Source organism: Bradyrhizobium sp. AUGA SZCCT0182 (assembly GCF_018130185.1).
In the GTDB taxonomy this organism is placed as follows: Bacteria; Pseudomonadota; Alphaproteobacteria; order Rhizobiales; family Xanthobacteraceae; genus Bradyrhizobium.
The window spans coordinates 56143-112503 of the sequence record NZ_JAFCLY010000018.1 but is presented as its reverse complement, the minus strand read 5'-3'; the positions used below and the strand labels follow the sequence as shown (position 1 = coordinate 112503).

Here is a 56361-nt window from a genome sequence, read left to right as displayed (position 1 = left end):
TCCACGGCAACGGAAACAGAACATGCGAATCGGTCGGCTCTTTGCGGTATCAATGCTCTCGGTGACGGTCCTGTCGGTGATCCTTGGTGCAGGGGTTCTCGTTCCGCAATATCGTACCTTTGCAAGCAAGAATGAAGCGATCAAGGCCGTGGAGGCATTCGGCGCGGTTCTGGCTGTTGGTCAACAGGTCGCGGCCTATCGTGCGCCTTATCTCAGTCCGCTGTTCCAGGATGGGACCGCAACCCCGGCTCAGCTCGAAGCGATTGCAAAGGCCGTGCATCAGGCCGATGCCGCTTTCGCGAACGCCCGGACGGCGGTCGGCGCCCTCAGCGATGGCGCCACGATCGTTGCGGGCCTCAACCAGGCGGCGACCAAGCTTGCCGATATTCGCGCCGCGAACGATCGCGCGCTTGTCGTACCCATGGCTGCGCGTGATGCGGCGGTGGTCAAGGGCTTCCTGCCCGGCGTTGCCCAGGTCGTCGCGATTGTCGAACCGCTCTTGAACCGCCTTGAAAATCAGGTGGCCACCGCCGACGCGTCGCTGACGGCGCTGATGAGCATCGCTCGTACAGCCCAGGATATGCGGATCTCCGCCGGCGGCCGCGCCGCTTCGATGTCTCCTGCGATCAGCGCGCGCCGCCCGATGACAGTGGCCGAAATCTCTTCGTTCGACCGTGCCCAGGGCCGCGTGGACCTGAATCGCGAGCGAATCGAAGCCGGCGTGGATCAGATCGGCAGCCCGGCAAGGCTCGTCAAACCGCTGAAGGATGCGATCGATCTCTATTTCGGCAAGGCCGCGCCATGGCTTGAGAAAGAGATGCCGGCCGCGCGCGGCGACGGCAACTATGGAATCAAATCCGATGTTGAACTCGCCGCCACGATTGTGCCGGCGGTGCAAAGCTTCTTTGCCGTGCGCGACGCGGCATTGGCTGAAGCCGCCGAACGCGCCGGCGCCGCGCGCGATGGGGCGCTGACGATGCTGGCGCTGGCAGGCCTTGCCGTTGTGGCACTGCTCGGCGTGCTCGCCGGCGTCACAATGATGCTGCGCCGCCGGGTGATTACGCCGCTCGCCAATCTGACCGACGTCGTCGGTGACCTCGCCGCCGGCCGCCATGATGTCGCCATCCCGACGATCGAGCGCGCCGATGAGATCGGCGCGATGGCAGGTTCATTGCAGGTCTTCAAGGAAGCTCTGATCGCCAAGAAGGCCGCCGATGAGGCGGCGGCGGTGGAGGCCGATGCCAAGATCCAGCGTGGCCAGCGCGTCGACACGATTACCCGCGACTTCGAATCGATGATCGGCGAGATCGTCGAGATCGTCTCGACGGCCTCGAGCGAGCTCGAAGTATCGGCCGGTACGCTGACCTCGAACGCGGACCGTTCGGAGAAACTGGCCACCACGGTGGCGGCAGCCTCCGAAGAAGCCTCCACCAATGTGCAATCGGTCGCCTCCGCCACCGAAGAGATGGCATCGTCGGTCAACGAGATCAGCCGTCAGGTGCAGGATTCGGCGCGGATCGCCTCTGAAGCGGTGGAGCAGGCGCAGCGAACCAACGATCGCGTCGGCGAGCTGGCGAAAGCGGCGGCCCGGATCGGCGATGTGGTCGAGCTGATCAACACCATCGCCGGCCAAACCAATCTGCTGGCGCTAAACGCCACCATCGAGGCGGCGCGGGCGGGCGAGGCGGGACGCGGTTTTGCCGTCGTGGCCTCGGAAGTGAAGGCGCTGGCCGAGCAAACGGCCAAGGCGACCGGCGAGATCAGCCAGCAGATCAACGGCATCCAGGCCGCGACGCAGGAATCGGTCGGCGCCATCAAGGAAATCGGCGATACCATCGGGCGGATGTCCGAAATTGCGTCCGCGATCGCGGCTGCGGTCGAGCAGCAGGGCGCGGCGACGCAGGAAATTGCCCGCAACGTGCAGCAGGCCGCGCACGGCACCCAGCAGGTCTCCTCCAACATCGCCGATGTGCAGCAAGGCGCCAGCGAGACCGGATCGGCCTCGTCCCAGGTGCTGGCGGCGGCCAAGTCGCTGTCCGGCGAAAGCAGCCGCCTCAAGCGCGAGGTCGGCCAGTTCCTGAGTTCGGTCCGGGCGGCCTGAAGACGCGACGGCCTCAGGGCTTTTCGCCGAGCCGCGCGCCGCGGGCGATGGCCGCGGCCGTCTCCAGGCCGACGTGACGGACCAAGGGATCGGCATGGCGATGGACCAGCTGCCATTCCGAACCGTGCTTGCGATAGACTTGGGTGACGCGGAGTGACCAGTCCTGATCGGGCAGGCCGCCGACCTCGCCATGCTGGCGCTCGATCATCACGAGAACCACCAGACCGTCGGATGCGTAGCTCTGCACAAGCTCGAGTTTCGCATCGCCATTTCTGAAGTACTTGGCGAGCTGTGTCAGGCGTTCGGGGCTGGCATTAAAGCCGTGGCTGGCCGGTCCGCCGAACGGCTGCATCAACGTGAAGTCATCAGCGATTCGAACCATCCTGGACCATTCGTCCATCTCGCCGCGCATGAAGGCGACCGCCTGCGCTTCGGTGCGCTGGATCAGCTCAACGGGCGGATGTCCCGCGCTGGCGGCTGAATTGGCCAGGCATTCCGACGGCCGGAAAGACAGCGATGCGCTCAGCGCGGCCGTCATCGCCGCGCGTCTCGACATGCCGGCGAGCGGGCAAGCAGAAGGTTTACCTTGGTCCAATGGCCGTCGTGTCCTGCGCAAGAATCCGAACATGTGAGCACTCCCTTTGATTTCGGCCGGATCCTTGACGTCCGGCGGGGTGCATTTGCCACTTCATCGCAGATGAATAAAATGATATGATTTCACCGATATGATGAACAAAACTGATCTATCCAGGGCCGACCTGAACCTGCTGGTGCTGTTCGAAATCCTGATGGAGGAACGCCACGCCGGGCGGTCGGCCGAGCGGCTGAACCTGTCGCCATCGGCGGTCAGCCATGGCCTCGGACGCCTGCGGAAACTGCTTGCTGATCCCTTGTTTCTCAGGACGCCCAAGGGCGTGGTGCCAACCGCGCGGGCCAGCGAACTTGCGGCGCCCGTTGCCGAAATCCTGACCCGCATCCGGGGCGTGGTGTCGAGCGGTGCGCCGTTCGATCCGGCGCGCTCGACGCGCCGCTTCGTCATCGGCGCGCCGGACGGAACGTCGGCGGTGTTCCTGCCGCCATTGCTCGAAGCGTTACGGAAGACCGCGCCGGGAATCGACATCGGCATCCGCCAGATTCTGCCGACGCAGGGCCAGCCCACGCCCGACCTCGCCTGGAAGGAAGCGCTGGCCGATCTCGAAGCGCGCGACATGGATATCGCCGTGATCCCGTTCGACGATGTGCCGGTGCGCTTCCACAAGCAAACGCTCTACGAGGAAGAGTTTGTCATCGCGGCGCGCGCGGGACACCGCTTCGGGAAGGCACCCAGCCTGCGGAATTACTGCGAGATGCAGCATCTCGTCGTCTCGCATACCGGGGATGCCTATGGCTTTGTCGATGTCGAACTCGCCCGGCAAGGGTTGTCGCGCCGCGTCGCATTGACGGTGCCGAACTTCATCTTTGCCCTCGGCGTGCTGGCTGAAACAGATCTGGTCTCGGCGTTGCCGCGACGGTTCGTCGAGATGCACGGTCCGCGTTTTGGAATCGTCGCCGCCAAGGCGCCGATCGCGCTGCCGCACTTCGCCATCAATGCGGTTCTCCCAAAGGTTGCAATGATGGATGCTGGCGTTGCCTGGCTTGTCACGGAGCTTGAGCAGATCAAGGCGCCCAGGACACCCAAGCCGAAGCACTCCATTTGAGCGATCGGGCGCGAAAACACGTCCTCATACCTGGCTGCCTGCGCGAGATGGCAACGGCGGCCGGGTATTCAGGTGTTCCAGGTCCACTACAAAGCTCAACAATATCAATACAACCGAGTCTCCGGTCCACCCAGCGCATGCTTAAAACTTCGCTAACAAGTCCCGGCTATGTTGAAGCGGTTATTTTCCGTCCCAGGCCCAGGATTTGACCCGATGTTCTTTTCCCGCATCAGCTTCAAGCTTGCCGTCATGATTGGTCTCAGTCTTGCCGGCATGGTCGTGATGGCCCCGATCGCGCTCTACACGATGCGCGGGCAGATGATGACGGACCGCCAGGTCAAGACGCAGCAGATGGTCGACATCGGAAATGGAATCCTGACCCATTACCAGAAGCTGGAAACCGACGGAAAGCTGTCGCGCGACGACGCGCAGAAGGCGGCGATCCAGGAAATCAAAAGCCTGCGCTACGACAAGGTCGAGTATTTCTGGATCAACGACATGTCGCCGAAGATGATCATGCATCCGATCAGGCCCGAGCTTGACGGCAAGGACCTCGGCGAGATGAAGGATCCGAACGGCAACCGGCTGTTCATCGGATTCGTCGACGTCGTGAAGTCGAAGGGCGCCGGCTTCTACAGCTATCTCTGGCCAAAACCCGGCTTCGATCAACCGGTGCCGAAGATTTCCTATGTGAAAGGCTTCGCGCCCTGGGGCTGGATCATCGGCACCGGCATCTATCTCGACGACGTCGATGCGGTGTTCCGGCAGACCGCCCAGATGTTCGCGCTGGTTTGCCTGGCCGTGTTTGCGCTGGTGCTGATCAGCTCGTTCTTCATTGGCCGCAGCGTGACGCGGCCGCTCACGACCATCACCAACCTGACCGACCGGCTGGCGTCCGGCGATACCGCTTTCGAGGTGCCCTATACGCAGCGCAAGGATGAGGTCGGCGCGCTCGCCAAATCGCTGCGCGTCTTCAAGGACAATGCCGAGGCGGTCACCAAGATGCACGCCGAGCAGGCGCAGCTGAAGACCGAGGCCGATGCCGAGAAGCGCAAATCGATGATGGATCTGGCCAGCAAGTTCGAAGCCAGCGTCCAGGCCGTCGTCGGTGACGTCATCAAGGATGCGAGCGAAATGCAGGGCACCGCGCAAGGGATGTCCCATACCGCGAGTCAGGCCAGCGACCGCTCCAAGGCGGTGGCGATGGCTTCCCAGGAGGCGTCGTCGAACGTGCAGACCGTGGCGTCGGCCGCCGAAGAACTTTCCGCGTCGATTTCCGAGATCACCCAGCGCGTCGGTCACGCCGCCCAGATCGCCGACAAGGCCGCCGCCGACGGCCAGCGCACCAACGAGACCGTCCAGGGTCTCGCGATTGCCGCCCACAAGATCGGTGAAGTGATCGGCCTGATCAACGACATCGCGTCGCAGACCAATCTGCTGGCGCTCAACGCCACCATCGAGGCGGCGCGTGCCGGCGAGGCCGGCAAGGGCTTTGCGGTGGTCGCCAGCGAGGTCAAGTCGCTCGCCAGCCAGACCGCCAAGGCCACCGAAGAGATCAGCGCGCAGATCAACGCCATTCAGGCCGAGACCCAGCAGGTGGTCGAAAACATCCAGAGCATTCGCTCGACGATCATGGAAGTGAACGAGATCTCGTCCTCGATCGCGGCCGCTGTCGAACAGCAGGGCGCCGCGACGCAGGAAATCGCCTCGAGCGTGCAGAAGGCCGCGGCCGGCACAAATCAGGTCTCGCAGAACATCTCCGACGTCACAGCGGCGACGACGGAAACCGGCGCGAAGGCGCAGATGGTGTTGGAGTCCGGCGACCGGCTCGGCCGCAAGCTAAAGGCGCTGCAGGACGAAGTGTCGAGCTTCCTGGCCGGCGTAAGAGCGGCGTAGGCGGCGCTCACGCCGCCGCTCATTCCTTCGCGCGCGGTTTCGATCGCGCGCGGTTCGGCGGCGATTTCCGCTTTGGCTTCGCGGCGGCTTTCGTCGCTTCGATCTCGGGTTCGATCGATCCCAGGCTCTGATAGATTTCGCGGAACACGATCTTGAGGCGCGAGACTTCGGCTTCCGAATAGTTTGATACCGCAACCTCTTCAAAATGGACGGCAATCGGCATCAGCTCCTCCAGCAAGAGCTTGCCCTTTGCGGTGAGATTGATCGCAACCGTGCGGCCGTTGTCTTCCAGACGGCTGCGCGAGACCAAGCCCCGGCGCTTCATGTCGCCGACAAGCCGCGACAGTGTCGAAATCTCCGTCGTGGTCACGGTGGAAAGATCGCTCAAGCGCTGGTCGCCATTTTCCCAAAGTGCCGCCATCACCCGGTACATCGGCAGCGTCACGTCGTATGGCGCGATGCGCCGCGAGAACAGCTCGCCCATCCGCACGCCGACCCGGTTGAGCAGATACGGAAACGAATTCGAAAGTCTGTACAAGGCTTTGGCTCCGACATGCCGCAACAATTGCGCGCTGAGAAGTAGCCGAAATGTCCCGATTCCAGCAAGTGAATTGCATTCGTAATTTTTGGTTGACAAACATTTGCGTTTGCAAATATTGTTATTGAAATCATCCGACACAGAAGCGGATCCTTTTGAAAAATTGGGAGGGGACCATGTCCCTGGATGCCGCAACCGACGACCTCCGTTCATCGTTCAAGCTTGCGATGCGCCGCTTCCCCGCGGCCGTCACCGTCATCACGTCGGCCGACCAGACCCGCCGTCACGGCATGACGGCGACCGCGGTGACCTCGCTGTCGATGGACCCGCCGTCGCTGGTGGTCTGTGTCAATCAGTCGAGCCTGCTTCACGACATCATGCTGCTGGCGCGCCGGTTCTGCGTGAATCTGCTGCGCCGGGACCAGACGGCGCTGTCGGCCGCCTTCAGCGGCGCGCTGCCGCCGGAAACCCGCTTCGGCCTCGGCGACTGGGCGATTTCGCCCGATGGCATCAGCTATCTCGAGAGCGCCCAGATCAACATCTTCTGCCGAAAAGCCGCCGCCGTTCCCTACGGCACGCACACCGTATTCATCGGCGAGGTCGAGCGCGTCAACGTGCACGATCCCGTCGATCCCCTGATCTATCAGGACGCGACCTACTGCTTTTCCGTGCCGACCGAAACCAAAGCCGCCTAGCCGAGCGGCCTAACGCCGCCTGAAAACCATGGACTACGGAGGAACCGACATGAACGTTGCCGCGCAGACCATCGAAAGGCGTCCGAGCCAGCCGCTCGGAAAACGCCCGACCGTCGCCGAACTCAAAGCCCGCGTTCAGGGCGTCAGCCCGCAAATCAAGGCGCGGGCGCACACAACGGAAAAAAGCGGACGGGTGCCGGCGGAGAACATGCTGGCGCTGAAGAACATCGGCTATTTCGAGATCGTCAAGCCGCGCACTTTCGGCGGCTACGAATATGATTTCGACGTGCTGGTCGATCTGAACATCGAACTCGCCAAAGTATGCGCATCGACCGCCTGGGTTGGCGGGCTGCTCGCGGCGCATCAATGGCTGATCGCGAGCTTCCCCGAACAGGCCCAGCGCGACGTATGGGATGCGAATCCCGAAGCGCTGGCGTGCGGCTCGTACGCGCCCGCGACCAAGGCCGTCTCTTCCGACGGTGGCTACACCTTATCTGGACGTTGGTCGTTCGCCAGCGGCTGCGACAACGCGCAATGGTCGCTGTGCGCCGCGCTGCTGCCGTCGCGGACCGAAGCGGACCGGTTCACGCCGGCGTTCCTGCTGGTGCCGGCATCGGATTATACCATCGACGACAACTGGAACGTGGTCGGCCTCGGCGGCACCGGGAGCAAGACGCTGCAATTGAAGGACGTGTTCGTTCCCGAGCACCGCGTCCTGACGTTTCAGGAGACGACATCGGGCAAGACGCCGGGCGCGTCGCTGTATGCGGACAATTCCACCTTTTCGATCCCGATGCTGTGCAACATTCCGTCCTGTCTGGCCTCAGTCGCGGTCGGTACCGCCGCGGGTGCGCTCGAGGATTATCTTGAAGTCACCAGCAAGCGCGTCACGCGCGGCGCAGTGGCTGGCAGTAACAACCGGATGGCGGAATTCCCGACCATCCAGCTCCGCGTCGCCGAAGCCGCTGCCTCCACCGATGCCGCCCGGGAAATCCTGCTGCGCGATCTGCGCGATCGCGCGACGGCGGTTCGCGCCCACAAGCCGGTCTCGATCGAAGACCGGATCACCAGCCGCCGCGGCCAGGCGTTTGCGGTATCACTGGCGATCCGGGCCAGCGAAGCGCTCAATGCGTCAACCGGCGGGCAGGGGCTTGATCTTGCGAATCCGGTGCAACGCGCCTGGCGCGATGCGAACGCGGTCGGGCGCCACATCAGCATGAACTGGGATGCCGTGGGCACCATGTACGGCCAGCTCGCTTTGGGCCTGCCGCCGCAAGGTCAGTACTGAAAGAAACCGAAAGGGAGAATGGCAATGCAAGGCAAGATCGCGCTTGAGGAACACTTTGCAATCCCGGAAACGCTGATGGATTCGGCGGGCTTCGTGCCGGAAAGCTACTGGCCCGAGCTGAAAGACCGTTTGCTGGATATCCAGGACAAGCGGCTGAAGCAGATGGACGAGCAGGGCGTCGAGATGATGATCCTCTCGCTCAATGCGCCGGCGGTGCAGGCGATTCCCAACGCCAAGAAGGCGAACGAAATCGCGGTTCGCGCCAACGACTATCTGGCCGAACAGGTCGCCAAGCGTCCCGATCGCTTTCAGGCGTTTGCGGCGCTTCCGATGCAGGATCCCGATCTTGCCATCGTCGAACTGGAGCGCGCAGTCAATACGCTCGGCTTCAAGGGCGCGCTGGTCAACGGCTTCTCGCAGGTCGGCGACGCCAGGAACGCCGTCTATTACGATCTCGACCGCTATTTGCCGTTCTGGGCCAAGATCGAGGCACTCGATGTGCCCTTCTATCTGCACCCGCGCAATCCTCTGCCCGAGGATTGCAAGATTTATGAAGGCCACGAATGGCTGCTCGGGCCGACCTGGGCCTTCGGCCAGGAAACCGCCGTCCATGCCTTGCGCCTGATGGGCTCCGGATTGTTTGATCGCCATCCCGGCTTGCGCATTATTATCGGCCATATGGGAGAAGGGCTGCCCTACAGCATGTGGCGCATCGACCATCGCAACGGCTGGGTCAAGACGCCGCCGCGCCACAAGGCGAAGAAGAAGATCTGCGAGTACTTCCACGAGCATTTCTACCTGACCACGTCGGGCAACTTCCGCACCCAGACACTGATCGATGCGCTGCTCGAAGTCGGCTCCGACAAGATCCTGTTCTCGGCGGACTGGCCGTTCGAAAACGTCGATCACGCCGCGCAATGGTTCGACAGCGCCAGCATCAGCGAGGCGGACCGCAAGAAGATCGGACGCGACAACGCGCGCAAGCTGTTCAAGCTCGACGACAATCTTTCGCAGCAATCCAGCAAGGTCGCTCAAGCCGCAGAATAGCCGGCAGGCGTCTTTCAAGAGTCAAAACGACATCGGGAGGGTAATATGAGTTCGCAAGCAATCGACGTTCACGAGGAACTGGCGGACGCCAAGGTGGGGGCTTTCCACTGGCGTCTCGGCGCCATCATGGGGTTGCTGACCCTGTTCGACGGCTACGACACCTTCAATCCGGCTTACGTCATCCACTATGTCGCGGGGCCCTGGGGCCTCAAGGCAGGACAGGCCGGCCTTCTGATCTCCAGCGGTCTGGTCGGCTTCCTGCTCGGTGCGGCCCTGCACGGGGTCGCGGCGGACAAATTCGGGCGCCGCGGCACGCTATTGGCGGGACTCTGGATCACCAGCATCTTCACGCTGTTGACGGCGGTGCTGGCGAACTCGTTCATATCCTTCTGCGCGTTGCGGCTGCTCACCGGCCTCGGTCTCGGTGTGCTGTTGCCGCTGGCGACCACCTACATCAATGAACTCGCGCCGCGCCGGGTGGCCAACACCTTCGCGCTATGGGGCGTCGCCCTGGGCTGGGCGGCCGGCGGCACACTGGCCGGCGTCGTCGGCGTGTTCGCGACGCCGACGCTTGGGTGGACCAGCCTGTACTGGATCGGGTCGCTCTCGTTCCTGTTGCTGCCGTTCATGCATGTGATGCTGCCGGAGTCGCCGAAGTTCCTGGCAATCCAGGGACGGGTGACGGAGATCCGCGAAATGCTGGCCAAGCTGCGTCCCGAGCGCGCCCATGTCTATGCGTCGGCGACCATTGCCGCCGACAAGAGCCAGGCCTCGGGCAATTCGATCCTCGAATTGCTGCAACCGAAATATCGCAGGACCACCATCGCGATCTGGGCCACCGCCTTCCTCAGCCTGTTCTGCATCTTCGGGCTGTCAGGATGGATCCCGACCGTCATGATCCAGCGCGGCGAGACCTTTGCGGCGAGCTTCGGCTTCGGCGCGCTGATGCAGATCATGTCGTTCGTCGGCGGCATCGTTCTGGGGCATCTCGTCGATCGCTTCGGCCATAGCAGAGGCCTGCTCGGCCTGTGGTGGGCGTTCGGCGGCGGCGCGGTGCTGACGCTTGTGTTCCTCAATGATCATGTCGTGAACGTGACTTGCGTGGCCGCAGCCGGCTTCTTCATCATCGGCGCGCAGTTCGTGCTCAACAATTTCACGGCGGCTGCCTATGAGACCAATGTGCGGGCGACCGCCGTCGGAATGGAATTGGGCGTCGGCCGTGTCGGCGCTATCCTGGGGCCGTTCGTGGCGGGCGCGCTGCAACAGAATTACCAGAGCTCGCTGCCGATGTTCGTCTCGATCGGTCTTGCGGCGCTCGCCGCGGGCGGGATCATCCTGCTGGCCAACCGCTCGAGCGCAAAGGCAAGCACCGAACGCCTGGCAACGTCCACGGCGGCGTAGTCGGACACGCTAACGGGTGCGGGCGTCCGTCGTTCATCGGGCGTCCGCCCAGCTTCCGCAAGGAACGATCCGATGCAAAACTTCACGTACCAGGCCGCCCCGATGCGGGTGATATTTGGAACGGGAACGCTTCGTGAGCTTCCAGCCGAGCTGGCGCGCCTTGGAATTGGGCGCGCGCTGATCCTCGCAACGCCTCATCAGGCGCGGCAGGCCGAGGAGATCGCGGCCATGATCGGCCAGCGCGGCGTCGGGACATTTGCGCAAGCCGAAATGCATACGCCGGTGCATGTGACCGAGCGCGCGCTGCTCCGCGTCAATGAGCTCGACGCCGATGGCGTGGTGGCGATCGGCGGCGGATCGACCACGGGGCTCGGCAAGGCGATCGCGCGGCGCACCGACCTGCCGCAGATCGTGGTACCGACCAGCTATGCCGGCTCGGAGATGACGCCGATCCTCGGCGAAACGCAGGACGGATTGAAGACCACGCAATCCAGTCCGAAGGTGTTGCCGGAGACGGTCATCTACGACGTCGACCTCACCCTGACCATGCCGCCGTCGCTGTCGGCGACGTCAGGGCTCAATGCAATCGCGCACGCGGTCGAAGCGCTCTATGCCCGCGATCGGAATCCGATCATTTCGCTGATGGCGGAGGAAGGCATCAGCAGCCTGGCCCGGTCGCTACCGAAGATCCACGTTGACGCCGCCGACGTCGAAGCGCGCACCGATGCGCTCTATGGCGCCTGGCTATGCGGCTGCTGCCTCGGCGCGGTCGGGATGGCTTTGCATCACAAGCTTTGCCACACGCTCGGCGGCACCTTCAATCTGCCGCACGCCGAAACGCATGCGGCGGTGCTGCCGCACGTGCTCGCCTATAACGCATCGGCCGCACCGCAAGCGATGGCACGGATTGCGCGGGCGATCGGCCGGGAGGATGCGGCCGGCGGGCTGTTTGAACTTGCCGGAGCGATCGGCGTTCAAAGGTCGCTGCGCGAACTCGGCATGCGGGAACAGGATATCGACCGGGCAGCCGGCCTCGCCGTCACCAATCCCTACTGGAATCCGCGCCCCGTGGAGCGCGAGGCGATACGCGGGTTGATCGCGCGCGCCTGGGCGGGAACAGCACCGGTCGACGACGCCAGGCATTCCTGACCGTTAGCTTTGGGGAAGACAACAAGTGCGCAACTTTGATGAGTTCACGATCACGGAAGCCGTGCTGCAGCGCGTGGCCGCGGCAAAGGACCTGCGTACCCGGCAGATCAGCGAAGCGCTGGTCCGGCACCTGCATTCCTTCGTCCGCGAAATCGGACCGACGCAGGGCGAATGGGAAACCGCGATCGATTTCCTGACGCGAACCGGCCAGATGTGCGACGACAAGCGGCAGGAGTTTATCCTGCTATCGGATACGCTCGGCGTCTCCATGCTGGTGGATGCGATCAACCATCGGATGCCGGAACAGGCGACCGAGACGACGGTGCTCGGTCCGTTCTTTGTCAAGGACGCGCCTGAACTCGCCTGTGGCGCCGATATCTCCGGCGGAATGAATGGTGAGCCCATGCTCGTCACCGGATCGGTGGCCGACGCTCGCGGCAAGCCGATTGCCGGTGCTGTCGTCGACGTCTGGCACTCCGACGATGATGGCTATTACGACGTGCAGCGCAAGGACGCCGTGGCGGCCGCCATGCGCGGAAGATTCCATACCGACAGCGACGGCCGGTTCTGGTTCTGGTCGATCAAGCCGGCGGCCTATCCCGTTCCGCATGACGGGCCGGTCGGCGAGATGCTCGAAGCCCAGGGCCGTCATCCCTGGCGGCCTGCCCATGTGCATTTCATGATCGGCGCACCCGGCTGCGAGCAACTGGTGACGCATCTGTTCGTGGCCGGCGACCAGTATCTCGATTCAGACGTAGTGTTCGGCGTCAAGGACAGCCTGATCCGCGAGTTCAAGGACATGCCCGCCGGCATCGCCGCCGATGGCCGGAAGATGGATCAGCCGCATTGCCATCTCCGGCACGACTTCAGGCTCAAGGCGCGCGCTTCCATGCGCCCTGCGCAAGCGGCGTCTTGCCTAACGGTCGCTCGATAATCCCTATTTTTCGAAAGCGCCGTAGACGATATTTTTCAGAGCGATACGGAGCCTTCCGCGGTGCACGACCGTCTGCGACATGAAGACGACGAACATGTTTTCCTTCGGATCGACCCAGAAGGTCGTGCCGCCGGCGCCTGACCAGTTCATCTCGCCGACCGATCCCTCGATCGGACTGACGCCAGCGTCGGTGCGGACGGCAAAACCCAATCCAAATCCGAAGCCGGGTCCCGGCGAATAGACGGGTCCCGGGGTCACGCCTGATCCAGGCCCGATGTGGTTCGAGCCCATATAGGTGACAGTCTTCGGGCTGAGATATCGCTTGCCATCGAGCGTGCCGCCATTGGCCAGCATCGCGGCGAAGCGCGAATAATCGCCGATGGTTGACATCAGGCCGCCGCCGCCGGACTCGTACCTTCGCACGACGCGCGGGTCGCCCATTTCCGCACCGGGACCGATCTTGCGGTCGCTCGGAAAGGGTTCGGCGATCAGGGATTGCTTGGCCGTATCGGTGACGTAGAAGGTCGTATTGGTCATGCCGAGCGGATCGAGCAGGCGCTCCTTCATGAACTGAAGGAGCGATTTTCCGGAGACCACCTCAATGACGCGGCCGAGGATATCGGTCGATTGGCTGTATTCCCATGTCGTGCCGGGCTGATAGACCAAGGGCAATTTGGCCAGCCGTTCGGCAAACAGGGCGTTGTCAGGATCGCCCTCGGACAGGTTTGCCTCGCGATAGAGCTTCTTGACGGCGCCGTCACCGAAGACCCCGTAGGTCAGGCCAGAGGTGTGGCGCATCAAATCCTGAATCGTCATCGGTCGCCTGGGAGCGACCAGATCGAGTCCGATCTTGCCGTCTTCGCCCTTCTTTTCGACGCCGACCTTCACGTCGGCGAAAGCCGGGATGTATTTGGACACGGGCTCGTCGAGCTGGAGTTTGCCTTCTTCGACCAGCATCATCGCAGCGACCGTGGTGATCGGCTTCGTCATCGAATAGATGCGGAAGATGGTGTCAGGCGTCATCGGCGCCTTGGTGCCGGGATCGCGCACGCCAAAACTGTTGAAATAGGCGGTCTTGCCGTTGCGCTGGATCATCATGATCGCGCCGGGAATCTTGTCCGTGGCAATTTCGTTCTTGAGATAGGCATCGATGCGCGCGAGCCCCACGCTCGAAAACCCCGTCTCCTCAGGCTTGGCGGTGATGGGGCCTTCGGCGTATGCGCCAAAGATGGATGCGAGCAACAATGCGGCGACGGCAACGCCGCGCAAGCGGATGGATGCGAGCATGTCTATCCTCCCTGGTCGGATCTTGACGTCCGAACGCCCCCGGCCGCACCTGACGGTGGCCCGATGATGCGGGATAGTTGCCTAGCTCGATGGCGCTGACAAGGGCCCGCCGTGTTTATGCGCCTGCTTCCAGCAGCGTCTTGAAATCGGCGCGGGCGCGTTGCGCTTCGCGTCGGGCCGCCTCGGAGGCCTCCCCGAGCCCGAAATAGCCGTGGATCAGGCCTGGGCCGTCATAGTATTTGGTGGCGACGCCGGCGGCGATGAGCGCATCCGCATAGGCCTTGCCCTCGTCGCGGAGCGGATCGAACCATGCCGTGGTGACGATCGCGGGCGCCAGCCCGGCGAGGCTTTTTGCGCGGAGCGGCGAGACGCGCCAGTCGGCGCCATCAGCGGCGCTCTCAAGATAATGGCCGCAGAACCATTCCATGACGGCGCGCGACAGGAAGTAGCCCTCGGCGTTTTCAGCGCGGGAGGGAAAGCGCGCGTTCTCTTTGGTATCCGCGAAATTGCCGAAAACATCGGTGACGGGATAGACCAGCAATTGCGCTGCTAGCCTGATGCCGGCATCGCGGCAGGCGATTGCGGTCACCGCCGCCAGATTGCCGCCGGCGCTGTCACCGGCGACGCCGACGCGCTTGATGTCGCCGCCGAACTCGGCGATGCGCTCGATGATGTCCCTGATGGCGGCGAACGCGTCCTCGAACGCGCCGGGGAAGCGCACCTCCGGCGGCCGCCGGTAGTCGACTGAAATGACGACGGCGCCGGTCTCGATCGCAAGCAGGCGGGCTTGCCGGTCATGCGTTTCGAGATCGCCGGCGACCCAGCCGCCGCCATGGAAGAACACCACCGTCGGCGATTTTTCGTCTGTGTTGCGATAGACCCGCGCGGCAAGGAAACCGGCGGCACCCTTGACCTTGATGTTTTCAGCAGCGGCGACCGGAGGCGGCGGCACCGCGGCACGGGCATCCGCCAGCGCGCGAAGCGCATCGCGCGCGCTCTGCGGCGTCATCGTCGTGGGATCGCGCAGCGGCAACAGCGGAATGATCTGGGCGATGACGGGATCGAGCGGCGTAACCATGCAGACTGCCTCGCGTTGGACAGGCCGCACCTTAGGTCGCGCGCAAAGCTGCCGCAATTACGTTTGCCGCATGGCCGGACGCCGAACTGCCGCGCCCGCTCATTTTGGCGACGCAGCATCGAATGGAAATGCTGCCGAGTTTGCTAAATTGCAAAGAATTCCATCAAGCAGAATTTGCGCGCGCCTTGGTAGGCTGGTTCCCCGTTTACCGCTGATTATCCATCAGGCCTGAGCACGAGGAACGCTCGGTCCTGCCGTTCATTGCTCCTCTGAAGGAGACGCGCGATGAAGGAAGTTGCCGCGATAGACCGTGCGATCGATGAATTGCTGGTGCAACTCGGGCAAATGGTTCTGAGGCTCTCCAGCCCGCAGGTGACGAAACGGGCGGACGAGCGGCGCGCGCTGGTGCGTTCGGTCAATCAATACTCGGTGTGTGCCGCGCGTTCCGACGATCCGCGCGTGCACGAGCTCAAGGCCGAACTCGACGAGACGATCAAGCCGCGATTGCGGCTGGTGGTCTCCAGGTAACGCGCTCCAAGGTAAGCGCCTCAAACCACGGGCACGCGCCGGGCAGCGACCGCCGCGGGCGAAATGACGTCGATGTCGAGCGGGACGCGCCAGCGCTCGGTCAGCCGCACGCGCGGTGCTTCGTTGCGCGGGTCGGCACCGTCGATCACAAAACCCTCAAAACCGTTGCTCATGACCTCGTTGCATTTCTGCACGTAGATCGGAAAGCCGCCGATATAGGGCATGAAGACGCGCGGCCGGCCGGGGATGTTGGCGCCGACATACCAGGAACTGCAGGTCGAGCGCAGCGAGATTTTTGACACTTCGTTGACGTGCTCGACCCATTCATCCTGATATTGCTCGATGGGCTCGATTGTATCAGCACCGATGTCGCGGATATGGGCCATGCAGTCGGCCATCCAGTCGACATGCTGTTCGATAGCCTGGATCATGCTCGCCAGCACCGACGGGCTGCCCGGCCCGGTGATGGTGAACAGGTTGGGAAAGCCCACGGTCGCGACGCCGAGATAGGCGCGGGGGCCGGCGCGCCATTTCTCTGATAGCGTCTGCCCGTTGCGGCCGGTGATGCGGATCTTGTCGAACGAGCCGGTCATCGCCGCAAAGCCGGTCGCGGAGACGATGGCGTCGAATTGATATTCTGACCCGTCGATTTCGATGCCATTGGTGGTGAAGCGCTCGATCGGCGTTTTGGAGACGTCGACCAGTTTCACATGCGGCAAATTATAGGTTTCGAAATAGCCGGTATCGACGCACAAACGCTTGCAGCCGAACACGTTGGAAGGGCACAGCAGCTCGGCGGTCGCGGGATCCTTCACGATGCCGCGGATCTTGTTGCGCGCGAATTCGGCGATGGTGTCGTTGGCCTCCTTCTCGAACAAGAGGTCGCCGAAGGCACCGAGGAACGGTAGTCCGCCGCGTCCCCAGGCTTCTTCATATTGCCGCTCGCGTTCCTCCGGTGAGGCTTCCAGCGCCGGCTTCATGTTGAACGGGAAATAGAAGCCGGTCGGCCGCGCCCGCGCTTTCGCCCGAAGCGCCGGATAATCCGCCTTGATCGATTGGCGGTATTCCGGCGTCAGTTTCGCGTTCCAGGCCGGCACGGAATAGGTCGCGGTGCGCTGGAATACGGTAAGCGCGGAGGCCTGCTGCGCGATGATCGGGATCGACTGGATCGCCGATGAACCGGTGCCGATGATGCCGACGCGAAGCCCGGTGAAATCGACCCCTTCATGCGGCCATTCGCCGGTGTGATAAACCGGTCCCCTGAAATCCTCGCGTCCTTTGAAGGGCGGATGGTTTGCCGCCGACAGGCAGCCGATCGCCATGATGCAGAATTTGGCGAACACCCTGTCGCCGCGGTCGGTCTCGATGCGCCAGCCTTTTGCAGCTTCATCGAAGCTCGCGGCGGTGACGCGGGTGTCGAACCGGATGTGTTGGCGCAGGTCAAAGCGGTCGGCGACATGGTTGGCGTAGGCGAGGATTTCCGGCTGCGGCGCGTATTTCTCCGACCAGTCCCATTGCTGGTCGAGTTCTTCCGAAAACGAGAACGAATACTGCATGCTCTCGACGTCGCAACGCGCACCGGGATAGCGGTTCCAATACCAGGTGCCGCCGACGCCGCCGCCGACCTCATAGACCCGCGCGGTAAAGCCAAGCCCGCGCAGGCGGTGCAGCATGTACATGCCGGCAAAACCGGCGCCGACGATGACGGCGTCAAACACCGCACCAACCTCGGCCGGACGTTGTTGTTGATCTTGCTTGCCCGCAACCATGCGCTTTTCCCGGTGAAGACGAAAGCTGCGCCTACATCAGACCAAAGCGCTGGAAGCGTCAATCGCGCCACCGCATGGGCGGGTTGCGCACGGTCGCGGCCGTTCGTTTCCGCAAGCGTGTTGCAGCGCGGCCGGAGTCGGTCCGGCCTGCGCGGCATCATGTCTCAGAGCGTCTTGAGGTACTCGATGATCGCCTTGCGCTCGTCGGGAGCCAGTTTCTTGCCGATCACGCCCTTGGTTTTCGGCGGCTTGTCAGCGAATTCGTGGCCTGTGTTCCAGTTTCCGCGGATCGAGGTGTCGAATTCGAAGCCGTTGGTGAGCTTGTCGTATTTGTAGCCGAGATTCACCGGGTCGTACTCGCGGTTGCCGAGATAGAATTTCTTCGGCCTTTCGTCGACCGGAGACAGCAGCGCGTAGACGTTTGGAACCGAACCGTTGTGGAGATAGGGCGGGGTCGCCCAAACGCCGTTCAGCGGACGGACCTTGTATTCAAGCTTGCCCTGGATTTCGTTGGGCATGTTGCCGTTCAGGGCATTGCGTTGCTTCTCGTCCAGTTTCCGCTGGTCATAAATGACGTCGACGGTCTTCTGGACCAGTTTGCCGAGCGCGAATCCGAATCCGGTCTCGGTGATTCCGAGATGCGGTGGGGTCGCGACCGTCCGGGCGATCATATCCGCCGCCTGGGCCGGATCAGTGCCGATGTGCTCGATCGGGATGTTTTCGATCTTCAGGACTGGCTGGCCGACCTCGTTCTTGGTCCACCAATCCTTGTTGTTGAAATCGAAGAACGCCTTGGTCGAAACCGGCGGACGGTGACATTCCTGACAATGCACCTTGTAGAGTTCGCCGCCCTGGGCCGCGAGCTTCTCGTCGATCGGCGGCAGGATGTCGCTCGGCCAGCGCGGTGACTTCAGGCCCGAGAAGCCTTTTTCCAGGCTCGGCGGATCGCCTGCGATCATTTGCTCCATTTCGTTGAGGCTGTCGACGTTGACGCTCGATTTGAACAGGCCCTTCGACGGGTCGAGCAGATTGAGCTCCGCCGATACGCCCAGCGATTCGCCGGCATTGCGTACCATCGGCTGCATGATGGAGCCGTTATACTGCACCCAATCGAACCAAGGCGTGTTCCAGATCCGCGGGTAATGCACCGGCGCCGAGGAGCCCGCGTAGTTTTCCGGCTTCTTCAGGTCGATTGAAAACACCTGATTGCCGATCCGGTTCAGCGCGTCCAACCGGCCATAGCCTTCGAGGACGCTCTGGGAAGCGACGGCCTCCTCGAGATTCTTGACGGCCTTCAATTGCGTGAGGACCTGGTCGATCTGGTATTTCAGGATCTCGCGATCCGCGACCGCCGAGTCCGGCCCCAGGATCCGTTCGGCGAACCGATCGAAGCGCGTGGGGATCAGTCGCGTAAAGAGCAGCGCCACGCCCATTCCCTGCTTCAGCTTGAACAGATCGGTCAGCGCCGGCCCGCCATCGATGATGACAGCCGTATCCTTGTAGGTGAACCGCCCGGTATGGCAGGCCGCGCAGGTCAGGCCGACGCCGGTCATGTCCTGCTTGCTGCGTGGATTGCGCCATGGCGCGCCCGACGGGTCGAGCATCGGACCGCCCTGCGCAATGCCGATCGGAAGCGCCTTCTTGCCGGGGATGATGGTGTCCGGAATGAAGCCGTAGCGATCGAGATAGGCCGGGTCGCTCAACGGGTCAGCCTCGGTGAAGACAAGCCACGGAATCGTCGGCTGCTCCAGGGCCATGAACCATTCAAAGGGCATGCCGAAGGTCCGCGTTCCCTGGTCGGCGTGATAGAACCAACTGAGTTTTTCTTTGCTGATGCCCTGGTCGAGCCAGACGGTCTTCTTCGGCTGCGGGTACTCCGCGATCCTGACGTGAAGGTTTTCCCAGAGTTTCGCGATGTCGTCCTTGAAGGCGACGTAACCGGCGGCGGCGATCAAGGCTGCGATAACAATTTTTGTCCTGCCCCGCATGATCAGCCCCTTGTTCAATTGCGCCGCCTGAGCGCGAAATATGCGTATCTCATTAAAAAATCGCCAAACACGTACTCAGCCTTGGCGTGCGATCAAATATTGCGCCATCTTATAGTAGCATAACTCGGCTGTCCATAAAGCCGGTTTCGCGGGTCGTTCCATTTTGCGGGAGCGGAAGGGCGCCGTTTTCGAATCCGCCGGGTGGGTTCGCGCGTTTGCACGCGCCGCCCCTGAATGTAGAATCAAGCGATAGCATAACCCGGGATCGCCGATTTGAAAGCCGCCACAGCGCAACCGCTCAAAATCGAAATCACCTCTGCGGACCCGGTGTCCGCGTTGCTGATCCATCCGCCGCAGGCGCGCGCGTGTTACGTGTTCGCGCATGGGGCAGGCGCCGGCATGGCCCATGCCTCGATGGAGACGATTGCGACAGGTCTTGCCGACCGCGGCATCGCGACGCTGCGCTATCAGTTCCCCTATATGGAAAAGGGCAGCAAACGGCCGGATGCGCCTGGTGTGGCGCACGCCGCCGTGCGGGCCGCGGTGGCGGAAGCGGCGCGACGTTACATCGGGCTGCCGCTGATCGCGGGAGGCAAATCCTTCGGCGGGCGCATGACCTCGCAGGCGCAGGCGATCGATGCCTTGCCGGGCGTTCGCGGGCTCGCCTTCTTTGCCTTTCCGCTGCATCCGGCGGGAAAGCCGTCCAGCGACCGCGCCAAACATCTCGCCGCGGTCGATATACCCATGCTGTTCCTGCAGGGAACGCGCGATGCGCTGGCCGAATTGAGCCTGCTCGAACCCGTGGTCAAGAAGCTGGGCAAGCCGGCGACGCTGCATCTCGTGAAGGAAGCCGATCATTCCTTCCACGTGTTGAAGAGTTCAGGCCGCAACGACCGCGAGGTGATGACCGAGGTGCTGGATGCGTTCGCGGCGTGGGCCGGCAAGATCGACGCAGGATAGCATTGGCAGAACGGCGCAGCGGATGCTAATCAGGCCGAATGGCCAAGATCCTCATCGTTAATCCCAATACGACCGCGTCGATGACGAAAACCATCGGCGAGGCTGCGCGCGCGGTCGCGGCATCAGGCACCGAGATCGTCGACGTGACGTCGGCGATGGGGCCGGTCTCGATCGAGGGATTTTATGACGAGGCCTTCGCCGTTCCCGGCTTGATCCAGGCGCTGTTGAATGCAAGGGATGCCGATGCCGGCATCATCGCCTGCTTCGACGACACCGGCCTCGATGCGGCGCGATCGGTCGCACCGTTTCCAGTGGTCGGGATTTGCGAGGCCGCCTTGGTGACAGCGGGGCAACTGGCAAAACGCATCGGAATAGTGACCACGCTGCCGCGTTCGATCGTGCCGCTGGAAGAGCTGGTGCGGCGTTACGGCTTTGCGGAACGCGCGCAGGTCACCGCCTGCAATGTCGCGGTGCTCGATCTCGAAAAGCCCGGCTCCGGCGCGGAAGAGAAGCTCGACGCCGAGATTGCGCGGGCGCTGGACAGGGGCGCGGAAGCCATTGTGCTCGGTTGCGCTGGGATGGCCGATCTCGCCGCAAAACTTTCGCAAAAATTCGGTGTTCCCGTCGTCGACGGCGTCGCGGCCGCGGTGAAGCAGGCCGAAGCGCTGGTCGGCCTGAAGCTCAAGACATCGCGGCGCGGTTCCTACGCGCTGCCGGGCGCCAAGGACTATACCGGCCTGCTGGCGCCGTTTGCGCCCAAGAGTTGAGAAGGCTTCAGGCCGATTGCGGCGGGCCGTAGATCTTGTCTCGCAGCCGCCGCATGCCGGCCAGCCAGCGCTCCCGGCTGGAAGCCTTGCGCAGCATGTATTCGGCGACCTGCGGGTGCGACAGAATCAAAAACCGTTCGGCCTCCATCGCCTCGATCACCATGCGTGCGACTTCGGGCGCCTGCAGCACGCCATCGACCCGCGCGGCGCTGGGACCGGGCGTCGTCATGCCTGTTTGTACCGACTGCGGGCAAAGCACCGACACGCGGATGCCGCGGTCGCCATATTGAATGGCGAGATGTTCGGCGAGCGCCACCGCGGCATTCTTGGTGACGCCGTAGGGCATCGAGTTCAGCGACGCCAACAAGCCCGCGGCAGATGCGGTGTTGAGCAGATAGCCTGATCCTCGCGCCAGCATGGCCGGCACCAGCACGCGCGCCGCGAACACGTGGCTCATGACATGGACCCGCCAGCTGACGTCCCAGTCCGCGTCGGACGCGCCTTCCTGTCCTTTGCGCGACAGGCCGGCGTTGGAGAAGAACACATCCACGGGTCCATATTTGTCCTCGGCGGCTGCGATCAGCGCCTTGACGTCTTCTTCAAGGCCGACGTCGGCGGTGACAGCCAATCCGTCGATGTCGCCGGCGACTTTCGCCAGCCGGTCGCGCGAGGTTTTCAGGTCGGCGACGACAACGCCGCGCGCGCCGGCCTCGGCATAAGCACGCGCGACCGCTTCGCCAATGCCGCTTGCGGCGCCGGTAACGACACAGACCTTGCCTTTGACGTTCATGTTGAAGCCCTCTTTGTTCGGCGTGTTCCGCGCGTGGTGTTCAAGTCCGGTAAAGCCCCTTGTCGCGCGCCTGGCGAATCGCGAGTCCCGCCATCAAATCGAGCATCGGCGTCGAAAGCCCGGCCGCCCGCGCGAATGCGGCGGGTGCGCGGACCAGCACGTCGATCTCCATGGCGCGGCCGAGCTCGAAATCCTGCAGGATCGATGGCTTGTGGGCGGGCGCCGGGCCGGTTCGGGTGACGCGCTTGACCTCCGGGTAACAGCTCTGGGCGATGCTGTTGGCTTCATCCAGCAAACGCGGGATCACCTCGGCGAGCGCCGGCTCGTCCCGGACGCCGCGGGCGGTCTGGCCGGTGAGCAGACACAGCACCGACATCGACATGTTGGTCAGGAGCTTGGACCAGATCGCTTCCCTGATCTCGGCGACATCGGGCGATTCGATGGAAGCTTCATTGAATGCGGCGCGCATTCGCGAGATCCGATCGCTGTGGCGGTCGTCGCATTCGGCGATCAGGAGCCGGTTCCGATCAGGTGAGAGATTCGCGACTACACCAGGCGCGATGATCTCATTGGATGAATAGACGACGCCGCCGATGATCCGTTCCCTGGGTATCGCGGCACGCAGCTGGCTGTTCGCGTCGAGGAAGCCGAGATCGGGCGTCGGCGGATGTTTTGCGGGAAGCCCGATATCGTACCACCAGGGAATTCCGTTCTGGGCCAAAACCACGGCGGTATTATCGCGCAACAGCGGTTGCAGACCGGCGGCAAGCGCACTCACCCCCGTCGCCTTCAGCGTGCTGATGACGACATCCTGCGGACCTAGATCAGCCGCGACGTCGGAGGCGGTCACTTTGGCTTTGAACTCGGCCTCGCCGACACGCAGCGTCAGGCCGTTGGCCCTCACGGCTTCGAGGTGCGGGCCGCGCATCACGCAGGAAACGTCGTGTCCGGCCAGCGCCAACCGCACCGCGAAATGGCTGCCGACGGCGCCCGCACCGAAAACGCATATCCGCATCGAGTTGATGTCCTGCTGAGGGGAACCGTAAGGTGCCAGTTTCCACAAGCTGGCACCGCAGCGCAACCGCCGATGCCGTTTGCATCGCAGGCATCACGGAAAAGGATAGATCAATCGCCGGTGGGTCGGCATATTGCCTGACGACAACTGCAACCAAAAAAGGACCGTCAATGTCTGCCAATCCGGTTTTGTGGGATCTCGATCAACGCGGCGTCGCGACGGTCACGCTGAATCGCCCGGAAGTGAACAACGCCTACGACGCCGGCCTCATCAATGGCGTGCTGGCGGCGATGGATGAACTGGGCAAAAAGCCCAACCTTCGCGTCGTGGTGCTGAAGGGCAACGGCAAGCATTTTCAGGCCGGTGCCGACCTGAAATGGATCAATGGCGTACGGCCGAAATCGCCTGAAGAGAACGAGGCGGTGTCGCAGGCCACATTCGAGGTGGTGCAGCGGCTCAATACGCTGCCGATCCCGACGGTGGCACTGGTGCAGGGCGGCTGTTTCGGCGGCGGCACCGGCGTGATTTCGGCTTGCGACGTGGTGATTGCCGCCGACAACGCGCTGTTCTCGATCACGGAAGTTCGCTGGGGGCTGACGGCCGCGATCATCATTCCGCAGCTCTGCGATTCCATCGGTGTCCGTCAGGTGCGCCGCTACGCGCTGACCGGCGAGCGGTTCGGCGCCGAAGACGCGCGCCGTATTGGTCTGGTGCATGAGGTGGTGCCGCTGGCGGAGCTTGAAGCGTCGGGCGCAAAGGTCGTGGAGCAATTGCTGGCCAACGGCCCCGAGGCGCTGGCCGAAACCAAGACGCTGGCGCTGGAGAGTTCATTCGGCGGCATGAGCGTCGATGACGACGCTTATGCGCGGCTGGTCAAAATGCATTCGGACCGGCGGCGGACATCGGAGGCGTCCGAAGGGCTGGCCTCGTTCGCCGAAAAGCGCGCGGCTAAATGGGCTGGTCGGATATAGACGGCAATATCGCTGCGCATTCCAAAAGGGTGCATAGCCGTTCGGCTCAACCTTGAATTTTATCGGACCGCCGTGCACACTCATTTGCGCCGGGACGCATTCGCCGTCCGAGAAGGCCGGAGGAAACAGCCATGAGAGCATCGTCCCTCTTCCTAGCGGGATTAGCCGCCGCAATCATCTCAAGCGCACCGGCGAATGCCCAGGACGCGAAGAAACCGGCTGCTGTGTCGCAGGCAGACTCCAGGACATGGAAGCAGCTCACCAACTATGTTGACTGCAAGGATTTTGCGAGGGGAAGGGGTTGGACCGACTTGGAAGGTTGGTACGGCTGCACCGCGCGCAAGTTCAAAAACTGACCGAGCCGCGTCGCCGGGGTTGCTCAACAGCCCCGGCAGATGCCGTTCACACTCCGGTACACCTCGGCATCGTCGCGCCGCATCTGCTGCAGCGATTCGATCATCCGAGCGTCCGTGCTGCGTGTGTCGATGGCGCTTGGCTCGGGCTTGCGCTTGGCCGCCAGCGCCGCTTCCTGCCGCGTGTAGCAGGCTTCGCGCTCGGGCTTGGCCTGGATAAACCGGCATTGCTCCACTTCCGCCAGCGCAGGTGCCGCGCCGAATATGAGTCCGAGCAGGAGGGAAAGGAGGATTCTCAAACCGGTCAGTCCTTTCGTCCCCACTTTCTCAATTCCGCGCGGCGGGAGCAATGTCTTCCGTCACTATTTCAACCGTTAGACACGTAGCCAAAATCGCCCGTGAAGGGCATGATGCCGGCGCTTCGGCCGGGAACCCCAAATTGCCCTCCAAAACCATCACCGAGCCTGCGCGCCAAATTCCGCTCTATGGTGAATATGACGTCGTCGTGCTGGGCGGCGGTCCGGCCGGCATCGCGGCTGCGGTCGCCGCCGCGCGCGCGGGCCGCCGTACCCTGTTGATCGAACGCTATGGCTTCCTCGGCGGCATGGGCACGGCGGCGGGCGTCACCAATTTCTGCGGACTGCATGCCAATGTCCATGGCGAGATGCATCGGGTGGTGCAGGGGATTGCGACCGAACTGCTGGATCGGATCGACCGGCTCGGCGGGCTCAACGCGCCGCATCTGATCCTGGGCAAGATCTTCGCACAGGCCTATGACACCGCGGCCTACAAGATCGCGGCCGACGATCTGCTCGCCGCCCACAAGGTGGACATTCTCTTTCATGCGCTCGGTGCCGGCGTGGTGATGCATGACGAGAGGCACATCGACGGGCTGATGGTCGAGACCAAGGCAGGCCGGCAGGCGGTGCGCGCGGGCATCTACATCGATTGCTCCGGCGACGGCGATCTCGCGGCCTGGGCCGGCGCGCCGTTCGAGGTCGGCGATAATGCCGGCAGCATGCTCTACCCATCGATGATGTTCCGTCTCAACGGCATCGACCCCGAAAGAGCCGGCAATGCCTGGCAGACCATTCCGGCGCTGATGGAAAAGGCCGAGGCCGCAGGTACGCACAAGTTTCCGCGCAAGGCCGCGATCGTCCGGCCACAGCGCCACGCCGTCGAATGGCGGGTGAACTTTACCCAGCTCGCGCGCGAGGACGGCACGGCGGTGAATGGCCTTGAGCCTGACGATATGACCCGCGGCGAGATCGAGGGGCGCCGCCAGGCGGTGCGGGCGTTCGAGTTCCTGCGCACCGTGCCTGGCTTCGAAAAATCCTACATCGTCGATCTGCCGCCGCAGCTCGGCATTCGCGAGACCCGCCGCGTTGTCGGCGGCTACATGCTCTCCGGAGAGGACGTGCTGGCCTGCGCCTCGTTCGAGGATTCCATCGGTGTCAATGGCTGGCCGATGGAATCCCATGTCGCGGGTGACGTGGTCTTCAAGTTCCCGCCGATCCCGGAATCACGTGGCTTCAACGAGCTGCCGTATCGGATGCTGGTGCCCGAGGGCATCGACAATCTGCTGATGGCCGGGCGCTGCGCCTCGATGGCCCATGACGGCCAGTCGGCGGCGAGGGTTTCCGGTGCCTGCTTTGTGATGGGCGAGGCGGTTGGGATCGCTGCCGACCTGGCGCTATCAGGCAACACGATTCCACGCGACATTGCCGTTGAAAAGTTGCAACAAGCATTGCAACAACAGGGCGCTTTTATTGGCCGCGGCCAGAACGTGCCCGAAGGGCTGTAAGAGAAGTTACGGAGGAAACGGAATGACGGGATTTGCACGGCTTGCTGTGGCTGCCCTGCTGGCGATCGCGGCAAGCGGCATCGCGCGGGCCGATGATGCGCTGAAGGCCAAGATCGGCGTGCTCAGGCTGTCTTCGTCGGCGCCGGTGTTCATCGCGCAGGACAAGGGCTATTTTCGCGAGGTCGGCCTCGACATCGAACTGAAATTCTTCGACGCGGCACAGCCGATCGCGGTGGCGACCACGTCGGGCGACGTCGATTTCGGCGTCACCGCGGTCACCGCAGGGCTCTATAATCTCGCCGGCAAGGGCACGCTGAAAGTGATCGGCGGCATGAGCCGCGAGAAGGCCGGCTATCCCCTGATCGGCTACTTCGCCAGCAACAACGCCTATGCCGCCGGGCTGAAGACACCGAAGGATCTTGCGGGAAAGCGCATCGCGGTGACCCAGGTCGGTTCCAGCTTCCATTATTCGTTGGGCCTGCTCGCCGACAAATACGGCTTCAAGCTCGCGGACATCAAGGTGCTGCCGCTGCAGTCGCTGTCGAATGCCGCCGCCGCGCTGAAGGGCGAGACCGTCGATGCGGCATTGTTGCCGGTGTCCACCGCGCGCACGCTGATGGATTCCGATGGCGCCAAATTGCTCGGCTGGGTCGGCGACGAAACGCCGTGGCAGCTCGGTGCTGTGTTCGCTTCCCCGAAGACACTGACCAATACTGCGCTGGTGACGAAATTGCTGGGCGCGCTGGTCCGCGCCGACCGCGAATATCATGACGTGATCCTGGCCTCCGTGAAGGACGGCAAGGCCGCGATCAACGACAAGACAAAACCGCTGCTGGAGATCATCGCCAAGTACACCAATCTGCCGGTCGAGCAGGTGGTCGGCAATTGCGCCTATATCGATCCCGACGGCAAACTCGACGTCAAGAACGTCGCCAACCAGATCAGCTGGCTGCAGGAACAGGGTTTCGTCGACAAGGGATTTGGCGTGGATGCGATCATCGCCAAGGAATATGTGAAGGCGGATTGATTTGAGGTTACCTCTCCCGCTTGCGGGGGAGCATAGGCCGCCGTTGGCGGCCGTGCTTAGATAAGAACGCCGAAGCTGTGCTTCGGCTATGGCGCTCGCTAGAGCGCGGCGGGTGGGGGAAGGTCTATCCACTCGGCGAGCCTGCCGTGGGGAGAGACCCCCACCCCAGCCCTCCCCCGCAAGCGGGAGAGGGAGCGCAGTGGTGCAAGGATTCGAACGGGCAGCCAAATGGACCTGATCGCCGACCATATCAGCCACCGCTTCGGTACGCTGGACGTGCTCGATCAGGTCTCGTTCACCGTGCGCGCGGGCGAGGTGGTGGCGATCGTCGGGCCCTCCGGTTGCGGCAAGAGTACGCTGCTGTCGATATTGGGCGGCCTGTTGCGGCCGAGCGAGGGCCGGGCCGAACTGCGCGGCGCGCCGCCGGCGGGCAGCCTCAACCCGCTGACCTTCGTGTTCCAGGATTTTGCGCTGCTGCCGTGGTGTACCGTGGAAGCGAATGTGGAATTTCCGCTGGTGCATACGGCGCTCGGGATAAGCGAGCGCCGCGCCGTGGTCGACGACGCGCTGCGCCGCACGGGGCTCACCGATTTTCGCGGCGCCTACCCGAAGCAATTGTCCGGCGGCATGCGCCAGCGTGTCGGCATTGCGCGGGCGCTCGCGGTGCGACCCGCGATCCTGCTGATGGATGAGCCGCTGTCGGCGCTGGATTCGCAGACCCGCGAACTGCTGATGGAGGATTTTATCCGCCTGCTCGCCGATGGTTCGATGGGCGCGGTCTACGTGACGCATAATCTCGAAGAAGCCGTGCGGCTCGCCGACCGCATCGTGGTGCTGTCGCGTCGTCCCGGCCGCGTCCGCGAGGTCGTGACCATCCCGATGACGCGCGATGAACGCGGCGACATCAATGCCCGCGGAAAACTGCTCGCGATACAAAATGATCTGTGGTCGCTGATCCGTGAGGAGGCGATCGACGCCGAGCGTGAGGTCCAGCATGCTTGACCGCGCGCCGCAGGGGACGCAGGACGAGACCAGGCCGCGGCCGGTGGCGTTTCGCGGCGCGGGCTTTACGCCGAGCGCGGGGCGTTATTCGGGCTGGATCGCGCTGGCGCTGGTGATCGGGTTCTGGCAACTCGCGGGCAGCGCCGGCTGGGTCAATGCGCTGTTCCTGCCGCCGCCCTCGGCGATCGTTGCGGCGATCTACAAGCTCGCGCTGTCGGGCGCGCTCTGGCAGCATCTGTCCTGGTCGGTGATGCGGATTGGATCGGGCTGGATCCTTGGCACGGCTGCCGGTATCATCGTCGGTTTCGGGATCGGGTTATCCACGCTGGCGCGCGGCGTCGGCATCACCTTCATCTCGGCGCTGTTTCCGATTCCCAAAATCGCGTTGCTGCCGCTGCTGATCCTGTGGCTCGGGATCGGCGAGGAGCCGAAGATCGCGACCATCGCGCTCGGCGTGTTTTTCTCCACCGCCATCTCGGTCTATAGCGGCGTCGATGCGGTGCCGCGCAATCTGATCCGGATGGCGCAGAGTTTTAATGTGCCGTTCCACCTGATCGTGCGCCGCGTGATCTGGCCGGGCGCGCTGCCCTCGATCCTCGCCGGTTTTCGCATCACGGCGTCGGTCGCGCTGCTGCTGGTGGTGAGCGCGGAAATGATCGGCGCCCAATACGGCATCGGCGCCTTCGTGCTGCAGGCCGGCAATCTGATGCAAACCGATCAGCTGCTGGCCGGCGTTGTGATCTTGTCGGTGTTCGGGCTGGTGGTGGGGAAGGGGATCAATCTGCTGGAGGCAAGACTGCTGCACTGGCGGTAGGTGTCGTCGTTACAAACAAAGTAGCAAACCTGTCGTCCCGGCCTTGAGCCGGGACCCATACCGCGTGATCTATCGATGGGACGAGGTAGCCAACGCCTTCCGCCAAACGAAGGCCGGTGGCTATGGGTCCCCCGATGCGCAATTGCGCATCTGAGCTCAAGGCCGGGACGACAGCGGTGGTTCCCTCACGCATTCCCGCGGTCTTCGCGGAACAAATCGAGTTTCTGCTGCACCGGACGATCGGAGAAGCTGAACAGCACGGAATCGACATCGGCCTCGTGGGTGACCCATTGCCAGCTCGGCACCACGAACAGATCGCGTGCGCCCCACTCAAACGTCTGCTCGCCGACCCGCGTTCGGCCTTTGCCCTCGATCGCCGCGAACACGGTCGCGTCGGTGGAGCGATAGCGCGCCGTTTTAAAACCCTTCGGCAGCATCTGGATGAAGGTGCCGATGGTCGGCATCGCGAATTCGCCGGTTTCGGGGTTGGAGAATTTCAGCTTCAGCCCGTGGCAGGCGTCCCATTCGTTGCGGATCTTGGCCTGCTCCAGCGCCTCGCGGGTGTAGCTGTAGGGATAGTTGAAGATCGGTGAGGTCTTCGACTTTCGCTTCTCGTCGACGGGTAGGAGGTTGCGCCCGTAGCGGGCAAAGCTGTCGCCGGAGGGGCGAGTGATCTTCTGCTGGTCCTCGTTCGAGCCTTCGGCAAAGGACGCATCGAAGAACTGCACCATCGGAATGTCGAGTCCGTCGAGCCAGAACATCGGCTCGGAGGTTTCGTTGGAATGATCATGCCAGGTCATCGACGGCGTGATGACGAAATCGCCGGGCTCCATCAGCGTCTTCTCGCCGTCGACCGCGGTTGCCGCCCCCTTGCCTTCGAGCACGAAACGAAGCGCCGACTGGCTGTGGCGGTGCGCCGGCGCGACGTCGCCGGGGACCACCATCTGCACGCCGGCAAACAGCGAGGTCGTGATCTTCGACTGGCCGCGCAGGCCCGGATTTTCCAAGACCAGCACCCGCCGCTCAGCTTCCTTGGCGGTGATCAGCTTGCCGGCCTCGGTCATGTAGTCGCGGATCTGGTCGAACTTCCACAGATGCGGCCGGCAGGCGCTGCGTGGTTCGGGCGTGATCAGATCGCCCATCACGTTCCAGAGTGCGGAGAGGTTCTCGCCATCGATCTTCTTGTAGAACGCCTCGCGTTCCGGGGTCTTCTGCACGGCTTCCATGGATAGCCTCCCGTTAGTCTTGTTCGTCCGGTTCTTGTCATCTCGCTTGATTGACAGCATACTTACAATATGGATAGCGTCAATGCGGCCTTCGGGCCCACATGACAAAATGACGGGAGGTTCCGATGAAGCTGCATGGCTACTTCCGCAGCAGCGCGTCCTACCGGGTCAGGATCGCGCTCAATCTCAAGGGCCTGAGCACTGAGCACCTGCCGCATCACCTTCGCAACGGCGAACAACGCGCGCCCACCTATCTCGCGATCAATCCGCAAGGACTGGTCCCGACCCTGGAAGATGACGCCGGCACCGTGCTGACCCAGTCGCTCGCCATCATCGAATGGCTCGACGAGACCCATCCCACGCCACCGCTGCTGCCAAAGGATCCGCTGCGCCGCGCCAAAGTGCGCGCCTTTGCGCAGGCGCTGGCCTGCGACACCCACCCGGTTCAAAACCTCAAAGTGCTGGCCCGGCTGCGCCAGCTCGGCCTGGCGGAAGAGAAAGTGACGGAGTGGGCGGCGTGGGCCAATCGCGAGGGGCTTTCGGCCTGCGAAACGCTGATAGCGGGCGAGCCTGGGCCGTTCTGCTTTGGATCTGCGCCGACGCTCGCCGATCTTTGCCTGGTGCCGCAGCTTGCCAATGCGCGGCGCTTCGGCGTCGACGTCGCGGCCTATCCGCGCCTGCTCCAGGCCGAAGCCGCGGCAAAGGAAATCAAGGCGTTCGCCGACGCCGCACCGGACAAGCAGCCCGATGCCGAGTAAGCCCACGCCCATCACCATGGACGCCGTCTATGCGGCGCCCGGTTATCTGTTCCGGCGCATGCAGCAGATCGCGGTCGCGATCTTTGTCGAGGAATGCAAAGCCTTCGACCTGACGCCGGTGCAATATGCCGCGCTGGTTTCGATCCACACCCATCCCGGCATCGACGCGACGCGGCTCTCGGCGGTGATCGCGTTCGACCGCTCGACGCTCGGCAACGTGATCGAGCGGCTGGAATCCAAAGCCCTGGTCGAGCGCAAGCCCGGGCGGGAAGACAAGAGGGTAAAACTGCTTTATCTGACCAGGGCGGGCGCCGCCACGCTGCGCGAGATCATGCCATCGGTCGAGCGCGCACAGGCGCGGATGCTGCAGCCGCTGAAGGCCGCCGACCGCAAGGTGTTGCTGACGCTGATGACACAGCTCGTCGATCTCAACAACGAGGCCTCGCGGGTGCCGCTGCGCGCCGAGGACGCGCTCGAGCACCTGGGCAAGTCGGGTTGAGGGAGCGTCAGGCCGACGGCGCATCGTCCTGCGGTTCGAAACCCGGGTAAATCTTGAACCGGGGCAGCACGTCGGCGATATCGTACCACGGCGCCTTCGAAGCCACGAAGACATGCCGCTCGGGCCGCGTGTGCGGGTCACCATCGACGGTGCCGAGGGTGACGACCGTGGACTCTGGATGGTCGAGGCGCCGGATGAACAGCTGCGAACCGCATTTTGAGCAGAAGCACTTTTCGCGGTTAGGCGACGATTGGTATTCTGAGATGAACTCTGCACCGGACGTCAGGATCAGTGCTTCCGTCGGAACCAGCGCGTTGGTGGAGAACGCCGCACCGTGCGCCTTGCGGCACATCGAACAATGGCAATGTTCGGCGATCCCGAGTTGCGCGCTGATCTCATAACGAACCGAACCGCAGAGACAACCGCCGTGGAGCGGAGTGTTTTCCATGGGGTTTAGCCTTTTCAACCTCGTCGTCCCGGACAAGCGAAGCGCGATCCGGGACCCATAACCACCAGTGTCTGTGCTGCGCGAAAGTCGTCCGGCACCTTTTTTAAACGATAGGCCGCGGCGTATGGGTCCCCGCCTTCGCGGGGACGACACTGAGGGTGTTGCTACATCCTCAACAGCGCCTGCCGGTCGATCTTGCCCGTACCGGTCTTCGGCAACTCCTCGATGAATCGCACCTCGCGCGGATATTTGTAAGGCAACAGCTTTGCCTTGACGAAATCCTGCAGCCGCTTCGTTGCATCGTTGGCATCGAAGCCGCTGCGATTCATCACCACCACCGCCTTCAGCGTCATACGCCGGTCCGGCAGCTCGGCGGCGAAGACGGCGCATTCCCGCACGTCGGGGTGTTCGGCAAGGCACAGCTCGACTTCGAGCGGATAGACCCATTGGCCGGAAATCTTGATCAGGTCGTCGGCGCGGCCGCGGAAGAAGTGGAAGCCGTCGGCATCGCGGACGAAGCGGTCGCCGGTGTAGATCCACCCCTCCTCGCGGATCGTCTCCGCTGATTTGTCCGGCCGGTTCCAGTACAGCGGCGTGTTGGAATCGCCGCGCACCCACATGATCCCTTCCTCGTCGTCGCCGACGTCGCGGCCGTCCTTGTCCCGAAGCGCGATTTCATAACCGGGGACACGCAGCCCCGCCGCACCGAGCTTCTTGTGATCGGGCCGGTTGGAAAGGTAGATGTGCAGTGCCTCGGTCGAACCCAGGCCCTCAATGATTTCAAGGCCGGTCAGCGTCTTCCAGCCGTTGAACACTTCTCCCGACAGCACCTCGGCGGCGGACAGCGCCATCCGCAACGATGAAAAGTCCGCGGCCGCTGCGCCGTCGGCCTTGGTCAGCGAGGTGTAGAGCGTCGGCAATCCAAAAAACACGCTCGGGCGGTAGCGCCCGATCGCCTCGAAGATCGCAGCGGGCTTCGGCTGGCCGGGCAGCAACAGCGTGGCGGCGCCGACCGAGAACGGGAAGGTGATGGAATTGCCGAAGCCATAGGCGAAGAAAATCTTCGGCACCGAGAAGCAGATATCGTCGGGCCCGAGCTTGAGCACGTTGCGCGCAAACGCAGCTTCGCTGTAGGCCATGTCGTGCTGCAGATGCACGATGCCCTTGGGGCGTCCGGTCGAGCCCGACGAGTACATCCAGAACGCCATCTCGTTGCGGTGTGTATCAGCCTCCGCGAGTTCGGTGGGCAAGGCCTTCAGCCAGGTATCGGCAGCAAGCGTCTTCGGAACGGCGTGTTCGCCGGCGGTGCCGTTGACCACGACCAGCGTGTGCAGCGGCGTGTCCTTGCAGGCGACAGCGTCGAATCTGGAAGTGAACTCGGCATCGGTGACCGCGACGGCGGCACCGGCGTCCGAGAGATAGAATTGCAGCAGGTCCGGCGGCGTCAGGGTGTTGATCAACAGCGGCACGAAGCCGGAGCGTACCGCGCCGAAGAATGCGGCCGGGTAAGCGGGCGTATCGTCGAGGAACATCAGGATGCGGTCGCCGCGCTTCAGCCCCAGCGACTGGAAGCCGTGGCCCCATTGCGAGGCCTCGCGGCACAGCTCGGCATAGCTGCGCGTGCCGGCAGGTCCGGTCAGGGCCAGGCGTTCGCCGCGGCCGTGCACGAGATTGTCGAACAGGATGCGGCTGGCGTTGTAGCGCTCCGGGATCGCGAAACCGATTTCGCGCGCGCCGTGATTTTCCAGAGGTACCTGATCGTCGATCATCATGACCGGCTCCAGCTGTTCTTTGCTGCCTCAAAGCGCGCCATGAAGGCCGGCGACATCGCGCGCAGGCGCGCATCGTCGACCCGCCCGGAGCGGGTGATGTAGCTGTAGGCAAAATCCATCAGATCGAGCTTCATGTGTTCGGGAAAATGTTCGTACCAGTCGGCGCTGGTGCGCGCCGCCGTCACCAATTTCTTCACGATTGGCTTGCGTTCGCCCTGGTAGCGGGCAAGGCCCGCGGGAATGTCCGCTTCCGCCTCCAGCGCCTTGGTCAGTGCGATGGCGTCCTCGATCGCGAGCCTTGTTCCCGAGCCGATCGAGAAGTGCGCCGAGTGCAGGGCATCGCCGATCAGCACCATGTTGCCGTGCGACCAGTTCTCGTTCCATATCCAGGGGAAATTGCGCCATACCGACTTGTTCGACACCAGCGAATGGCCGTCGAGCGTATCGGCAAATATTTCTTCACAGATCGCCTGCGATTGTTCGATGGTCTTGTGCTCGAAACCGTAGGCCTGCCAGGTCGCCGCGTCGCATTCGACCAGGAAGGTGCTCATGGCAGGCGCATAGCGGTAGTGATGCGCGTTGAACGACCCGATGTCGGTTTTGACGAAGGTCTGCGATAGCGTGGCGAAACGTTTGCTGGTGCCGTACCAGGCGAATTTGTTGGTCGAATGCGAGACCGAGGCGCCGAACTCCTTTTCGAAGTTGCGGCGCACCAGCGAGTTCAATCCGTCGGCGGCGACGATCAGGTCATAACCTTTGAGTTCGTCCAGCGACTGGATGATGGTGTCGTATCGCGGCGTGATGCCGGCGGCGCGCACGCGCTGCTGCAAAATGGTCAACAATTCGAGCCGGCCGATCGAGGAAAAGCCGACGCCGTCGATCTCGACGCTCTCGCCCCGCAAATTGAGCGTGATGTTCTTCCAGCTTTCCATCCGCGGCGTGATCGCATCGACCGTCTCGGGGTCGTCGGCGCGCAAAAATTCCAGCGCCTGTTCGGAGAACACGACGCCAAAACCCCAGGTCGCGCCTTCGGGGTTCTGCTCGAACAGGTCGATCTCTGCGTCCGGATGACGCCGCTTCCAGAGATAGGCGAAGTAGAGACCGCCGGGGCCTCCGCCGATGACGGCGATACGCACGGTACCCCTCCCTAATTGACAGTATACTTACTAGTTGGAGCCACCCTAAACCGGACCGGGGAATGGCGCCACCAAAAAATTGCGAAAACGGACCGGGCGGACCTCGCCCGTGGGACGCCGCCCGGAGCTAGCTCTGCTTCGCGGCAGGCCCCTCCGCCAGCATTTGCCGGCGGCGATAGATCGAATCTTCCAGCCGATGCGCCATTGAAACCAGCGTCGAAATATCCTGCGCGTTCTCGCTTCTGATCGCGCTGGCCATCTCGGCATCCAGTGCCTGGTCGACCTGGTTTTCGATCTCGGTCAGTTCGGCCTCGCTCTTCACTTCCCTTATCCGCCGCGGCAAGGCGAACAGGCTGCGCAACGTCGTCTCGGCGGGTTCCTGCCGGCCGCCAAGAAACCGCCACGCGGTTGCGAAGATCGAGGCCAGTGCGCCCAGCACCATCGGCGTCAGGTAAATCCAGTTGCCGTACTTATCCATGAAGCTTTGCTGGGTCCCGTTATAGTAGGCCGCGGCCCCCGGATGGACCGGGATATAGGCGCCGGGATCGGTATCGGGTGCCGTCAGCCCGGCCAGCAGCGGCTGGTCGCGCACGAGATCGTTGCGGGCAGTGACCAGCGCCTGGGTCAGCGTCGTGATCGTGTCCGGGTCGAGTTTCTTGTTGGCCACCAGATACGTCGCGACGCGGAGCGTGGTCAGATCGGCATCCGGCACCGGCGGGCTGCCGCGCAGCGTGCCTTGCGGAATATCGAAGCTTTCATAGGCACCTTCGACATCGGCGATGGCGCCGGCCGATTCAACCGGGATCAAGGCGGGGAAGGAATTATGCCCGCCCCGGAAGAAGCGCCTCACCAGGGAAAGGTACTTTTCGCTCAGCGGGACGACCAGCACGAACGCGCTCGCCGCTTTCGACTGGATCGCGCGGGGCGTATCCGCCGGCGCCATGTTCTTGAAGATCACCTTGTCGCCGAGGTCATATTCCTTTTTCAGGGCCTCGACGATCTTCTGGTTGATCTCGCCACCGACGACGCCGACCGTGTGGCCCTTCATCTTCTCGATGCTGGTCACCTGCGATCCCGGCAGCGCCAGGATCATCAGGACCGATTTGGTGACCAGCGCGACGCTCCGCGCCAGCGAGAGATCGCCGACATCGGCGCGCACGATGGCAAGGTCGGTCTTTCCCTCGGCAAAGATTTTTGCGGAATCGAGCACGTTGTCCGTCGGAACGATCTTCAAACGGACCGTGGATTTGGTGGCTTCCAGCCGGGCGGCGATGACGGACGCGACTTTGGCCGCTTCGCCGTCGAACGAGCCCACCGCGACGCTCAGCACCGTCGGCCTGTCGTAGAAGCGATAGGCGATGAGGCCGGCGCCGAGCACAATGCCGGCAAGGCCCGCCAGCAGGAACGCCCGGGCCCAGAATGGCAATGCGATTGAAAAATTCTTCATCCCGGATTCACAGCCATTGAACTTCGAAGCGTCCAATGCTGGCACATCATGCGCGATCCGGCAAAACAGGGAATGGTAAGTTCCGGCTGTGGTGCCGCCAATGACGGTAGTCGCGGCCGGCAGGTGCAGATGTCTTCAGTTTTGCGCGGGATCAGCTTCGATCAGGTGCAGCGGCGAACCTTCACGCCGTTGACGATCACGGTGCGGCACACGACCGCCGGCTTCTTGACGACGACCGCACCCCGAGCTCCGGCGCAGCCGGCGCGAACGACGCCGCGGGCGCAGACCACTGCGTTGGCCTCGGTCGACTCAAAGGTCATGGTGGTGCCAAAGGCGAGCAGGGCGGCTGCAATGAGCAGAAAAGCACGCATGTCGTTCTCCCTGGATTTATCTTGGTCGGTGTTCAGGTTTCTTCTGGAAGGTGCGGCGGATGCGTCTCAGACCGCGCGTCTATTTCTTCTCCGCTGCCTGCAATACCTTCTTGCAAGCAGGTGTGAGCTTGTCGCTCTCCTTGGAGAGACAGGCGATGATCCGCCCGCCGCCTGGCGTGACGCTTTTGCAATATTTCTCGTAATCGCCCATGCAGGCGTCGCGCTGTGCGGCAGTCAGCTCCTGCGCGAACGCTTGCGACGCGCACAACAGGGTGGTTGCAGTCAGGATGACACGTAGCATCTGTTTTTCCTCTCCTGGTGATTGAAGATTATCGCTCTCAAAGGTCAGACAGGTCGCTTGCTTGCTTCCCGGTCGCTGACCCGCTGTATTGGAGCTCCGATTTTTATTGCGAGCTGAGGAGAACCCATGGCGGAGATCAGAGCCGGATGGCTGTCATTCTATGCCGATCGTATCGAGCCGGCTTCCAGGGAAATATTTTCGCACGTCGAAAAAATGATCGTAGGAACGTTGATCGTGCGGCCGGCGCGCACGTTTCGAGTAATGAGCCGGCGATCGTCCTGTTCGGCTATTTACGCCATGACTTTTAAGCAGTGGCCTCGTCGGGCGCGGCGTCGAGTTGTTCGGGGTGATACTCCTGCTCCTGAATTTTATCGACGGCCTGTACAAGCTGGCAAAGGTCAACTGGCACGTCGCGTACCAGATCGCGATGACGATTTGTTATGTCGCCCTGTCGGTACGGTTGGTTCAATTGATCCTGGCGTTTCGCGGCGAGTAGCTGGCCGCAACCCTGCATGGAATGGCGGGATGTGTATCATTTGGGCGTGAAGTTGTCATTCGGAGTGCCGTACCGCAGGCTAATTCCGAGGCAGGCGATGACAAAATAAGGAGCAACGCGGGGCATTGCCTGATCGTTGAGCATCGGGCAGGGTCCCGCACTGCGAAGGGGATCCGAAGACATCGACCAAACCGACCGGCGATGTCGCGATGCACAGGGGACATAGGATGCTGTCTAGGAAATCGATGCTTGCCGCGGCTTTCGCGCTCGCCACCGCCGCGCTGACCACGCCGGCCCATGCCGACGCGCTGGACTCGATCATGGCGGCCAAGGTCATCAAGGTTGCAGTGCCGCAGGATTTTGCGCCGTTCGGCTCCGCCGGGCTCGATCTCAAGCCGCAGGGCTACGACATCGACATGGCCAACCTGATCGGCAAGGCGCTCGGGGTGAAGGTCGATATCATCGCCGTCACCAGCGCCAACCGGATTCCCTATCTGCAGACCAAGAAGGCCGACATCGTCATTTCCAGCCTCGGCAAGAATGCCGAGCGCGAGAAGGTGATCGACTTTTCCGTCGCCTATGCGCCGTTCTTCTCCGGCGTGTTCGGTACCAAGGAAATCAAGTTAGCATCGGCCGACGAGCTCAAGGGCAAGACGATCGGCGCCACCCGCGGTGCTATCGAGGAGCAGGAACTGACGAAGCTCGCGCCGGCTGACACTACCATCAAGCGTTTCGAGGATAACAACGCCACCATTGCCGCCTTCGTATCCGGGCAGGTCGACCTGATCGCGACCGGCAATACGGTCGCCGCCGCCATCGCCGAGAAGGTCCCGGCCCGGGCGCCCGCGCTCAAATTCGTGATCAAGGACAGCCCGTGCTTCATCGGGCTCAACAAGGAAGAGCCGAAGCTGCTGGCCAAGCTCAACGAGATCATCGCGCAGGCCAAGACGTCCGGCGACATCGCCAAACTGTCCGAGAAGTGGCTGAAGGCACCCTTGCCGCCGGGCTTTTGACCTGGTCGCGGGGGCCAACCCGTCATGAACTACAAGCTCCAATTCGGCGAGTTGCTGCCCCACTGGGATGTGCTGCTGTGGGGGTTGCTGTTCACCGTCGTACTGACGGTCGTATCGACCGTCGCCGGTATCGCCGTCGGCACCGCCGGCGCATCCGCGCGCACCTTCGGGCCGAAATGGCTCGGCAGCCTGGTCGCCGGCTATGTCGAGGTGATCCGCAACACGCCGTTCATCGTTCAGTTGTTTTTTATCTTCTTCGGCCTGCCGGCTGCCGGGCTGAAGCTCAGCGAATCGACCGCGGCATTCCTCGCCATGACCATCAATCTCGGCGCCTATTCGACCGAGATCATCCGCGCCGGCATCGAGGCGGTGCCGAAAGGCCATATCGAGGCCGGTATCAGCCTTGCCATGACCAAATGGGAAGTGCTGCGCCACATCGTCCTCAAGCAGGCGTTTGAGAAAATCTATCCGGCGCTGTCGTCGCAGATCATCATCGTCATGCTGGGCTCGGCCGTGGTGTCGCAGATCTCGGCGCAGGACCTGACCTACGCCGCCAACCTGATCGCCTCGCGCAACTTCCGCAACTTCGAGGTCTATCTGCTGGTGGCTTTGGCCTATCTCTTGCTCGCCATGCTGACGCGTTCGCTGCTGCGCGGCCTCGGCCGCATCCTGTTCAAGGCGAAGTGAGCCATGTTGCAGTTCAGCCTCTGGGACATCCTGTCGAACCTCCTGATCGCCACGCAGTGGACCATCGTGCTGTCGCTGATCGCCTTTGTCTGCGGCGGCGTTGTCGGGCTGATCCTGCTGTTCATGCGGACCTCCAGGATCCCGGCGCTGGAATGGTCCACCAAGATCTACATCGAGCTGTTCCAGGGCACGCCGCTGCTGATGCAGCTGTTTCTGTTCTTCTTCGGCATCGCGCTGTTCGGCGTCGAGGTGAGCCCGTGGATGGCCGCGACCCTGGCGCTGACGTTCTGGACCAGCGCCTTTCTCGCCGAGATCTGGCGTGGCTGCGTCGAGTCGATTCCGAAGGGCCAGTGGGAAGCCTCCTCCAGCCTCGCCATGAGCTACATCGAGCAGATGCGTTACGTCATCCTGCCGCAGGCCTCGCGGATCGCGGTTGCGCCGACCGTCGGTTTCTCGGTGCAGGTGGTCAAAGGCACCGCGCTGGCCTCGATCATCGGCTTCGTCGAGCTGACCAAGGCCGGCACCATGCTCAACAACGCGACGTTCCGCCCCTTCGTGGTCTATTCGCTGGTCGCGCTGATCTATTTCTGCCTGTGTTTCCCGCTGTCCTGGTGGGCGAAAAAAATCGAGAGCCGCCTCAATGTCGCTCGTTAGCATTCGTGACGTCAGAAAGAGTTTTGGTCCGAACGAGGTGCTGAAGGGCGTCTCGCTCGAGGTCGCCAAGGGCGATGTGGTCGCCATCATCGGCCGCTCCGGATCGGGCAAGAGCACGCTGCTCCGCTGCATCAATGGCCTGGAGACCTATCAGTCCGGCGCGATCATCGCCGACGGCATCGAGGTCGGCGGCTCCACCACCAATCTGCGCGAGCTGCGCCGCCATGTCGGCATGGTGTTCCAGCAGTTCAATCTGTTTCCGCACCTGACCGCCGCCGAGAACGTGATGCTGGCGCCGACCGTCGTCAACAAGGTGTCGGCCAAGGAGGCGCGCGCCACCGCGGCCGAGGTGCTGGCGAAGGTCGGGCTGTCCGAGAAGATGGATGCCTATCCGAACCAGCTTTCCGGCGGCCAGCAGCAGCGCGTCGCGATCGCGCGTTCGCTGGCGATGCGGCCGAAAGTATTGCTGTGCGATGAAATCACCTCGGCGCTCGACCCGGAACTGGTCAACGAGGTGCTGCGCGTGGTCGAGCAACTGGCGCGCGAGGGCATGACGCTGATTCTGGTCACGCATGAGATGCGTTTCGCCCGCGACGTCGGCACCAAGCTCGTCTTCATGCACCACGGCAGGGTGCATGAAGAGGGCGTTCCGAAAGAGGTGTTTGCCGCGCCGCGGACGCCGGAACTGCAGCAGTTCGTCGGGACCGTCTCGCACGCATAGTCCGATCGCGCCGTTTTCACGGCGCGAACCGGGTAGCGCGGCCTGCTACTGCGCCTTGAACTGGGCCAGCACGTCCTGGCAGGCTGGCGACAGCCTGCCCGCGTTGGTGGCGAGGCACTGCACGATGCGGCCACCGCCCGGCTGAACGCCACCGCAGATCGTGCGGACATCGGCGCCGCAGGCCGACCGCAGCACCATCAGCTCTTCGCGCGGCCGCATCGGTCGCAGCACGATCACGGTGGGCGCGGCCGGTGCAGCAGCAGCGCCTGCCGCTGCCGGAGCTGCCGCCGCCGCGGGAGCGGCGCCCGCTGCCGGTGCGGCACCACCGCCGACGGCCGCCGTGACCGCCTTCTCGCAAGCCGGCGAAAGTTTTGCCTTGTTCTTGTCCAGGCACTGCAGCGCCGGGGCGCCGCCGGTCGGCACGCCAGCGCAGACTTTTGGATAGTCGGAGCGGCAGGCGCTGCGGACCGCGGAGATCTGCGCGCTGGACGGCTGCCCCGCGGCTGCAGGCTTGGTATCGGCCTTGGGCGCCGCGGTGGTGGTGGCAGGCTGTGCGCCGGCCGCGGCCGGAGCGGTTTCGGGCTTGGCCGCGGGCGCGGCGGCAGCCGGCGCTTGCACGGCGCGCACCGCGCTTTGACAGCTCGATGACAGGCTCGACATATTCTTCTGCAGGCATTGCAGCGAAGCTTCGCCGCCCGGCGGAATACTGGAGCAATGCGCGATATAATCCGAGCGGCATTGGGTCTTGATCGCGTCGCGTTGCGCCTGGCTCGGCGCTTGCGCAGATAACGGTGCTGCACTTGCGAATATCACTGCCGTCATCAACGCCCCGAGCGTTGCCGCACGTGTCAACGTGTTGATCATTTGAATAAATCCTTTTTGTCGTCGCTGGAGCCGCCGCTTCAACAGAAGTAAAATCATGAACGAGAAAGCGAAGAAAATTTCGCGCGCGGCATCATTTTCGGTTTCCGGTTCCCCTGCAAGTGGATTGTTGCTATTTTTATGGGATGGTCGAACGCCATAATTTGAATAGAACGCGCTTTGCAAGAACAAACGTATTGAGGCACGCAGATGAAGTCTGAGCGTTCGCTGGCATGCAGCAGACCACATGACACCTTCAGACAGAGAGGCGCCATTGCGTGTCGTGCGGTCTTCGCCATTGCCGCATTCGGCGTCTTAAGTGCCTGCGAACAAAATACTTTTGTGCCGCCGCCGCCGCCGAAAGTTGAGGTCGCCGTGCCGGTGCAGCGCAGCATCACGCGCTATCTGGAGGCGACCGGCAACACCGCGCCGATCAAGAACGTCGATCTGGTCGCGCGCGTGCAGGGCTTCCTGCAATCGATCAACTACAAGGACGGTACCTTCGTGAAAGAAGGCACCACGCTGTTCACGATCGAGCCGGAAACCTACAAACTGAAGCTCGATCAGGCGCAGGCCGCTCAAACCGGCATGGAGGCCTCGATGAAGCAGGCCGAAGCCGATTTCAAGCGGCAGTCGGAGCTGGTGCAAAGACAGGCGGTCTCGCAGGCGACGCTCGATACTTCGACGGCGGCGCGCGAGAACGCGCAGGCAAACCTGCAGCAGGCCCAGGTCAACACCAAGATTGCGGCCGTCAACTACGGCTATACCAACGTCACGGCGCCGTTCGACGGGATCGTCAGCGCGCATCTGGTCTCGGTCGGCGAACTGGTCGGCGTCTCGTCGCCGACCCAGCTTGCCACCATCGTGGCGCTCGACCCGATCTATGTGAATTTCAACGTCAACGAACAGGACGTGCTGCGGATCCGGGAAGAGGCAAGGCGGCGGGGAATGACCGTCGACGAAATCCGGCAGTTGCCGGTCGAGGTCGGATTGCAGACCGAGAGCGGCTTCCCGCACAAGGGCAAGCTCGACTACGTCTCGCCGACCCTCAATCAAGGGACCGGCACGCTCGCGGTGCGCGGCGTATTGCCGAATCCTGATCGGGCGTTGCTGCCGGGATTCTTCGTCCGGGTCCGCGTGCCCTTCGACGAGCAGTCGAATGCGCTGCTGGTGCCTGATGTGGCGCTCGGCAGCGACCAGGCCGGTCGCTACGTGCTGGTCGTCAACGGCGAGAACGTGGTCGAACAGCGCAAGGTACAGACCGGGCCGCTCGAGGGCACGCTACGCGTCATCGAAAGCGGTTTGAAGGGCGATGATCGCGTCGTCACCGCCGGGCTGCTCCGTGCGATCCCCGGTCAGAAGGTCGACCCGCAGGTCAAGAAAATCGAAGCGTCGCCGGCGTCAGCCAAATAAGGACCGGCCATGATTTCGAAATTCTTCATCGAGCGGCCCGTCCTTTCCAACGTCATCGCGATCCTGATGATCCTGATCGGCGGGGTGTGCCTGTTCCGCCTCGCGGTGGCGCAATATCCTGATGTGGTACCGCCGACGGTGCAGGTGACGACGCGCTATCCCGGCGCCAGCGCCAAGACCGTGATCGATACCGTGGCGCTGCCGATCGAACAGCAGGTCAACGGCGTTGAGGACATGCTGTACATGCAGTCCTACAGCGGCGCCGACGGCACCTATTCGCTGACGGTGACGTTCAAGATCGGCACCGACCTCAACTTCGCGCAGGTGCTGGTGCAAAACCGGGTGTCGAGCGCGCTGGCGCAGCTGCCGCAGTCGGTGCAGAACCAGGGCGTCACCGTGCAGAAGAAGTCGACGGCGGTCCTGCTGTTCGTGACGTTGACGTCGCCGAATGCGACCTATGACAGCCTGTTCCTGAGCAACTACGCCACCATCAACATCAGGGACGAACTGTCGCGCCTGCCCGGCGTCGGCAACGTCACGGTGTTTGGCGCCGGCCAGTATTCGATGCGGGTCTGGCTTGATCCGAACAAGCTGCAGGTGCGCAACCTGATGCCGCAGGATGTCGTCTCCTCGATTCAGCAGCAGAGCCAGCAGGTCACGGCAGGCCAGGTCGGCGCCCCGCCGGCGCCTGCGGGACAGGCGTTCCAGTACACGCTGAACGTCAATGGGCGGCTCAGCGACAAGAGCGAGTTCGAGGACATCATCGTCAAGGTCGGCAGCAATGGCGACGTCACCCGTGTCCGCGACGTCGGCTGGGTCGAGCTCGGCGCCCAGACCTACAGCCAGGCGTTCTCGCTCAACAACAAGCCCGCCACCGGCATCGGCGTGTTCCAGTCGCCCGGCGCCAACGCGCTCGAGGTCGAGAAGGCCGTCAGGGAAAAGATGGTGGTGCTCGCCAAGGCGTTTCCGCATGACGTGAAACATGATACGCCGTTCGACACCACGAAATTCGTCTCGGAATCGATCAAGGAGGTCTACAAGACGCTGATCGAGGCCGGCTTCCTCGTCCTGATCGTAATCCTGATCTTCCTGCAGGATTGGCGGGCAATGCTGGTGCCGGCGACGACAGTGCCGGTGACGATCATCGGCGCCTTCGCCGCGATGGCGGCGCTCGGCTTCACCGTCAACATTTCGACCCTGTTCGCCATCGTGCTCGCGATCGGCATCGTGGTCGACGACGCCATCGTCGTGGTCGAGGGCGCGGCGCATAATATCGAGAAGGGCATGTCCGGCCATGACGCCGCGATATCGGCGATGGACGCGCTGTTCGCGCCGATCGTCGGCATCACGCTGGTGCTGATCTCGGTGTTCCTGCCGTCGGCCTTCCTGCCGGGACTGACGGGGCGGATGTATTCGCAATTCGCGCTTGTCATCGCGGCGACCGCGCTGCTCAGCGCCATCAATGCCGCGACGCTGAAGCCGACCCAATGCGCGCTGTGGCTGCGCCGGCCGGCGCCGCCGGAACAGCGCAATTTCTTCTACCGCGGCTTCAACGCGGTCTATGACCGGGTCGAACGCGCATATGCCCGGCTGATCGGCCGCCTGGTCGCGCACAGCAATATCTCCGTGATTTTTGCCCTCATCCTGATCTGCGGCGCCGGTTACGGCCTGTCGCGGGTGCCGACCGGGTTTATTCCCATTGAAGATCAGGGCTATCTCTTGGTCGCCGTGCAACTGCCCGACGGCGCCTCGCTCGATCGCACCCAGCAAGTGCTCACCCGGGTCAGCGAAATCGCCGGCAAGCACCCGGGCGTCGATCAGGTCATCAGCATTTCCGGCATCTCGGCGCTGGATAGTTCTTCCAGCCTGGCCAATGCCGGCGTCGCCTATCTGATCCTCAAGGAGTGGAGTGCGCGCGGTGAGGGCGAGGACCTGCGGTCGCTGTTCGTCGGCCTGAACGAGAAGATGTCTGCCATCGAGGAGGCGCGAATCCTGGTGGTTCCGCCGCCGCCGATCCAGGGCATCGGCAACGCCGCCGGTTTTGCGATGCAGGTTCAGTTGCGCGACGGCAATGCCGACTACGGCAAGCTGCAGGCGATTGCCGGCGCCATCGTCTCCAACGCGCAGACGCAAAGCGCGCTGCAGCGCGTCAGCTCGTCGTTCCGTTCGATGGTGCCGCAATTCGACGTCGAGGTGGACCGGGTCAAGACCCAGACCCTGCATGTCACGACCGACCAGATATTCTCGACGCTGTCGTCCTATATGGGATCGACCTACGTCAACCAGTTCAACAAGTTCGGTCGCACCTTCCAGGTCTATGCCCAGGCGGATGCGCAATATCGCCTGACCTTGCGCGACATGGCGAACATGATGGTGCGCAACAGCAATGGCGACATGATCCCGCTCGGCACGGTCGCCAAGATCACGCCTTCGGTCGGCCCCTCGCTGATCAGCCTGTACAATCTCTATCCGTCCGCGAGCATCATCGGCCTGCCGGCCACGGGCTACAGCTCGGGCCAGTCGATGAAACTGATGGAGGAGATCGCCGGAAAGACCCTGCCGCAGGGCACCGGCTTTGAATGGACGGCCATGTCGTACCAGGAGAAGGTCGTCGGCGGCCAGATCTACTGGGCGTTCGGGCTCGCGCTGTTGCTGGTCTATCTCGTGCTGGCCGGACAATATGAAAGCTGGTTTGCGCCGATCTCGGTGATATTAGCGGTGCCGTTGTCGCTGCTCGGTCCGATGATCGTGCTGACGGGCCTGCGGATCGAGAACAACCTCTATACCCAGATCGGCATCATCCTGCTGATAGCGCTGTCGGCCAAGAACGCCATTCTGATCGTCGAGGTCGCGCTCGAACTGCATGTGCGCGACCGCAAGCCGCTGCTGGAATCCGCCGTTGAGGCGGCGCGAGCCCGGTTCCGGCCGATCCTGATGACGTCGTTTGCCTTCATCCTCGGCGTGGTGCCGCTGGTGCTGGCGACCGGCGCCGGCGCCAACGCCCGCAAATCGATCGGCATCACCGTGTTCTCGGGCATGCTGGCCTCGACCTGTCTGGCGGTGCTGTTCGTGCCGACGTTCTTTGTCGTGGTGCAGCGGTTCGAGAACTGGCTCAGCGAGCGGAAGCGGAAGAAAGCGGGCGGGCAGGTGGCGCCGCAGGCACCGGCGGCGCATTAGATCTGTTTGCTCCCTCGCCCCGCTCTTGCGGGGAGAGGGTTGGGGTGAGGGGCTCTCTCCGCGAAATTGGTGCGAGTTGATAAACCTGTACCCCCTCACCCGGATCACATCTGCGATGTGATCCGACCTCTCCCCGCAAGCGGGGCGAGGTGAAACGAGAGCCCTACACCTTCACCATCCGCTTGCCGCGGTTCTCGCCGGCCAATAGTCCGATCAGCGCCTGCGGTGTGTTTTCCAGGCCGTTGATGACATCTTCCTGCACTTTCAGTTTGCCGGAAGCGACCCAGGACTGCAGGTCCTTCAGGGCCTGATCGCGCTCGTTCATGTAGTCCATCACGATGAAGCCCTGCATGATCAGGCGCTTCACCACGATCAGGCCGGGCACCCCGCGCGGGCCAGTCGCCGACGGCACGCCGTCATATTGCGAGATCGCGCCGCAGCAGGAGATGCGGCCGCGGTTGTTCATCAGCGCGATGCAGGCCTCCAGAATGTCGCCGCCGACATTGTCGAAATAGACGTCGATGCCCTTCGGCGCCGCTGCCCGCAGCGCCTTGTAGGTCGCGCCGTCCTTGTAATCGACCGCGGCGTCGAAGCCGAGTTCGCTGGTGAGCCAGTTACATTTATCCTTGCCGCCGGCGATGCCGACGACGTGGCATCCCTTGATTTTTGCAATCTGGCCGACGATCGAGCCGACCGAGCCGGCCGCGGCCGAGACCACGACGGTTTCACCTTCCTTGGGCTTGCCGACATGGAGCAGGCCGAAATAGGCGGTAAGGCCGGCGATGCCATAGACGCTGAGCAGATGCGTCATCGGCTCCATCCGGGGCATTTTTGTCAAATGCTTTGCGGGCACCGCCGCGTAATCCTGCCAGCCGGTATCGCCGAACACGATGTCGCCGGGGCTGAGGCCAGGTGCCTTCGAGGACACGACCTCGGCGATGCCGCCGCCGGCCATCACGGTGTTGGCCTCGACCGCGGCGCGATAGGTGGCGCCGTGCATCCAGGCGCGGTTGGCGGCGTCGAGCGAGATATAGCGCGCCCGCACCAGCACCTCGCCGTCCTTCGGCTCCGGCACCGCGCCCTCCGACATCTTGAAATGCTCGGGCCCGAGTTTTCCGGTCGGCTTTTCCACCAGCAGGATCTGGCGATTGACGGTAGCGTTCATGGCGTTCCTTCCCTCGGATTGATCGTTCTTGATGCAGTTGATCGCATATCAGGCGACCGATTGCACATGTTGTGCGCTGCACCGAACGCTAGTCGCCGTGCGCGTGATCCACAACGGAAACATTTCGGCAAGTGTGTAAATTGTCGCAAGTTTGTTGCGCCGCCCTCCAAATCTGCCAAACTTAAGGTTGCCGGAAAAACGGGGGTCAGAAAAAATGTCGAGCAGGTTCACACAATACATCCTGATCGCGATGGCGCTTGGCATCGTGATGGGGACCGTCGTTTTCAATTACATGCCCGACAATCGGGTGGCGATCGCGGCTGATGTAAATCTGGTCGCAATGCTGTTCCTGCGCCTGATCAAGATGATCATCGCGCCATTGGTGTTCGCCACGCTGGTCGGCGGCATCGCCCATATGGGCTCCGGCTCGAGGCTCGGCCGGATTTTTGCGAAGACCATGGGCTGGTTCGTCACCGCCTCGTTCGTCTCGTTGCTGCTCGGCCTTGTCATGGTCAACCTGCTGGAGCCCGGAGCGAACTTCCCCGGCACGCTGCCCGACAAGTCGCAGTCGACCGGACTGCCGGTGTCGGCGTTCTCGTTCGAAAAATTCCTGATGCATCTGATCCCGACCTCGATCGCCGATGCGATGGCGCAGAATGAAATCCTGCAGATCGTGGTGTTTGCGGTGTTCTTCGCCGTCGCCCTCGGCGCGATGCCGGAGGAACGCTCCAAGCCGATCCTGTCGCTGATCGACGATCTCGCCCACATCATGCTCAAGGTCACCGGCTATGTGATGCTGTTCGCGCCGCTGGCGGTATGGGCGGCGATCATGGCGACGGTGGCGAAGAACGGCCTCGGCGTCCTGTGGAAGCTGATCGTCTTCATGGGCGGCTTCTATCTGTCGCTGGCGATCCTCTGGATCATCCTGATCGTCGTCGGCTTCATCGTGATCGGGCCGAGATACAAGAACCTGCTGCGGCTGATCCGCGAGCCGCTGATGATCGCGTTCTCGACCGCGTCGTCGGAGGCCGCCTATCCGAAGACGCTCGAAGGGCTCAACCGGTTCGGGGCGTCGTCGCGCATCTCGAGCTTCGTGCTGCCGCTGGGTTACTCGTTCAACCTCGACGGCACCATGATGTACTGCACCTTCGCGAGCGTGTTTATCGCGCAGACCTATCACATCGACATGCCGCTCGGGACCCAGCTTGCGATGCTGGCAACGCTGATGATCACCTCGAAGGGGGTCGCAGGCGTTCCCCGCGCGTCCCTGGTGGTGATCGCCTCGACGCTCAGCCAGTTCGGCATTCCCGAGGCGGGCCTGTTGATGATCATGGGTATCGATACGTTCCTCGACATGGGACGCAGCGCCACCAACGTGATCGGCAATTCGCTCGCCACCGCCGTGGTTGCGAAATGGGAAGGCGAGCTCAAACCCGAGCACGAGCTTGGCCCCGATGACGTGGTCCCGACGGATGCCGTTCCCGGCGAGCCCATCCCGGCCACGCATTGACGGGAGAGATGCATGCATCAGTTCCCAAGAGGGCTTGCGCGTAGGCCGATAGCGGCTGCGGGTCTGTTGCTGGCAGCATGTCTGCTGGCAACGCCGGCGGCGGCCCAGACCGCGAGCGAGGGGCTCAGCCCCACGCTCGCCAACATCAAGCGGACGCATGTGGTGCGGCTCGGCTATCGCGAGAGCTCGCCGCCGTTCTCGTTCCTCGACCACTCCAACCGGCCGATCGGCTACAGTCTCGAATTGTGCGAGGCGATCGTCGAGGAAATCGGGGTCGAGGTCGACGATGCGAACCTCAAGATCGAATACGTCAAGGTCACCTCGGACGACCGCATTCCCGCAGTGACGGAAAACAAGATCGACCTCGAATGCGGGTCGACCACGGCCAATGCCGAACGCGCCAAACTGGTGGCGTTCTCGCCGCTGATGTTCGTGGCCGGCACCAAGCTGATGGTGCCAAAAGCCTCGACGATCTCGGCGCCGACGGACCTGAAGGGCAAGACGGTGGTGGTCACCAAAGGCACCACCAACGAGCAGGCGATGCATAATGTCGACAAGAAGTTCTCGCTCGGCCTGAACATCCTGACCTCGCCCGACCACGAGCAATCCTACCAGATGCTGGTGGACGGCAAGGCCGACGCGTTTGCCACCGACGACATCCTGCTCTACGGCCTGATCGCGCGGCACAAGGCCCAGGCCCAGTTCAAGGTCACGGGCGAGTATCTGTCCTACGATCCCTACGGCATCATGTTCCGCAAGGGCGAGCCGCAGCTCAAGGCGGTGGTCGAGCGCACCTTCCGCAAGCTCGGCTCGGGCCGCGATCTGGTGCCGCTCTACAATAAATGGTTCGTGGGGCGGCTGCCGACCGGCGAGAAGCTGGGTGTTTCGATCTCGCCGCAGCTCGAAGAGGCTTTTAAGGTGCTCGACGACTCGGCCGGGGGAGCCAACTAAGGCTGACGTCATTGCGAACGAAGCGAAGCAATCCATCTAGCCGTGTAAAGAAAGAATGGATTGCTTCGTCGCAAGGGCTCCTCGCAATGACGGCGGGGAGACGGAACTAAAAAAACCGCAAATCCTGCGCGCGGCCACCACGGACGGTCGTGGCGTATTCGATCGCCAGGAACAGTCCGCCCGCGACATATAGTTTGCGCTTTCGTGATGCTGCCAACGCATCGGCGAGCCGCACAGCGTCCTCGATCGTTGTGGCAACATGAATATCCGCCGCGGGATTGGCGAGCCGCGCCGCGGCGGCGATGTCGTGCGGGTCCGCGCCCTTGTGGTACGCCGCCGTGCAGATGATCGTATCGAACGCCGGCGCCAGCGCGCCGACGATCTCGCCGGCCTTCTTGTCTCCGGAGGCGCCGGTGACGAGGATCCAGTCGTCGGCGCCGTGGATCGCCTTGAGACTTGCGAGCGATTGTCGGATGCCGTCGGGGGTGTGACCGACATCGATCACCGTGAGCGGATCCTGCGCGATGATTTCGAGACGGCCGGGCCATCGCGTATCGCGCAGGCCTGATCGCACCGCGTCCTCGATCCGGTCGGGCGCCTTGAGGGGGTTGGCGCGTTGCAGCCACAGCAAGAACAGCGCGACGGCAATCGCGGCATTGTTGAACTGAACCGTGCCGAGCAGGTTCGCCTCCAATCCCTGATATTCGTAATCACCGAACCGGAAATCGAACTGCTGCCCTGAGGCCGATGCCAGCTCACCGCCGATATCGATCTGGTGGCGGACGAACAGCGATGTGACATCCCGATACCGGTTATGTTCGTAGAGATGCCGCTGCAACGGTAGGCAATTCTCGCCGTAAATGATGGTGCCGCCGGCGGCACAGGCGTCACTCTTGTCGGAGGCGATCAGTTCGAGCGAGTTGCCGAGCAGTTCGACATGTTCGTAATCGACCGAGGTTACGCAGGTCTCGCGCGCGCCAACCAGGCGGACCGGATCATAGCGGCCGCCGATCCCGGCCTCGAACACGATGAATTCACAATTCGCCTCCGAGAAATGTAGGCAGGCGAGCGCGAACAGCGCCTCGAAGGCACCGAAGCGGTCGCTGCGCCGGTCTGCAACCGCGGCAATGGCCGCGTCGACGCGTTGCTTCAAGCGCGCAAAGGCATCGTTGCTGATCTCGGCCCCGTTGATCCGGATCCGCTCGTTGAAACGCTCAAGATGCGGCGAGGTGAAGAGGCCGGTTCGCAGGCCATAGGCGCGACCGATCGCGGCGCACATCGCGGCCGTGCTGCCCTTGCCGTTCGAGCCGGTCACCACGACCGAACTGCGCTGCAGCCGTGCGCGATCGATCCCGAGCGCGTCGAGCAATTCGGCCAGGCGCGCGAGGCAGATGCCGTCGCCATATTTCGGCAGGTCAAACACCGAGCAGTCCCATCGCGTGAAACGTGTGATGCCAGATTTTGAGAATCAGATCGCCGCGATCGGATTCTTCCAGCAGCCGGATCGACGGATTGGAATTGACCTCGATCACGGCTGCCGCGCCGGGCTCGCCGCCAATGCCGGCGAACAGATCGACGGCTGCGACACGAAGCCCGAGCGCGCGGGCGGCGTTTTTCGCCAGCGTAACCGCTGCTTCGGAAGGCGCTGCTTCCAGCACCATCGTTCCGCCTGCGCTCAGATTCATCCGGCCGGGAATGTCGCGGCGTTCGCCCTTTGCCAGCACGGCGTCGAGCGAGGAGTCGCTATCCCCGGGCGACACCGGCGAAAGGCCGCGGGCGCGAAGGGCATCGTTATGGGCAGCGAACAATTCGCGCAACGTGTGTACGCCGTCGCCGCGGACGAAGGGCGGATATTTGCGCGCGCAATACAGTGCATCATCGTCGAGCAGGAATATCCGGAACTCGACGCCTTCGACGATCGGCTGGATCAGGACCGCGTCGTAATATTTCGCGACGTCGTCGAGATGCTGGATCAGCGAAGCCTCGTCGTGGATCCTTTGTGCGAAATCGCCGCGCGATCCCGTCAGCGGTTTGGCGAAGGCGGATCCGCCCAGCTTGCGAAAATACGCCAGCGCGTCGGCGCGCTCATGGCCCAATGGTCGATGCGCACGATAGCGATCGTGCAGGAAGAAATATTCACCGCCGATCGTTCGCACGCCGGCTTCGTCAAGGATTCTGCCGGTGAAGTATTTGTCGGAAGCCAGCGTCGAGGCGGTGGCGTTGTTCTGCGGATACCATGAGCAGCGCCCCGCGCCGAAATGCAGGGATTTTGCCTCTGAAGCCACGCTGAAGATCAGTCCCGAGCCGCCGTCGAGATCGCGAAAAGTTAATCCGAATTCGGCGCAGGCGAATTCGGCATAGATCGACTGGTCCGGATAAAAGCCCGGTTTACCTTGTCGAAATTCTCTCACGCTTCGCATGCGGGCTCTTTTGACGCGTTCTAAGATTGCGTAGCAATTTATTGCCAGATTGGTGCCGATTTCAGCAAGTTAATTGCGTGCGTGATCTTTGTTAACGAAGACCAATCGAACCTTTCTGCAAAATAAACCGACTGCCATTCCGAGTTCTCAATTGTACGCCAATTGATCTTGACTATCTCTGTCATTGGCGCAATTGAAGCGACAAATCGCCAATGATTTCGGGGGGTTTTCGTCGTTTCGAGACCCGAAAAACCGGATTGTTCTACACCAAGACGTCAGGAAAAACGAAAACACATGAGCGCGTTCTATAGAGAGAAAGTTCTTTCTGTCCGTCATTGGACCGATACACTTTTCAGCTTCACCGCCACCCGCGATTCCGGCTTCCGTTTCCAGAATGGGCAGTTCGCGATGATCGGCCTCGAGGTCGAGGGCCGTCCGCTGCTGCGTGCCTACAGCATGGCGAGCGCCAATCACGAGGAGGAACTCGAGTTCTTCTCGATCAAGGTCGCGGACGGGCCGCTGACCTCGAAGCTGCAGAAGATCCGCGAAGGCGACACGATCCTGGTCGGCCGCAAGGCGACGGGAACGCTGATCACCGACAATCTGATTCCGGGCAAGCGCCTGCTGCTGCTGTCGACCGGCACCGGGCTCGCGCCGTTCGCGAGCCTGATCAAGGACCCTGATGTCTATGAGCGCTATGAAACCATTGTTCTGGTTCATGGCTGCCGGCAGGTTTCCGAACTCGCTTATGGCGAGGAACTGGTCGCGAAGCTGCGCGACGACGAATTGTTCGGACCGCTATTGTCCGAGAAGCTGCTGTATTATCCGACCGTGACCCGCGAGCCGTTCCGCAACCGGGGCCGCATCACCGACCTGATCACCTCGGAACAGGTGTTCAACGACATCCACCAGCCGCCGCTCGATATCGCGACCGACCGCATCATGATGTGCGGCAGCCCGGGCATGCTGGAAGAACTGCGCCAGCTGTTCGAGACGCGCGACTTCCTCGAAGGCAGCCACAACCAGCCCGGTCACTTCGTGATCGAAAAGGCGTTTGTGGAACGCTGAGGTTTCCATCGGTTGCCGTCCCCGCGAACGCGGGGACCCATAACCACCGGCCTCGTGGTTATGGCGAGCTGTTGCTCCAGTTGTTCCTCACAACCCAGATCGGTGGCTATGGGTCCCGGATCGCGCTTCGCTTGTCCGGGACGACGTGGGGATAGAGCGTCGCGCCCCCAGTAGCCCATCCCCTTCCCCCACTGCTATAATCCTCCCAACGCCTTGCGGCCTGTGCCGACGCGGCGATCGGGAGTTCACGTGTTGTCGGTACGCGATCAGATCGGCCCGGTGAAGACCGCCTTTGTGTTCGCCGGCGGCGGCAGCTTTGGCGCCATCCAGGTCGGCATGTTGCATTCGCTCGCCGCCCACGGAATTTCCGCCGATATGGTGGTCGGCTCCAGCGTCGGCGCCCTCAACGGCGCCTTCTATGCCGGCGATCCGACGCTCAAGGGCGTGGAGCGGCTGGGCGACATCTGGCGCGGACTAACGCGGCATGACGTGTTTCCGATGAATTGGCGCACGGTGCTGAGCTTTCTGTGGCGCCGCGATTTCCTGATTTCCCACGACGGCATCCGCAAGCTGATCGACGACCACATTCCCTATCGCAATCTGCAGGACGCCAAGGTGCCGGTGCATATCGTCACCACCGACATCATTTCCGGCGACAGCGTTGTGCTGTCGGAAGGCTCGACCTCGGAGGCGATCGTCGCTTCGACCGCGATCCCCGGCGCTTTCGCGCCGATCCCCTACAAGAATTACTATCTCGCCGATGGTGCGATCTCCAGCAACACGCCGATCCAGGTCGCCGTTCAGAAAGGCGCCAAACGGCTGATCATCCTGCCGACCGGGCACGCCTGCGCCACGCAGGCACCTCCCGTCGGCGCGGTCGCCAATGCGCTGCACGCGCTGACGCTGCTGATCGCGCGACAATTGGTCATTGAGCTGGAGGGCCTCGACCCCGGCATCGAATATTTCGTGGTGCCGCCGCTGTGCCCGCTGGTGGGATCACCTTACGATTTTTCGCGCACCGCCGATCACATCGACCGCGCGATTGCCACGACAGATGCGTGGCTGGCCCACCATGGCCCGCAACAGGGCAAGATTCCCGGGGAAATGCGGCTGCACAGCCACTGAGACACGACGGTTACGCTGCACTGCAAAAGCAGCTTCCGATCAATTGATTCAACCACCGCCGGCTTCGGCAAATCTTTTGCGATCCCCTGTTCACGTCCGTGACGGCTAGGCCGTATATCGTATGGTGCTTATTCCAATGGTTGGATTAAGCTACTGGCGAACAAGAATATTCCGCAAGAATATTCCGGCTGAGGGGATGTCATGGAAACGCTGTTGATGCCGTTCTCGCCACGCTACATCGTGCTGACGATCTGCGCGGTCGTCACGGCACTGCTGATCGGCATCGGCATCTTCGATCAAAATTTGAAGGTGTGGGAAATATTGCTGATTCCCATCGTGGTCTTCGGCGGGCTTACCCTTCTCGGCATTCGCGACCTCACGCAAGAGAGCCACGCAGTGCTGCGGAATTATCCGATCTCCGCGCATATCCGTTTTCTGCTGGAGGAGATCCGGCCGGAGATGCGGCAGTATTTCTTCGAGAGCGAGAAGGACGGCATGCCGTTCTCCCGCGATACCCGCGCGCTGGTCTATCAGCGCGCCAAGATGCAGCTCGACAAGCGGCCGTTCGGCACCCAGGAAGACGTCTATCGCGACGGTTATGAATGGATGCATCATTCGATGGCGCCGAAGGCTCGCGCCGTCGAGCAGTTTCGCGTCACCATCGGCGGTCCGGATTGCACCAAGCCGTATTCGGCCTCGGTGTTCAACATTTCGGCGATGAGTTTTGGCGCGCTTAGTCCAAATGCCGTACGCGCGTTGAATGCAGGCGCCAGGAAAGGCGACTTCGCGCATGACACCGGCGAGGGCGGCGTCAGTCCCTACCACCGGGAGAACGGCGGCGACATCATCTGGGAAATCGGATCCGGCTATTTCGGTTGCCGCAACCGCGACGGCAGCTTCAATCCCGAATTGTTCGCGCGCATTGCTTCCGACGACCAGATCAAGATGGTCGAACTCAAGATCAGCCAGGGCGCCAAGCCCGGACACGGCGGCGTGTTGCCGGCGGCCAAGGTCTCGGAAGAGATTTCAAAGATCCGGGGCGTGCCGATGGGCGAAGATTGCATCTCGCCGGCCACTCACCGCGCGTTTTCGACGCCGCTCGAAATGATGACCTTCATCGGTGAAATGCGGCGGTTGTCCGGCGGCAAGCCTGCGGGCTTCAAGCTGTGCATCGGCCACCCCTGGGAGTTCCTGGCCATCTGCAAGGCGATGCTGCAGACCGGGATCTACCCTGATTTCATCGTGGTCGACGGCAATGAAGGCGGCACCGGCGCAGCACCGCTGGAATTCATGGACCATCTGGGCATGCCGATGCGCGAGGGTGTCAATTTCGTCCATAATGCGCTGGTCGGCATCAATGCCCGCGACCGCATCCGCATTGGTGCCGCCGGCAAGATTGCGACCGCCTTCGACATGGCGCGCGCGATGGCGATCGGCGCCGACTGGTGCAATTCGGCGCGCGGCTTCATGTTCGCGCTGGGCTGCATCCAGTCGCTGAGCTGCCATACCGACCGTTGTCCGACGGGGGTGACCACCCAGGACCCGCTCCGCGCCCGCGCGTTGGTGGTGCCACTCAAGAGCGAGCGGGTCTACAGCTACCATCACGCCACCCTGCACGCCCTGTCCGAACTTCTCGCCGCCGCTGGCCTCGACCATCCGCAGCAGCTACGGCCGATCCACTTCTCGCAGCGATCCTCCACGAACGACACATTGACGTTCGCGAAACTTTATCCGCCGTTGCGCCCGGGCGAGCTGATCGACGGCACCAGCGACCCACGCTTCCGCGACGCCTGGGATATGGCCCGGGCGGATTCGTTCCGGCCGGTGGGGTGAGGGTACTACTCGTGTCGTCCCTGCGAACGCAGGGACCCATACGCCGCGGCCCAACGGTTGAGCGACGGAGCTAAACACACCTCCCTTCAGCAACAACCGCCTGTGGTTATGGGTCCCTGCGTTCGCAGGGACGACGACGGAGATTGGCTTCGGGACGACAGCTATAACTCGCCGCAGGCCCGCTGCTCTGATAAAGCCTCTCTCCATGTTGGAATGACCACCCGTAAAAAGGGAGACAATGCTTTATCTGGAACTCGGGATCGTGACGGTCCTGATCATCACCAATGGCCTGCTTTCAATGTCGGAGCTTGCCATTGTCTCGTCGCGGCCGGCACGGCTCGCCGCGCTGGTCGAAAAGAACGTCACGGGTTCCCGTCGTGCACTTGCGCTGGCGTCTGATCCCGGCAAGT

General features: G+C 62.8%; 53 protein-coding genes (1 of these 53 only partly in view). 32 read left to right on the top strand and 21 right to left on the bottom strand.

Annotated elements, in window-relative coordinates:
- Positions 1 to 22 precede the first annotated feature (22 nt).
- Entirely contained in the window at positions 23 to 2101 is a 2079-nt protein-coding gene (locus JQ611_RS20165; RefSeq protein ID WP_212466384.1) for a methyl-accepting chemotaxis protein, read from the top strand.
- Positions 2102 to 2114: 13 nt separating this feature from the next.
- Here JQ611_RS20165 and JQ611_RS20160 read toward each other — a convergent pair whose 3' ends face one another.
- On the bottom strand, positions 2115 to 2639 hold the full coding sequence (locus JQ611_RS20160; protein ID WP_249133305.1) for a nuclear transport factor 2 family protein: 525 nt from the start codon (positions 2637 to 2639) through the stop codon (positions 2115 to 2117).
- A 187-nt stretch (positions 2640 to 2826) separates the two neighbouring features.
- Between JQ611_RS20160 and JQ611_RS20155 the strand changes: the two genes are divergently transcribed.
- The gene (locus JQ611_RS20155; RefSeq protein ID WP_212466383.1) at positions 2827 to 3798 is read left to right on the top strand and encodes a LysR family transcriptional regulator; all 972 of its coding nucleotides are present in this window, start codon (positions 2827 to 2829) and stop codon (positions 3796 to 3798) included.
- Between the two features lie 213 nt (positions 3799 to 4011).
- Complete coding sequence (locus JQ611_RS20150) at positions 4012 to 5694, top strand: methyl-accepting chemotaxis protein (protein ID WP_212265714.1); 1683 nt, start codon at positions 4012 to 4014, stop codon at positions 5692 to 5694.
- A 19-nt stretch (positions 5695 to 5713) separates the two neighbouring features.
- Here JQ611_RS20150 and JQ611_RS20145 read toward each other — a convergent pair whose 3' ends face one another.
- On the bottom strand, positions 5714 to 6232 hold the full coding sequence (locus JQ611_RS20145; RefSeq protein WP_212386583.1) for a MarR family winged helix-turn-helix transcriptional regulator: 519 nt from the start codon (positions 6230 to 6232) through the stop codon (positions 5714 to 5716).
- Positions 6233 to 6408: 176 nt separating this feature from the next.
- Here JQ611_RS20145 and JQ611_RS20140 point away from each other — a divergent pair, with 176 nt between their 5' ends.
- The 6 genes from JQ611_RS20140 to JQ611_RS20115 all read left to right on the top strand — a co-directional run bounded on the left by JQ611_RS20140 (position 6409) and on the right by JQ611_RS20115 (position 12746).
- Positions 6409 to 6927 carry a flavin reductase family protein gene (locus tag JQ611_RS20140; protein ID WP_212265716.1) on the top strand — a complete coding sequence of 173 codons (519 nt, stop codon included), beginning with the start codon at positions 6409 to 6411 and terminating at the stop codon, positions 6925 to 6927.
- Positions 6928 to 6976: 49 nt separating this feature from the next.
- Positions 6977 to 8215, top strand: coding sequence for an acyl-CoA dehydrogenase family protein (locus JQ611_RS20135; protein ID WP_212466382.1), 1239 nt, complete (start codon positions 6977 to 6979; stop codon positions 8213 to 8215).
- A 24-nt stretch (positions 8216 to 8239) separates the two neighbouring features.
- Positions 8240 to 9262 (top strand): amidohydrolase family protein, encoded by a 1023-nt coding sequence (locus JQ611_RS20130; protein ID WP_212265718.1) that lies wholly within the window; start codon positions 8240 to 8242, stop codon positions 9260 to 9262.
- A 45-nt stretch (positions 9263 to 9307) separates the two neighbouring features.
- Positions 9308 to 10663, top strand: coding sequence for an MFS transporter (locus tag JQ611_RS20125; RefSeq protein WP_212265719.1), 1356 nt, complete (start codon positions 9308 to 9310; stop codon positions 10661 to 10663).
- A gap of 72 nt (positions 10664 to 10735) precedes the next feature.
- Positions 10736 to 11812 carry a maleylacetate reductase gene (locus JQ611_RS20120; protein WP_212466381.1) on the top strand — a complete coding sequence of 359 codons (1077 nt, stop codon included), beginning with the start codon at positions 10736 to 10738 and terminating at the stop codon, positions 11810 to 11812.
- Between the two features lie 25 nt (positions 11813 to 11837).
- Entirely contained in the window at positions 11838 to 12746 is a 909-nt protein-coding gene (locus JQ611_RS20115) for an intradiol ring-cleavage dioxygenase (RefSeq protein WP_212466380.1), read from the top strand.
- 3 nt (positions 12747 to 12749) lie between these two features.
- Here JQ611_RS20115 and JQ611_RS20110 read toward each other — a convergent pair whose 3' ends face one another.
- Complete coding sequence (locus tag JQ611_RS20110; RefSeq protein WP_212386587.1) at positions 12750 to 14033, bottom strand: serine hydrolase; 1284 nt, start codon at positions 14031 to 14033, stop codon at positions 12750 to 12752.
- Between the two features lie 115 nt (positions 14034 to 14148).
- Entirely contained in the window at positions 14149 to 15111 is a 963-nt protein-coding gene (locus tag JQ611_RS20105) for an alpha/beta hydrolase (protein WP_212466379.1), read from the bottom strand.
- A 285-nt stretch (positions 15112 to 15396) separates the two neighbouring features.
- Here JQ611_RS20105 and JQ611_RS20100 point away from each other — a divergent pair, with 285 nt between their 5' ends.
- A complete protein-coding gene (locus JQ611_RS20100) occupies positions 15397 to 15639 on the top strand; it encodes a hypothetical protein (protein ID WP_192739296.1) in 243 nt (80 codons plus the stop codon).
- Between the two features lie 20 nt (positions 15640 to 15659).
- Here JQ611_RS20100 and JQ611_RS20095 read toward each other — a convergent pair whose 3' ends face one another.
- On the bottom strand, positions 15660 to 17408 hold the full coding sequence (locus JQ611_RS20095) for an NAD(P)/FAD-dependent oxidoreductase (RefSeq protein ID WP_212466378.1): 1749 nt from the start codon (positions 17406 to 17408) through the stop codon (positions 15660 to 15662).
- 164 nt (positions 17409 to 17572) lie between these two features.
- A complete protein-coding gene (locus JQ611_RS20090) occupies positions 17573 to 19396 on the bottom strand; it encodes a di-heme-cytochrome C peroxidase (protein ID WP_212265820.1) in 1824 nt (607 codons plus the stop codon).
- A 273-nt stretch (positions 19397 to 19669) separates the two neighbouring features.
- Between JQ611_RS20090 and JQ611_RS20085 the strand changes: the two genes are divergently transcribed.
- Together JQ611_RS20085 and JQ611_RS20080 are read left to right on the top strand one after the other, a co-directional pair.
- A complete protein-coding gene (locus JQ611_RS20085) occupies positions 19670 to 20356 on the top strand; it encodes an alpha/beta family hydrolase (protein WP_212386590.1) in 687 nt (228 codons plus the stop codon).
- 38 nt (positions 20357 to 20394) lie between these two features.
- Positions 20395 to 21123, top strand: a complete 729-nt coding sequence (locus tag JQ611_RS20080) for an aspartate/glutamate racemase family protein (protein ID WP_212265727.1) — start codon at positions 20395 to 20397, stop codon at positions 21121 to 21123.
- Between the two features lie 7 nt (positions 21124 to 21130).
- On the opposite strand, the gene JQ611_RS20075 is transcribed toward JQ611_RS20080, so the two are convergent.
- Both JQ611_RS20075 and JQ611_RS20070 read right to left on the bottom strand, forming a co-directional pair.
- A complete protein-coding gene (locus JQ611_RS20075; protein ID WP_212466377.1) occupies positions 21131 to 21913 on the bottom strand; it encodes an SDR family oxidoreductase in 783 nt (260 codons plus the stop codon).
- 40 nt (positions 21914 to 21953) lie between these two features.
- The gene (locus JQ611_RS20070; protein WP_212466376.1) at positions 21954 to 22928 is read right to left on the bottom strand and encodes a 2-dehydropantoate 2-reductase; all 975 of its coding nucleotides are present in this window, start codon (positions 22926 to 22928) and stop codon (positions 21954 to 21956) included.
- Between the two features lie 170 nt (positions 22929 to 23098).
- On the opposite strand from JQ611_RS20070, the gene JQ611_RS20065 reads away from it, so the two are divergent.
- Positions 23099 to 23899, top strand: coding sequence for an enoyl-CoA hydratase-related protein (locus JQ611_RS20065; protein ID WP_212265730.1), 801 nt, complete (start codon positions 23099 to 23101; stop codon positions 23897 to 23899).
- Positions 23900 to 24278: 379 nt separating this feature from the next.
- Here JQ611_RS20065 and JQ611_RS20060 read toward each other — a convergent pair whose 3' ends face one another.
- The gene (locus JQ611_RS20060) at positions 24279 to 24575 is read right to left on the bottom strand and encodes a hypothetical protein (RefSeq protein WP_312012041.1); all 297 of its coding nucleotides are present in this window, start codon (positions 24573 to 24575) and stop codon (positions 24279 to 24281) included.
- Positions 24576 to 24691: 116 nt separating this feature from the next.
- Between JQ611_RS20060 and JQ611_RS20055 the strand changes: the two genes are divergently transcribed.
- The 4 genes from JQ611_RS20055 to JQ611_RS20040 all read left to right on the top strand — a co-directional run bounded on the left by JQ611_RS20055 (position 24692) and on the right by JQ611_RS20040 (position 28899).
- Positions 24692 to 26056, top strand: a complete 1365-nt coding sequence (locus tag JQ611_RS20055; protein WP_212466375.1) for an FAD-dependent oxidoreductase — start codon at positions 24692 to 24694, stop codon at positions 26054 to 26056.
- 22 nt (positions 26057 to 26078) lie between these two features.
- Entirely contained in the window at positions 26079 to 27083 is a 1005-nt protein-coding gene (locus JQ611_RS20050; protein WP_212386595.1) for an ABC transporter substrate-binding protein, read from the top strand.
- A gap of 228 nt (positions 27084 to 27311) precedes the next feature.
- Entirely contained in the window at positions 27312 to 28085 is a 774-nt protein-coding gene (locus JQ611_RS20045; RefSeq protein WP_212265733.1) for an ABC transporter ATP-binding protein, read from the top strand.
- Complete coding sequence (locus JQ611_RS20040; protein WP_212265734.1) at positions 28078 to 28899, top strand: ABC transporter permease; 822 nt, start codon at positions 28078 to 28080, stop codon at positions 28897 to 28899. Before JQ611_RS20045 ends, JQ611_RS20040 begins: the two co-directional genes overlap by 8 nt.
- A 185-nt stretch (positions 28900 to 29084) precedes the next feature.
- On the opposite strand, the gene gtdA is transcribed toward JQ611_RS20040, so the two are convergent.
- A complete protein-coding gene (gtdA, locus tag JQ611_RS20035; RefSeq protein WP_212414856.1) occupies positions 29085 to 30125 on the bottom strand; it encodes a gentisate 1,2-dioxygenase in 1041 nt (346 codons plus the stop codon).
- 125 nt (positions 30126 to 30250) lie between these two features.
- Here gtdA and maiA point away from each other — a divergent pair, with 125 nt between their 5' ends.
- A complete protein-coding gene (maiA, locus tag JQ611_RS20030; RefSeq protein WP_212265736.1) occupies positions 30251 to 30883 on the top strand; it encodes a maleylacetoacetate isomerase in 633 nt (210 codons plus the stop codon).
- Positions 30873 to 31382, top strand: a complete 510-nt coding sequence (locus JQ611_RS20025) for a MarR family winged helix-turn-helix transcriptional regulator (protein ID WP_212265737.1) — start codon at positions 30873 to 30875, stop codon at positions 31380 to 31382. Before maiA ends, JQ611_RS20025 begins: the two co-directional genes overlap by 11 nt.
- A gap of 7 nt (positions 31383 to 31389) precedes the next feature.
- On the opposite strand, the gene JQ611_RS20020 is transcribed toward JQ611_RS20025, so the two are convergent.
- The 6 genes from JQ611_RS20020 to JQ611_RS19995 form a co-directional block, all read right to left on the bottom strand.
- The gene (locus JQ611_RS20020) at positions 31390 to 31866 is read right to left on the bottom strand and encodes a GFA family protein (protein WP_212466374.1); all 477 of its coding nucleotides are present in this window, start codon (positions 31864 to 31866) and stop codon (positions 31390 to 31392) included.
- 128 nt (positions 31867 to 31994) lie between these two features.
- Complete coding sequence (locus JQ611_RS20015; protein WP_212466373.1) at positions 31995 to 33602, bottom strand: benzoate-CoA ligase family protein; 1608 nt, start codon at positions 33600 to 33602, stop codon at positions 31995 to 31997.
- On the bottom strand, positions 33599 to 34738 hold the full coding sequence (locus tag JQ611_RS20010) for an FAD-dependent monooxygenase (protein WP_212466372.1): 1140 nt from the start codon (positions 34736 to 34738) through the stop codon (positions 33599 to 33601). Before JQ611_RS20010 ends, JQ611_RS20015 begins: the two co-directional genes overlap by 4 nt.
- Before the next feature lie 127 nt (positions 34739 to 34865).
- Positions 34866 to 36185, bottom strand: coding sequence for a TAXI family TRAP transporter solute-binding subunit (locus JQ611_RS20005; RefSeq protein WP_212466371.1), 1320 nt, complete (start codon positions 36183 to 36185; stop codon positions 34866 to 34868).
- A 161-nt stretch (positions 36186 to 36346) separates the two neighbouring features.
- On the bottom strand, positions 36347 to 36556 hold the full coding sequence (locus JQ611_RS20000) for a hypothetical protein (protein ID WP_212466370.1): 210 nt from the start codon (positions 36554 to 36556) through the stop codon (positions 36347 to 36349).
- Positions 36557 to 36635: 79 nt separating this feature from the next.
- A complete protein-coding gene (locus tag JQ611_RS19995; protein ID WP_212466369.1) occupies positions 36636 to 36857 on the bottom strand; it encodes a cysteine rich repeat-containing protein in 222 nt (73 codons plus the stop codon).
- A 346-nt stretch (positions 36858 to 37203) separates the two neighbouring features.
- On the opposite strand from JQ611_RS19995, the gene JQ611_RS41795 reads away from it, so the two are divergent.
- From JQ611_RS41795 to JQ611_RS19970, 5 genes are all read left to right on the top strand, one after another.
- On the top strand, positions 37204 to 37353 hold the full coding sequence (locus JQ611_RS41795; RefSeq protein ID WP_249133304.1) for a hypothetical protein: 150 nt from the start codon (positions 37204 to 37206) through the stop codon (positions 37351 to 37353).
- Positions 37354 to 37580: 227 nt separating this feature from the next.
- Entirely contained in the window at positions 37581 to 38366 is a 786-nt protein-coding gene (locus JQ611_RS19985) for a transporter substrate-binding domain-containing protein (protein WP_212466368.1), read from the top strand.
- Positions 38367 to 38390: 24 nt separating this feature from the next.
- Positions 38391 to 39053, top strand: a complete 663-nt coding sequence (locus JQ611_RS19980; RefSeq protein WP_211998316.1) for an amino acid ABC transporter permease — start codon at positions 38391 to 38393, stop codon at positions 39051 to 39053.
- A 3-nt stretch (positions 39054 to 39056) separates the two neighbouring features.
- Positions 39057 to 39707 (top strand): amino acid ABC transporter permease, encoded by a 651-nt coding sequence (locus JQ611_RS19975; RefSeq protein WP_212265745.1) that lies wholly within the window; start codon positions 39057 to 39059, stop codon positions 39705 to 39707.
- Positions 39694 to 40428: an amino acid ABC transporter ATP-binding protein gene (locus JQ611_RS19970; protein WP_212466367.1), complete on the top strand. Its 735-nt coding sequence runs from the start codon at positions 39694 to 39696 to the stop codon at positions 40426 to 40428. The genes JQ611_RS19975 and JQ611_RS19970 overlap by 14 nt, the downstream gene beginning before the upstream one ends.
- 45 nt (positions 40429 to 40473) lie before the next feature.
- Here the strand turns inward: JQ611_RS19970 and JQ611_RS19965 are convergent, their stop codons facing one another.
- Both JQ611_RS19965 and JQ611_RS42735 read right to left on the bottom strand, forming a co-directional pair.
- Positions 40474 to 41292, bottom strand: a complete 819-nt coding sequence (locus tag JQ611_RS19965; protein WP_212265747.1) for a hypothetical protein — start codon at positions 41290 to 41292, stop codon at positions 40474 to 40476.
- Between the two features lie 53 nt (positions 41293 to 41345).
- Entirely contained in the window at positions 41346 to 41684 is a 339-nt protein-coding gene (locus JQ611_RS42735; RefSeq protein WP_312012058.1) for a hypothetical protein, read from the bottom strand.
- Between JQ611_RS42735 and JQ611_RS19960 the strand changes: the two genes are divergently transcribed.
- A complete protein-coding gene (locus JQ611_RS19960) occupies positions 41587 to 42702 on the top strand; it encodes an efflux RND transporter periplasmic adaptor subunit (RefSeq protein ID WP_312012054.1) in 1116 nt (371 codons plus the stop codon). The two genes, JQ611_RS42735 and JQ611_RS19960, sit on opposite strands and share 98 nt — an antisense overlap.
- A gap of 9 nt (positions 42703 to 42711) precedes the next feature.
- On the top strand, positions 42712 to 45879 hold the full coding sequence (locus tag JQ611_RS19955; RefSeq protein WP_212265749.1) for an efflux RND transporter permease subunit: 3168 nt from the start codon (positions 42712 to 42714) through the stop codon (positions 45877 to 45879).
- Positions 45880 to 46042: 163 nt separating this feature from the next.
- Here the strand turns inward: JQ611_RS19955 and JQ611_RS19950 are convergent, their stop codons facing one another.
- Positions 46043 to 47044 (bottom strand): NADP-dependent oxidoreductase, encoded by a 1002-nt coding sequence (locus JQ611_RS19950; protein WP_211998328.1) that lies wholly within the window; start codon positions 47042 to 47044, stop codon positions 46043 to 46045.
- A gap of 214 nt (positions 47045 to 47258) precedes the next feature.
- On the opposite strand from JQ611_RS19950, the gene JQ611_RS19945 reads away from it, so the two are divergent.
- Complete coding sequence (locus tag JQ611_RS19945; protein WP_212265750.1) at positions 47259 to 48554, top strand: dicarboxylate/amino acid:cation symporter; 1296 nt, start codon at positions 47259 to 47261, stop codon at positions 48552 to 48554.
- 12 nt (positions 48555 to 48566) lie between these two features.
- Positions 48567 to 49505: an amino acid ABC transporter substrate-binding protein gene (locus JQ611_RS19940; RefSeq protein WP_212265751.1), complete on the top strand. Its 939-nt coding sequence runs from the start codon at positions 48567 to 48569 to the stop codon at positions 49503 to 49505.
- Between the two features lie 106 nt (positions 49506 to 49611).
- Here JQ611_RS19940 and JQ611_RS19935 read toward each other — a convergent pair whose 3' ends face one another.
- Complete coding sequence (locus tag JQ611_RS19935) at positions 49612 to 50928, bottom strand: glutamate ligase domain-containing protein (protein ID WP_212265752.1); 1317 nt, start codon at positions 50926 to 50928, stop codon at positions 49612 to 49614.
- Entirely contained in the window at positions 50921 to 51925 is a 1005-nt protein-coding gene (locus JQ611_RS19930) for a hypothetical protein (protein ID WP_212466365.1), read from the bottom strand. The genes JQ611_RS19935 and JQ611_RS19930 overlap by 8 nt, the downstream gene beginning before the upstream one ends.
- A 294-nt stretch (positions 51926 to 52219) precedes the next feature.
- Between JQ611_RS19930 and JQ611_RS19925 the strand changes: the two genes are divergently transcribed.
- The 4 genes from JQ611_RS19925 to JQ611_RS19910 form a co-directional block, all read left to right on the top strand.
- The gene (locus JQ611_RS19925) at positions 52220 to 52993 is read left to right on the top strand and encodes a ferredoxin--NADP reductase (RefSeq protein WP_212466364.1); all 774 of its coding nucleotides are present in this window, start codon (positions 52220 to 52222) and stop codon (positions 52991 to 52993) included.
- A gap of 252 nt (positions 52994 to 53245) precedes the next feature.
- A complete protein-coding gene (locus tag JQ611_RS19920) occupies positions 53246 to 54118 on the top strand; it encodes a patatin-like phospholipase family protein (protein ID WP_212265755.1) in 873 nt (290 codons plus the stop codon).
- Between the two features lie 201 nt (positions 54119 to 54319).
- A complete protein-coding gene (locus JQ611_RS19915) occupies positions 54320 to 55951 on the top strand; it encodes an FMN-binding glutamate synthase family protein (RefSeq protein WP_212265756.1) in 1632 nt (543 codons plus the stop codon).
- A 238-nt stretch (positions 55952 to 56189) separates the two neighbouring features.
- Positions 56190 to 56361, top strand: partial view of a hemolysin family protein gene (locus JQ611_RS19910; RefSeq protein WP_212265757.1) — the 5' end (the start) only. Its footprint extends 1136 nt past the window's final position; 172 of the gene's 1308 nt are visible here — the first part of the coding sequence; the start codon lies at positions 56190 to 56192; its stop codon lies beyond the right edge, outside the window.

What these genes read in the sequence shown, in the direction of transcription:
- JQ611_RS20165 (WP_212466384.1), top strand. Translation starts at nt 23, where the DNA reads ATGCGAATCGGTCGGCTCTTTGCGGTATCAATGCTCTCGGTGACGGTC.
- JQ611_RS20160 (WP_249133305.1), bottom strand. Translation starts at nt 2,639, where the DNA reads ATGACGGCCGCGCTGAGCGCATCGCTGTCTTTCCGGCCGTCGGAATGC.
- JQ611_RS20155 (WP_212466383.1), top strand. Translation starts at nt 2,827, where the DNA reads ATGATGAACAAAACTGATCTATCCAGGGCCGACCTGAACCTGCTGGTG.
- JQ611_RS20150 (WP_212265714.1), top strand. Translation starts at nt 4,012, where the DNA reads ATGTTCTTTTCCCGCATCAGCTTCAAGCTTGCCGTCATGATTGGTCTC.
- JQ611_RS20140 (WP_212265716.1), top strand. Translation starts at nt 6,409, where the DNA reads ATGTCCCTGGATGCCGCAACCGACGACCTCCGTTCATCGTTCAAGCTT.
- JQ611_RS20135 (WP_212466382.1), top strand. Translation starts at nt 6,977, where the DNA reads ATGAACGTTGCCGCGCAGACCATCGAAAGGCGTCCGAGCCAGCCGCTC.
- JQ611_RS20130 (WP_212265718.1), top strand. Translation starts at nt 8,240, where the DNA reads ATGCAAGGCAAGATCGCGCTTGAGGAACACTTTGCAATCCCGGAAACG.
- JQ611_RS20125 (WP_212265719.1), top strand. Translation starts at nt 9,308, where the DNA reads ATGAGTTCGCAAGCAATCGACGTTCACGAGGAACTGGCGGACGCCAAG.
- JQ611_RS20120 (WP_212466381.1), top strand. Translation starts at nt 10,736, where the DNA reads ATGCAAAACTTCACGTACCAGGCCGCCCCGATGCGGGTGATATTTGGA.
- JQ611_RS20110 (WP_212386587.1), bottom strand. Translation starts at nt 14,033, where the DNA reads ATGCTCGCATCCATCCGCTTGCGCGGCGTTGCCGTCGCCGCATTGTTG.
- JQ611_RS20105 (WP_212466379.1), bottom strand. Translation starts at nt 15,111, where the DNA reads ATGGTTACGCCGCTCGATCCCGTCATCGCCCAGATCATTCCGCTGTTG.
- JQ611_RS20100 (WP_192739296.1), top strand. Translation starts at nt 15,397, where the DNA reads ATGAAGGAAGTTGCCGCGATAGACCGTGCGATCGATGAATTGCTGGTG.
- JQ611_RS20095 (WP_212466378.1), bottom strand. Translation starts at nt 17,408, where the DNA reads ATGGTTGCGGGCAAGCAAGATCAACAACAACGTCCGGCCGAGGTTGGT.
- JQ611_RS20090 (WP_212265820.1), bottom strand. Translation starts at nt 19,396, where the DNA reads ATGCGGGGCAGGACAAAAATTGTTATCGCAGCCTTGATCGCCGCCGCC.
- JQ611_RS20080 (WP_212265727.1), top strand. Translation starts at nt 20,395, where the DNA reads ATGGCCAAGATCCTCATCGTTAATCCCAATACGACCGCGTCGATGACG.
- JQ611_RS20075 (WP_212466377.1), bottom strand. Translation starts at nt 21,913, where the DNA reads ATGAACGTCAAAGGCAAGGTCTGTGTCGTTACCGGCGCCGCAAGCGGC.
- JQ611_RS20070 (WP_212466376.1), bottom strand. Translation starts at nt 22,928, where the DNA reads ATGCGGATATGCGTTTTCGGTGCGGGCGCCGTCGGCAGCCATTTCGCG.
- JQ611_RS20065 (WP_212265730.1), top strand. Translation starts at nt 23,099, where the DNA reads ATGTCTGCCAATCCGGTTTTGTGGGATCTCGATCAACGCGGCGTCGCG.
- JQ611_RS20050 (WP_212386595.1), top strand. Translation starts at nt 26,079, where the DNA reads ATGACGGGATTTGCACGGCTTGCTGTGGCTGCCCTGCTGGCGATCGCG.
- JQ611_RS20045 (WP_212265733.1), top strand. Translation starts at nt 27,312, where the DNA reads ATGGACCTGATCGCCGACCATATCAGCCACCGCTTCGGTACGCTGGAC.
- JQ611_RS20040 (WP_212265734.1), top strand. Translation starts at nt 28,078, where the DNA reads ATGCTTGACCGCGCGCCGCAGGGGACGCAGGACGAGACCAGGCCGCGG.
- gtdA (WP_212414856.1), bottom strand. Translation starts at nt 30,125, where the DNA reads ATGGAAGCCGTGCAGAAGACCCCGGAACGCGAGGCGTTCTACAAGAAG.
- maiA (WP_212265736.1), top strand. Translation starts at nt 30,251, where the DNA reads ATGAAGCTGCATGGCTACTTCCGCAGCAGCGCGTCCTACCGGGTCAGG.
- JQ611_RS20025 (WP_212265737.1), top strand. Translation starts at nt 30,873, where the DNA reads ATGCCGAGTAAGCCCACGCCCATCACCATGGACGCCGTCTATGCGGCG.
- JQ611_RS20015 (WP_212466373.1), bottom strand. Translation starts at nt 33,602, where the DNA reads ATGATGATCGACGATCAGGTACCTCTGGAAAATCACGGCGCGCGCGAA.
- JQ611_RS20005 (WP_212466371.1), bottom strand. Translation starts at nt 36,185, where the DNA reads ATGAAGAATTTTTCAATCGCATTGCCATTCTGGGCCCGGGCGTTCCTG.
- JQ611_RS20000 (WP_212466370.1), bottom strand. Translation starts at nt 36,556, where the DNA reads ATGCGTGCTTTTCTGCTCATTGCAGCCGCCCTGCTCGCCTTTGGCACC.
- JQ611_RS19995 (WP_212466369.1), bottom strand. Translation starts at nt 36,857, where the DNA reads ATGCTACGTGTCATCCTGACTGCAACCACCCTGTTGTGCGCGTCGCAA.
- JQ611_RS19985 (WP_212466368.1), top strand. Translation starts at nt 37,581, where the DNA reads ATGCTGTCTAGGAAATCGATGCTTGCCGCGGCTTTCGCGCTCGCCACC.
- JQ611_RS19980 (WP_211998316.1), top strand. Translation starts at nt 38,391, where the DNA reads ATGAACTACAAGCTCCAATTCGGCGAGTTGCTGCCCCACTGGGATGTG.
- JQ611_RS19975 (WP_212265745.1), top strand. Translation starts at nt 39,057, where the DNA reads ATGTTGCAGTTCAGCCTCTGGGACATCCTGTCGAACCTCCTGATCGCC.
- JQ611_RS19970 (WP_212466367.1), top strand. Translation starts at nt 39,694, where the DNA reads ATGTCGCTCGTTAGCATTCGTGACGTCAGAAAGAGTTTTGGTCCGAAC.
- JQ611_RS19965 (WP_212265747.1), bottom strand. Translation starts at nt 41,292, where the DNA reads ATGATCAACACGTTGACACGTGCGGCAACGCTCGGGGCGTTGATGACG.
- JQ611_RS42735 (WP_312012058.1), bottom strand. Translation starts at nt 41,684, where the DNA reads ATGCTGCGCTGCACCGGCACGGCGACCTCAACTTTCGGCGGCGGCGGC.
- JQ611_RS19955 (WP_212265749.1), top strand. Translation starts at nt 42,712, where the DNA reads ATGATTTCGAAATTCTTCATCGAGCGGCCCGTCCTTTCCAACGTCATC.
- JQ611_RS19950 (WP_211998328.1), bottom strand. Translation starts at nt 47,044, where the DNA reads ATGAACGCTACCGTCAATCGCCAGATCCTGCTGGTGGAAAAGCCGACC.
- JQ611_RS19945 (WP_212265750.1), top strand. Translation starts at nt 47,259, where the DNA reads ATGTCGAGCAGGTTCACACAATACATCCTGATCGCGATGGCGCTTGGC.
- JQ611_RS19940 (WP_212265751.1), top strand. Translation starts at nt 48,567, where the DNA reads ATGCATCAGTTCCCAAGAGGGCTTGCGCGTAGGCCGATAGCGGCTGCG.
- JQ611_RS19930 (WP_212466365.1), bottom strand. Translation starts at nt 51,925, where the DNA reads ATGCGAAGCGTGAGAGAATTTCGACAAGGTAAACCGGGCTTTTATCCG.
- JQ611_RS19925 (WP_212466364.1), top strand. Translation starts at nt 52,220, where the DNA reads ATGAGCGCGTTCTATAGAGAGAAAGTTCTTTCTGTCCGTCATTGGACC.
- JQ611_RS19915 (WP_212265756.1), top strand. Translation starts at nt 54,320, where the DNA reads ATGGAAACGCTGTTGATGCCGTTCTCGCCACGCTACATCGTGCTGACG.